This is a genomic window from Ramlibacter aquaticus, from assembly GCF_015159745.1.
Taxonomy (GTDB): Bacteria; Pseudomonadota; Gammaproteobacteria; order Burkholderiales; family Burkholderiaceae_C; genus Ramlibacter; species Ramlibacter aquaticus.
This window is the reverse complement of the sequence record NZ_JADDOJ010000001.1, coordinates 1-53681: the sequence shown is the minus strand read 5'-3', so window position 1 is coordinate 53681 and position 53681 is coordinate 1. Positions and strand designations below refer to the sequence as shown.

Genomic DNA, 53681 nt, shown 5'->3' with positions numbered 1-53681 from the left:
CTGGTCGGCCTGTCGGGCTTCCTGCCCCTGGCCGAGAAGACCGCGGCCGAGCGCAGCGATGCGAATGCGCTCACGCCCATCTTCCTGGTGCACGGCCGCCAGGACCCGGTGATCCCGCTGGCACGGGCGGTCGCTTCGCGCGATGCGCTGGTGGGCCTGGGCTACGACGTGGCCTGGCACGAGTACGACATGCCGCACTCGGTGTGTGCGCAGGAGGTCGCGGACCTCAACGCCTGGCTGCTGAAGGTGCTGGCGCGCGCCTGAGCCCGGCCGCAGCGCAGCGCAATCGTGGCCCGGCTGCTTCGCAGCCTCAGGCTTCGCCGCCCAGGGCCTTGACCAGGTTGGCGATGTACTTGTCGACCAGCTTCTCGAACTCGGACTCGACCACCGGCACCACGACCATCTTCATGAGCCCGGGCAGCGGCACGTCCATCACGCCCTGGATGGCGAGCTCGATGCCGGTGGAGGTCTTGCGGTCGTGGATTTTCCAGCCGCCACTCACCTGCGCATTGCCCACGCCCTTGACCGGCGTCCAGGTCACGGTGCCCTTGGCGCGGTGGCTCGCGTACTTGCACGCATAGACGGTCTGCAGGTGGACCTGCGCCGTGCCCACCTTCTCCATCTCCCACTGGTACACGCCGCCGCCCAGGTCGGTGAGCTTGTGCACCTTGGGGAAGTGCGAGACCGAGCGCGGTACGTCCGAGAGCAGGTCGAACACCTGGTCGGCCTTGGCCTTGACCGCGAACTCGTAGGCCAGGTCGATCTCCACCTTCACCGCCATGCCGTTCTCCTCGGGGTTGCGCGTGCCTGAAGCATCAGCCGCGCTTGCGCGGCGCGGCGGCAAAGTGTATGCCGGCGATGGTGGCGCCGACCAGCGTATCGACCAGCAGCTGCGCGCCGCCGCTGGAGAGCGCCAGGCCCTGCGCGTAGAGCTGGCCGGCGAGCGCCCGCGTGCGCTGTGCGTTGCGGCGGCTTTCGGCGCTGAGCTGCGGGCTGGCCGCGGCGAAGGCGCTGTCCCACTGCGCGCCCAGGGTCTGGGCGATCGATTCGCCGCCTTCGCGGTACAGGTCGATCAGCTCGTGCGCGGTGCGGCCCAGGCTGGCCACGGCCTCGGTGGCGGTTTGAGACAATGGCTGCTCGGTCATGGGACGCTCCCGGGGATGGACACGCCATTGTCCAGCCCGGCCATGGGGAGCGCGACCTAATCAGCAGAAAAAGCCGGACCGTGCTACCTTCCGGCCCATAACGAATCCAATGACTCCGCAAGCCTTCGTCGACATGAGCAACCTGCAGGCGCGCCTGGCGCAACTCACGCCCGAGCGGCTCAAGGGCCTGCGCCGCGGCATCGAGAAGGAAAGCCTGCGCGCCACGGCCGAAGGCCAGCTGGCCATGACGCCGCACCCGGCCGCCCTGGGCTCGGCGCTCACGCACCCGCACATCACCACCGACTACAGCGAATCGCAGCTGGAGCTGATCACCGGCGTGCACGCCACGCCCGAGACCTGCCTCGAGGAGCTGATGCAGGTCCACCAGTTCACCTACCGCTCGCTGGGCGAGGAGATGCTGTGGGTGTCCAGCATGCCCTGCATCCTGCCGGCCGACGAGAACATCCCCATCGGCCGCTACGGCGCCTCCAACGTGGGCCGCGCCAAGAGCGTCTACCGCATGGGCCTGGCGCACCGCTACGGCCGGCGCATGCAGACCATCTCCGGCATCCACTACAACTGGTCGCTGCCCGGCGTGGGCAGCGAGGACTACTTCGCGCTGATCCGCAATTTCCGCCGCCACGCCTTCCTGCTGCTCTACCTCTTCGGCGCGTCTCCGGCGGTGTGCTCCAGCTTCGTGGCCGGGCGCGACCACGGGCTGCAGGAGCTCTCCCCCGGCACCATGTACATGCCCTACGGCACCTCGCTGCGCATGGGCAAGCTGGGGTACCAGAGCGATGCCCAGGCCAGCCTGGCGGTGAGCTACAACGGCCTGGAGGGCTACGCGGCCTCGCTGCACGAGGCGCTGACGCGCCCCTACCCGGCCTACGAGGCGGTGGGCATCATGAACCCCGGCGGCGAGTACAACCAGCTCGCCACCAGCCTGCTGCAGATCGAGAACGAGTTCTACGGCACCATCCGTCCCAAGCGGGTGATCCACCCGGGCGAGCGCCCGCTGCACGCGCTGCGCGAGCGGGGCGTGGAGTACGTCGAGGTGCGGCTGCTGGACCTGAACCCCTTCGTGCCCATCGGCATCACGCTGCAGACCGTGCGCTTCCTGGACATCTTCCTGATGCACTGCCTGCTGTCCGACAGCCCGCCCGACACGCCGGCCGAGATCGCTGCCCTGGGCCGCAACCAGCACCGCACGGCGGCCCACGGTCGCGAGCCCGGGCTGCTGCTGGAGCGCGACGGCCAGGAGGTCCCGCTGGTGCAGTGGGGCAAGGAACTGCTGTCGGCCTTCGGCGAGATCGCGGCCCGCCTGGACGACGCCCTGGGCAGCAGCGACTACGCGGACGCCCTGCGGGCCGCGCAGGCCCTGATGGACCAGCCCGACCTGCTGCCTTCGGCCCGCGTGCTGGCGGTGATGGAGAAGGACTACGGCAATTCCTTTTGCGACTTCACCCGGGCGCAGGCGATGCAGACCAAGTCCAAGCTGCTCTCGCTGCCCTTCGGCGCGGCCCTGGCGGCGCAGTTCGCCGCCCAGAGCGAGCAGTCGGTGCGCGACCAGAAGGCGATCGAGGAGTCCGATACCATGCCCTTCGAGATCTACCGCCAGCAGTACACCTCGCCCGAGAGGCTGGGCCTGACGCGCAGCGCCATCGCGCCCTCGCTGGCCTCGGTCTGACCGTCGCCATCGCCGCCGTGAAGCACAAGGAGTTCCCTCGCATGCGCAAATTCGTCCCCCTGTTGATGGCCGCCCTGCTGGGAGTCGCCGCGTCGGGCGCCGCCCTGGCCAAGGACCACGGCAACGGTAACGGCCATGGCAACGGCAACGGCCGGGGCCGTGGCGACGAAGCGCGTGACGAGCGGGGGGGCGGTGGCGGCGACGTCCGCGTCGGCGCGTACTTCACCGAAAGCCAGCGCGAGGCCGCGCTGCGAAGCTACGACAACCACTACGGCAACGCCAGGCACTGCCCGCCCGGCCTCGCCAAGAAGAACAACGGCTGCCTGCCCCCGGGCCAGGCGCGCAAGTGGGCGGTCGGCCAGCCGGTGCCGGCGGGCGTGACCGTGTACGCCGTGCCGCAGCCGGTGCTGGTGGCCCTGCCGCCTGCGCCCGTGGGTTTCCGCTACACGCGCCTCGGTGGCGACGTGGTGCTGGTGCGCATCAACGGCAACGTGGTGGTGGACATCATGCTGGACATCTTCCACTGACGCACCGCCGCCGGACGCGCTGAAGGGGTGCCCAGGGGCACCCTTTTTCTTTGGCGCCGTCCTACACGCCCGCGGCCGCACAGCCCCGACAGTGGGGGCTTCCATGTTGTCGTCGAGGAGATGGATGATGAGCATGCGCTTCGGGGTCGCGATGCTGGCTGCCGGCCTGCTGGGCCTGGCCGGCGGGGCACAGGCCGCCTCTGCCCTGCACAAGGCCGACACACAGCCGCCGCAGCAGGCCCCCGCGCCCTCCACCGGGGTGACGGGCTACGGCGTCAAGCTGGGCGGCTTCTTCAACGCGCAGCACAAGCAGGTGGCGCGCAAGTTCTTCCAGCGCTATGCGAAGGGCAAGGAATGCCCCGAGGGCATGGAGCGAGAAGGCCACCAGTGCAAGCCGCCGGTGCCCGGGCGCTACTGGGCCGTGGGCCAGCCGCTGCAGTCCGCGGTGGCGACCTATCCGCTGCCGCAACCGCTGCGCGAGCAGTTGCCCGCGCCGCCGGCCGGCTACGCGTACCTGCGGGCCGGGGACGACATCCTGCTGGTGTCGGACAACCCCATCCACCTGGTGGTGGACGTGATGGAGGACGTGGTCGGTTGAGGCGGGCGGCCGCGTTCAGAACGTGGCCGGCAGCACCTTCAGGCCGATCCAGGCGGCGCCGATCACGGCATTCACGGGCACGATGAGCGCGCCCGGCACGTAGAACAGCACCGAGAGGCCGGGTGACTGCAGCAGCCACTCGGTGGCGCAGCCCAGGCCGTAGAACAGCAGGCCGCACCAGGCCCAGCGCCGCATGTACGTGAGCAGCCAGTGGGCGTGCTCGCGGTTGTAGCGCAGCGCCGCGGCCCGCTCCAGCAGGTTGCCCCGGTTGGCGTCCTTGAACAACCAGCCGAAGAAGAAATAGCGGTAGAGCAGCGTCCTGAATGCGATGTCCTGCATGGGCGGGCCTTTCGTGCGCGCCGGTGCGGTGCGCGGTACGACCGATGGGCTCACTGTAGCCCTGCGCCTGCGGCGATGCTGTAGGACGGCGCGGGGATTTACCCGGTGTGCTGCCTGTCCCCTGACAGGCCCGGGCCCGCCGCTGCCCTGGCGAGGTCGGCGACCACCTGCGCGCGGGCCGCGGCAGCCTGGTCGGGCGGCATGCGCAGCAGGGCCGCAGGGTGGAAGGTGGGCATCACGGCCAGGCCGTCCTCGCGCCGCCACCAGCGGCCGCGCGCCTGCGTCAGGGCCGGGGCCTGCGGCAGCAAGGCGCGCCACGCGGTGGCGCCCAGGGCCACCACCGCGGCCGGACGCACCTGCGCGATCTCGTCGTCCAGCCAGCCCGCGCACGCCAGCGCGTCGGCCTGCGAGGGTGTCTTGTGGATTCGGCGGCGCCCGCGCAATTCGAACTTGAAATGGCGCACGGCGTTGGTGAGGCGCAGCGCGGCGCGGTCCAGGCCAGCCTCGGCCAGCAGCGTGTCCAGCAACCGCCCTGCGGGGCCGACGAAGGGCCTGCCCGCCAGGTCCTCCTCGTCGCCGGGCTGTTCGCCCACCAGCATCAGGCGGGCCTGCAGCGGGCCTTCGCCGTCCACCGCCTGCGTGGCCTGGGCGGCCCAAGGGCAGCGATCGCAGGCCTGCAGGCCGCCGGTGACCTCGTGCCGGGCGAGGGCCGCGGTGGCGCGGCCCAGGCGGCGTCCGGGTTGCGGCTCGCGGGCGATCATCGCCGCGCTGCAGGCGGCCGCGGCGCTTTCCAGCGGGGCCACCAGCCGGGCCTCGGGCAGGTGGGCCCAGTAGCGCACCGGCATTTCCTTGCGCATCTGCGCCGGGTTCAGGCGGGCCGGATTGAAGATGCTCTGGTAGTACGTGAGCCACAGCTGTTCGCCGGCGTCGGCAGTGGGGGCGCGGGACGGGTCCGCGCCCGGCTCGAAGTGCAGGGTCTCTCCGTCCCAGGCCACGCAGCATTCCGGCGTGAGGATGGCCCAGTGCATGTTGGCGAATCGGCGGCTGAACCAGGGCGCGTTCGCCTGCACCACGTGATGCGCGGGCTCGAACCAGGCGACATGCCGTGCGCCGCCCGGCGCCGCCGTGTCCGCGACCGGACGGAAGCGCACGAAGGCCCGCATCTTGTGCATCTCCCGGCGCACCTCGCGGGCCATGCCCTGGGCGCGCAGCATGTCCGCGTCCAGCGGGTCGTGGCGCAGGCCCGGCTCGTGCTGCAGCCGCCAGAGCAGGGTGTAGAGCAGGGCGAAGCGCGAGGGGTCGCGGTGCAGCACCACCGACTCGCACAGCGCGCCGAAGGCGGCGGGCACGCGCGGGGCCGGCGTGCCCGTAGGCAGCGCGTCGCCTGGGCGCAGCAGCTCGCCGGGCTCGAACAGGTCCCGGGCCTCGCCGGTGTGCCAGCGCACCTGCCCGGGCGGCGTGCCGCGGGCCCACAGGCTGCGGGCCAGCGCGCGAAACCCGTCCAGGTCGGTCTCCCCGGCCAGCTGCGCCCGCACCTCGCGGGGCGCCTGGGCCGGGACGGGGTGCCGGGTGTCCACGCGCATGGCCTGTCGGGCCGTCAGAACAGGCAGGCCTGCGCGGCGGGCGCCGCGGGCGCCGCCGCGCGTGCCGCCGCACCGGCGGCGGGGCGGTGGCCGGGCAGCGCCACGAAGGGCAGGACCCGGGTCACGGGCACGCGCAGGCGGGCGAGGTCGTCCAGCCGCAGCTGGCGCACCCGGCGCGCCGCCAGCAGGCGCTCGACCGCCTTCACGCCCAGACCGGGCACGCGCAGCAGCATCTCGCGCGGGGCCCGGTGCAGCTCGACCGGGAAGTGTTCCGGATGGGCCAGCGCCCAGGCGAGCTTGGGGTCGCGGTCCAGGGACAGCATGCCCCCTTCGGTCGTGATCTCGCCGGCCTCGAAACCATAGAAGCGCATCAGCCAGTCGGCCTGGTAGAGCCGGTGCTCGCGCAGCAGGGGCGGCTTGCGCGGCGGCAGCGCCGACGAGGCGTCGGGGATGGGGCTGAAGGCCGAGTAGTAGACCCGCCGCAGGCGGTAGCTGCCGTAGAGCTGCGCGCTGGTGACCAGGATGCTCGCGTCGTCCGCACCGTCGGCGCCCACGATCATCTGCGTGCTCTGCCCGGCCGCGGCAAAGGCGGGCGCCGGGGCGCGGCGCGGCGCCGCTCCCGGCAGCGAGCGTGGCGGCGCGGCCTGCTGCGCCCGGCGAGCCTCGCCGGCTTCATCGATGTGCAGGCGCAGGCGGCCCATGGCGCGGCGTATGGTGCTGCCGTCCTTCTCGGGGGCGAGGGCGGCCAGGCCCTGGGCGCTGGGCAGCTCGACGTTCACCGACAGCCGGTCGGCATGGCGCCCGGCCTCGGCCAGCAGCTCGGGCGAGGCCTCGGGGATGGTCTTCAGGTGGATGTAGCCGCGGAAGTCGTGCACCTCGCGCAGTTCGCGCGCCACCGCCACCAGCTGCTCCATGGTGTAGTCGGCGCTGCGGATGATCCCGCTCGACAGGAACAGGCCCTCGATGCAATTGCGGCGGTAGAAGTCCAGCGTGAGGTCGACCACCTCCTGGACCGTGAAGCGGGCGCGCTCCACGTTGCTGCTGGCGCGGTTGACGCAGTACTTGCAGTCGTAGAGGCAGACGTTGGTGAGCAGGATCTTGAGCAGGGAGATGCAGCGGCCGTCCGGCGCGTAGCTGTGGCAGATGCCCATGCCCTCGTTCGAGCCCATCCCCCGGCCGTCGCGCGAGTCGCGCCGCACGCCGCCACTGGAGGCGCAGGAGGCGTCATACTTGGCGGCGTCGGCCAGGATCGCGAGCTTGCGGTTGAGGTCCACTGGATAATCGTACAGTGTTCCCGGCCAGCCCATGCACCGCGCGGCCTGTGGCTGAGCGGGATGGCGGGGAATTCGTGGAGGATTGCACGATGCGAACGCTCGCGCTGGGCCTGCTGCTGACACTGTCGTGCACGGCTGCGTCGGCCGCCCCGGACGCCGGGGCCACCGCGACCGGCCCTGCGCAAGCCCACGGCAACCTCTTCGGCGACCCCTTCCTGCAGGCCACGGCCGGCCTGCCGGGCTGTCCGCCGCCCCTGGGCCCCGACATCACGCCCGAGGACGTCCGCCGCGAGGCCCACGTTCGCGCCCAGCACGGCACCAGCTGCTTCCGCTCCGGCCGTTGCCGCCTGCCCAACTCCTACCTCTACGACGCGGAGATCGTGCCGCGCGTGGTGCAGTTCATCCGCGAGGATGGGCGCTTCGCGGGCACCAGCGTGTGGGTGCTGGGCGAACGCCGCATCGTCACCTTGTCCGGCTGCGTGGCGAGCCCAGCCCAGGCGCAGGCCCTGGTGGAGGCCGTGCGCCAGGTGGACGACGTGATGAACGTGGTGGACCTGCTCGGGGTCGGCACGCAGCAGCCGCCGCGCTACCCGGTGCGCCCCTGAGCGCTCGTGGCGGGCAGGGGCGCGGCGCGGGGTCCTACGGGTCGCCGCGGCCGAGCCGCCTACGATCCCCTGGCAACGGAAACAGGGAGACACCATCATGTCCAACGACAAACCGGAATCGCTGAGCGAGACCTGGAACGCGCGCTTCGACGATCGCGACGACGAAGAACTCGCGGTGCACGTCTGGGCCCAGCGGCTGGCGGCGCGCGAGCGCGCGATGGCGCAGCCCATACGCAACTTCACGCTGCCGGGCGAAGGCCCGGCGCGGGCCGACCTGCGGCAGGCGGCCAACGACGACAAGCCCCAGGCCTGACAGCGGCCCGGGCGCCTTGCCGGCGCCACCGAAGCGAAAGGAGCATGCAATGCCCAGAGGCGACAAGTCGGCCTACACCGGCAAGCAGAAACGCATGGCCGAGCACATCGAGGAAGGCTACGAGCACCGCGGCGTGGCCGAAGGCGAGGCCGAGCGCCGCGCCTGGGCCACGGTCAACAAGGAGACCGGCGGGGGCAAGAAGAGCGGCGCCGGCCGCGGCAAGGCCATGGACACCACCCCCTCGCGCAAGGGCGGCGAGAAGGGCGGCCACGCATCCGCCGCGCGCACGCCCGAGCAGCGGTCCGTCTCGGCGAAGAAGGCCGCGGCCACCCGCAAGCGCAACGCCGCGGCGAAGCGCTGAGCCGGCCGCCGGCACGGCCTGCGCCGCGCAACCGGACCCGGCCTTGCTACGCCCCGCTGGCGACGCGGCGTCGGCGGACCGTCACGTGGGTTCCAGCCGGATGCGGCCCTCGCGGCAATAGCGCTCGAACTCGTCGCGGGTGATCGCCGTGCTGCCGGCGTCGCGGCCCTCCAGCCAGCTGAGCGTGACGCTGTCGTCCGCCATCTCGATCTCGACCGGGCCGTCGGGGATGGGCATCATCATCCCGTCCCCCGCGCGGAAATTCACCTCGCCGCGGACGATGGCGTGCTGTGACATGGCAACTCCTCTTGGAACATCGATGGCGACATTCCAACCGCCGCGCCGCCGCCTGGCTGTCGGACAGCGCCGCTACCGGTGACGTTCGCGCATCTCGGCGAGCTGGGCCTGCGTCTGTACCAGCAAGGGCAGGCCGACGCGCGGGCCGATGTGGGCATAGACGCGGTTGAGGCGGTTGGAGATGCGGTTCGCCTCGCTGAAGCTGAGTTCGTTGATTTCCAGCCCGGCGGCCTTGAGGTCCTTGAGGGCCTGCGCGCTGCGCATCCGGGTGTCCGCGCGTTCGAAATCCCGGCTGACGACCGCCGCTTCCATGATGGCCTTCTGGTCGGCGGGCGGCAGGGCGTCCCACCAGCGGGCGCTGGCGATGACGATCCACGCGCTGTACACGTGGCGCGTGAGGGTGAGGTACTTCTGCACCTCGTACAGCCGCGACTGCAGGATGTTGGCGAGCGGGTTCTCCTGCGCGTCGAACTCCTTGTCGCGCAGCGCGTCGTAGAGCTTGTCGAACGCCAGGGGCCGGGCCTGGGTGCCCAGGCGCTCGAAGGTTTCCAGGGCCACCGGGTTCTGCATGACGCGGATGCGCAGGCCCTGGAAGTCCTCCAGGCGCCGCACCGGGCGCACGCTGGTGGTCAGGTTGCGAAAGCCGTTCTCCCAGTACACCAGGCCCACCAGGCCGCGCGGCCGCAGCTTGGCGCGCAGCTGGTCGCCAACCGGGCCGTCCAGCACGGCGTCGGCCTCCGCCGGGTTGCTGAACAGGAAGGGGGCGTCCAGCAGCGAGAACTCCGGGATCCACTCGACCAGGGTGGCGGTGGAGGTGACGCTGAATTCGATCTTGCCCTCCGCGGCGGCCGCCTGCAGCTTGGCGTCGGTGCCGAAGATGGCGTTGCCGATCACCTCGACCATGATCCGGCCGTCGGTGCGGCGCATCACCTCCTCGGCGAACAGCCGCGCGGCGCGGCCCTGGTTGCTGTCGTCGGCGAGGCCGTAGCCGAAGCGGGGCCGCAACACGCCGGCAGCACCGGCAGCGCCGGCAAGGCGGGGGGCGGCCAGCGTGGGCAGGCCGAGCAGGAGTTGGCGGCGGGTGGGCATCGCGCCATTTCAACGGGGGCCGCGCCTCGGCGCCGCGGCCTGCGCGATTCTGTGAACGAGTTACGGCCTGCCCCAGGCCGAAGGTGGCTTGCGCCTCAGGCGGCGTTCAGGGTCTGTTCGAGTTGCCGCCGCCCCTGCGGGTTGGTCATCAGCACCAGGGCCGTGCCGGCATGGAGCAGGTGCTCCTGGGTGGGGTTGAAGACCCACTGGCCGTGCTCGTGGGTGGCCATCAGGATGTAGTCGCGCGAAGGCGGCACCGCTTCGGCCAGCTTGCGCGCCCGGAAGCCCGCCGGCACCACCACCTCCTCGACTCGCAGCTCGTCGTCGGTGCGCAGCATGCGGTCCATGAAGTTCACCACGTGCGGACGGATCATGGCCGAGGCGATGCGCATGCCGCCGGTGAAGTCGGGCGACACCACCTCGTCGGCTCCGGCGCGGCGCGCCTTGTCGGTGTTGCGGATGTCATGCACACGCACCACCACCCGCGCCCGCGGGTTCAGCAGCTTCACCGAGAGCGCGATCATGAGGTTGTGGCTGTCGTCCCCGGTGACGGAGAAGACGCCGGCCGCATGGGCCAGGCCGGCCGCCCGCAGGGCTTCGTCGCTGGCCGCGTCGGCCTGCAGGTGCAGCCCCTCGGGGTGCCGGTCCAGCCAGCGCCCCAGGTTCTCGGCATCGGGTTCCACCACCACCACGTCACGCCGCGTGCGCACCAGCTCCTCGGCGACGTTGGTGCCCACGCGGCCGATGCCGCAGACGATGTAGTGGCCGCGCAGGTCGGCGATCTGGCGTTGCATATGGCGTTTCCTGAAGGCGGCGTTGAAGTCGGATTCCAGCAGCAGGGCCACGAAAGTGGAGAAGATGTAGCTCGTGGTGCCTATGCCGATCACCGAGATGCCCACCGTGAACAGCCGCCCCAGCGGGTGGTGGGTGAGGTCCACGATCTCGCCGTAGCCGATGGTGGCCACGGTGATGAAGGTCATGTAGAAGCTGTCGATCCAGCCCGCCTGGGGCCGGCCGAGGTGGTGGTAGCCCAGCGTGCCCACCACGTGCACGCCCACGAGGATCAGGGTCCCGGTCGCGAGGCCCCGTAGATGCCGGCTGCGGAGGATTTTCTTCAGGGGCACGCTGCTGCGCCTAGAGTCTTAAAAAATTGTAACCAACTCCGGGCGCACCGCCATGGGGGTGGCGGTCGCAGGGCGGGCATCAGGCCCCCAGCAGGTCGGCCAGCTGCAGCAGGTCCCGCGCGTGCAGGTCGTTCGCCGGCTCGGGCGAGACATCCTTGGGGTGCCCGGCGCCGAACTCCAGCGGCCGCTCGATGTAGGCGGTGCGCAGGCCGCAGGCGCGGGCCCCGGCCAGGTCGTCGTGGTGCGCAGCGACCAGCATCACCTGCTCCGGGGGCAGGTCGAACACCGCGGCCGCGCCCAGGTAGGTGGCCGGGTCCGGCTTGTAGGCCCGGAACACCTCGGCCGAGAGCACGCAGTCCCAGGGCAGCCCGGCCCGCTTGGCCATGTTGGTGAGCAGGCCGATGTTGCCGTTGGAGAGCGTCGCCAGGGTGAATCGCTTCTTCAGCCGCGTGAGGCCGGCCACGCTGTCCGGCCAGGGATCCAGCCGGTGCCAGACCCGGTTGAGCTCGCGCCGCGAGGCCTCGTCCAGCCCGCCCAGGCCGAAGCGCGGCAGGATGTCGTCCAGGATCAGCCGGTGCAGCTCGTCGATGCGGGTCCAGCCCAGTTCGCCGGCCATCACACGGGCCATGGCCGGGCGGTAGCCCTCGCGCCAGGCCAGCGCGAACGCGTCGCCGTCCACCTCGGGATGCAGGCGCGCCATCTCGGCCGCGATGCTGCCGTGCCAGTCCACGACGGTGCCAAAGATGTCGAAAAGCAGGAGCTGGACGGAGGGAGGGTTCGCCATGCGGCCAGTGTAAGCAGTCCTGCCGGGCCACGCTGCCGCAGCCCGTACGCGGCCGCACGGTCCCCGTTCAGCTGCCCTTGGCGGCCCCGGCCAGCCGCTGCAGCAGGGCGAGCAGCTCGGGCGGGGCGACCGGCTTGGTGAGGTGGGCGTCGAAGCCGTACTGGCGCGACAGCGCCCTGTCGGCTTCCTGGCCGTAGCCCGTCAGGGCCACCAGGCGGCCCCGGTAGCCCGCGGCGCGCAGGCGCGTCGCCAGCTCGTAGCCGCTCATGCCCGGCAGGCCGATGTCCAGCACGGCGATGTCGATGCGGCTCCGTCCCAGCGCCGCCAGCGCCTGCGCCGGGTCGTAGGCCACCTGGACCTGCAGCCCGTGCAGGTCCAGGAAGCTGGCGCAGGTGTCGGCCGCGTCCTCGTTGTCGTCCACCACCAGCACCCCCAGGCCCTGCGGCGCGGCGGCGGCCACCGGCGGGGGGCTCGCGGCCGGCGCGGGTGGCTCGCACAGGGGCAGGCGCAGCGTGAAGCAGCTGCCCTGGCCGCTGCCGGCACTGCTCGCCATGACCTCGCCGCCCTGCATCTCGACCAGGCTGCGCACGATGGGCAGGCCCAGGCCCAGGCCGCCGCGCGCGCGGTCCGCGCTCTGCGGCGCCTGGTAGAAGAGGCCGAAAACGCGTTCCAGGTCGGCCTGGGCGATGCCTTCGCCATCGTCTTCGACCTGGGCCTGGAACCACGCCCCATCCACCTGCGCGCGCACCCGGATGCAGCCGCCGGCGCGCGTGAACTTCACGGCGTTCACCAGCAGGTTGTTGAAGACCTGGACCAGCCGCACCTCGTCCCCGGACACCCAGGCCCCGGCGGCCGCCGCGTCCATCGCCAGCACCAGCTCGCGCCCGGGCACCGAGGGCCGAAGCGCCTCCACCACCTGGGCGATGAGCGTGCCGATGGCGACCGGGTCATGGCGGATCGCCAGGCGCCCGCTGGTGATGCGCGAAATGTCCAGCAGGTCGTCCACCAGCCGCGTCACGTGCACCAGCTGCCGCTCGATGATGCGGCGCTCGGGCGCCGTGCTGTCGTCGCCCTTGAGCGCCATCACCTGCACGGCGGTGGCGATGGGCGCGAGCGGGTTGCGCAGCTCGTGGCCCAGCATGGCCAGGAACTCGTCCTTGCTGCGGCTCGCGGCCTCGGCCATGCGCAGGGCGTCCTGCAGCTTCTGGGTCAGGCTCTCGCGCTCCGTGGCCGATCGGTCGCGGTCCACGGCCGCGTCCAGCAGGGCCTGCGCCACGCGGCGCAGCTCCGCGATGTCCATCCGGTCCACGGCCACCGGCTCGCCGCGGCCCAGCGCGGTGGCGGCCTGCGCCAGCGACTCGATTGGCTCGACCACGCGGCGGGCCAGCAGCCAGGAGAGCATGCCCGACAGGGCCAGCGAGGCGACCAGGCCCACCACCACGGCCAGGGTGAGGCCGTGCAGGCCGCGCTCGGCATCGGTGACCGAGCTGCCCACGGCTACCACCCAGCCCGAGCCGGGCAGGCGCGAGTAGCCGGTGAAGCTCTCCACGCCTTCCAGGGTGCGCGTCAACCCCACGCCCTGCGGCACGCCGCGCGCGAGCAGGGCCTGCAGCGAGGCGCTGGGGGAGGACGCCGGTGAACGGCGCGAGCGCGCGACGCGCCGGCCCGCCCGGTCCAGCACCGTGGCGACCGAGCCCGCCGGAATCTGCTGGCGGGTCAGCACGCGCCGCACCAGGTCGGTGGGCAGGACCGCCGACAGCACGTACACCACCTGGCCGCTGCGCAGCACCGGCACGCGCACCACGAAGGCGTCCTGCCCCTCCAGCGGCGAGGGCACGACGCGCGACACCGCCGGGGCCCGGGTGTCCAGCACGCGCTGGGCGCTCTCGGGGTCCAGGTTGGGCGGCGCGGCGGTGCCGAAGGGGTCGGCGCTGCGCATGAGGATGCGCCCCTGGCCGTCGGCCAGGATCAGCTGACGCCAGCCCAGCTGCGCGCTGGTGCGCCGCGCCAGCTGGTAGAAGCTGCGCAAGTCGGCCTGTTCCAGCTCGTCGGACATGGCCAGCGTGTCCAGCACGGCCTGCACGGAATGCAGCTCCGAATCGACCGCCGTGCCCAGGGCGCGGGACAGGTCCAGCACGCTGCGGAAGGCCGCGGCGCGCTGCTCCTCGATGATGTGGTTGACGCCCCAGCCGAGCAGCAGGGCCAGCGGCAGCATGCCGCCGGCGGCCAGCAGCAGCAGGCGCAGTCGCAGCGGACGGGCCGGGACGGGAGGCGGGGTTTCCGGCGGACTGCGGCCCATGACAAGCGCATCGTAGCCGCCCGGCGCGCGCTCAGGGCTTCACGAAGCGCAGGATGAACTCATCCTTGGGGAATGCGGGCTCGGCGGCGTCGCGCGGATCGGCGGGGTTGGCGTAGAAGTCGCCCCGCGCCGCGAGCTGGAAGCCGGCCGCCTCGATCTCGTGCCGCAGGAAGGACTCCTCGATGCGGTGCAGGGTGGCGGCTTCCGAGATGCCGGTGCCGGGCCGCCCCGAGTGGTCGGCGACCACGAAGCTGCCGCCGGGCTTGAGGGCGCGGAACACGGCCTGGTTCAGCCGCGCGCGGTCCACGCCCATGTGGCCCAGGTCGTGGTAGTTGAACATCAGTGTCACCAGGTCGAGCTGGCCCTCGGCCACGCTGGGCGGCACCGGGTTGTCGAAGCCGGCCTGGTAGGGCTGGATCCAGGGACGCAGGCGCGCCCGCTCGAGCAGCGGCGGCGAGGGCCGCGGGCTCTGCGCGTAGACCCGGCCGCCGGGCCCCACGGCGCGCGCCAGCAGCTCGCTCGTGTAGCCGCGGGCGGCGCTGATGTCCAGCACCTGCATGCCCGGGCGCACGCCGGTGAAGGCCAGCATCAGCGCCGGCTTGCGCCGCGCGTCCGTCGCGCGGTCGGCGTCGCTGCGGTCGGGCGCGGCCACCACGCTGTCCCAGGCCATGGGCGCCGGTGGCGCGCCGGCGCAGGCAGCCAGCAGGAGGCCGGGCGCGCACAGCAGCGCAAGCAGGGGACGGCGGGAAATCGTGTTCATGGATGCTCCTGGGGCGTGGGCTGGGCGAGGGCGGCGGGCGGCACCCGGGCGATGAAGGCGGCGCGCTCGGCTTCGTAGGCCGCGGCCACGCGCAGCAGGAAGGCGTCGGCGCCGTGCGGCCCGACCAGCTGCAGGCCCATGGGCCAGCCGCGCTCCGGGTGAAAACCGGCCGGCACGCTGATGGCCGGCACGCCGGCGAGCGTGGCGTAGATCGTGACCTCCATCCACCGGTGGTAGGTGTCCATGGCCACGCCGCCGACTTCCTTCGGCCAGCGCTGTGCCACGGGGAAGGGCCAGGCCTGCGCGCTGGGCAGGGCCAGCACGTCGAAGCGTTCGAACAGGGCGCGCAGGCGGTGGTAGAAGCGGGTGCGCTTCTGGCTGGCGCGCATGAACTCGGCGAAGTCCAGGCCCAGCGAGCCCTCGTACTCCCACAGCGCCTCGGGCTTGATGCGCTCGCGTCCGCCCGGCAGGGCCAGCAGGGGCGCGATGCGCGCGCCCACCAGGGCCCGGCGCCAGGCCAGCCAGCAGTCCCACAGCCGGGCCGGCTCCATGCCCAGGGCCGCGGGCTCCACCACGGCGCCCGCGCGCTCCATGTGGCGCAGCGCCTCGTCACAGGCGTCCATCACCCCGGCTTCCATGGGCAGGTGGCCGTCCAGGTCGCCCAGCACGCCGATGCGCAGGCCGCGCAGGGCCGCGGCCGGGTCGCCGCCCGTGGCCAGCGGTTCCAGGGGAGCGTCCAGCGAGAGCGGGGCGCGCGGGTCGTGGCCGGCCTGCGTGGCGAGCATGCGGGCCAGGTCGGTGACGTTGCGGGCCATGGGGCCCTCGGTGGCCAGCTGGTCGACCCAGACGTCGGCCACGCCCGGCCCCATCGGCACCCGGCCCTGCGTGGGCCGCATGCCGAAGACGTGGTTCCAGCCGGCCGGGTTGCGCAGCGAGCCCATGAAGTCGGAGCCGTCGGCCAGGGGCAGCAGGCGCAGGGCCAGCGCGACGGCCGCGCCGCCGCTGCTGCCGCCCGCGCTCACCGCCGGGTCCCAGGCGTTGCGGGTGACGCCGAACACCTCGTTGAAGCTGTGCGAGCCCAGGCCGAATTCGGGCACGTTGGTCTTGCCGATGACGATGGCGCCGGCCGCGCGCAGGCGGGCCGTGCCTATGCCGTCCTGGGTGGCGACGGACCGGGCCAGCAAGGGGCTGCCCCGCGTCGTGGGAAAGCCCGCCGCGTCGGCGGTGTCCTTGATGGCCATGGGGATGCCGTGCAGCCAGCCGCGGCTGCGGCCCTGGGCCAGTTCCGCATCGGCGGCGGCGGCCTGCGCCAGCAGCCCGGCCTCGGGCGCCAGGTTGACGATGGCGTTGTGGCGGGGGTTGAACTGCGCGATGCGCGCCAGGGTGGCCTGCATCAGCGCCACGCAGCGCAGCGAACCGTCGTGGATGCGCGCCGAGAGCGTGTGCGCGGGCAGGGAGGTGGGGTCGTCCGCAAGCATGCGCGCATTAGAGCACCGGCGGCGGCCGCGGGTGCAGCGGGTTTGCCTTCAGCGCAGCGAGAGCAGCAGGTCCCGCGTGCGTTCGTCGCAGGGGCCGGGGCCGGCCTGGCACTCGGCGGCGAACGCCTGCTCGTCCACGATCACGTCGCGGCGGAAGGGCCGGTGCACGCACAGGTGCCCGTCGGGCTCGGCCACCACCTCGTAGTCGGGAAAGCTGGCGTGGATCTCGCGCACCAGCAGGTCCTCCAGGGCCGTGGAGGAGGGCGTGCACGCGCAGGCGAGCAGCGCGAGGAGCGCGGCGCAGGATCGGGTGGCGAGCGCGGGGGCATGCATGGCTGGGCTGGAGCATGCCGCGCCGGCGTCCGGCCCGCAAGTGCTTTGCGTCCTGCGCCGACAGGCGGCACCCCGGCCCCGGGCTAGAGTGGGAGCACCTCAGTTCCTGGAGCGACCATGGCCCTGCCGCATGCCCAACCCATGGATGTGATCAGCGTGAAACCCCTGGGCGAACAGCTGCAGGGCGCCGTCAGCACCAGCCTGATCAAGACCGGCCGCCTGCAGCTGCTGCACCTGGTGCTGCCGGCGCACAAGGACATGCCCGAGCACCACGTGGACGAGGAGTGCACCCTGCATTGCCTGGAGGGCCTGGCCGAGGTGGTCACGCCCGGCGGGGTGCGCGCGCTCTCGGCCGGTTGCGTGCTGGTGCTGCCGGCGCGGCAGCGCCACTCGGTGCGGGCCCGCACGGACTGCGCGCTGCTGGTCACGCTGCTCCTGCAGCACGGTGATGCGGCGCATGGGGGCGGCGCCGGCCACCGGGACGTCCCCGCCCCGGGCTGACACAGTTGCTTGCACCTCGCGCGGGCCGGGCCCGGCCCGCGCCCCTAGGATGGCGGCGTGAAGCTCATCCTTGCCCGCCCCTGGCTGCTTGCGGCCCTCCTTGCGTCCCTGGGCCTGGGCTGCGCCGCGCCGGCCGCGGCCCAGGCGGTCTACAAATGCGGCCGGGCCCGCTATTCGCAGGCGCCCTGCGCGCCGCGCACGGTGGATACCCGGCAGGCCCCGGTGACTGCGGCCGGCGGGCACGACCAGGCGATCGGCCTGCGCCGCCTGCCGGGCGAAGACGCGCAGGCCTTCGCGCTGCGCCGCCGGCGGGGGCGGCTTGCGCCGGCCGACCGCGACGAGTGCGCCCGCCTCGACGCGCGCATCGCCGCCGAGGCCTCGCTGGACAACGCCCGCTATGCGGCCCAGCGCGCGCAGACGCAGGAGACCCTGCGCGAAAGCCGCAGCCGGGCGGCCCGGCTGGGCTGCTGAAGCCTCACTTCGCCCAGCTGTCCTTCATGCCGGTGGCGCGGTTGAACACCGGCCGGCCCGGCGCGTGCAGCTGGCGGTCGGCCACGAAGTAGCCGTGCCGCTCGAACTGGAAGCGGGTGTCCGGCGCGGCCTGCGCCAGCGAGGGCTCCACATAGGCCGTCGCCACCTGCAGGTTGGCCGGGTTCAGCTTGTCCAGGAAGTCCCGCTCGCCGGTGCCGGGCTGCGGCACCGAAAACAGGCGGTCGTAGAGCCGCACCTCGGCCGGCACCCCGTCGGCCGCGCCCACCCAGGTGATGTTGCCCTTCACCTTGACCGCGTCGGCGCCGGGCGTCCCGCTCTTGGTGTCCGGCACCAGCGTGGCATGCACCTCCAGCAGCCGGCCCTCGGCGTCGCGCACGGCGCCCGTGCACTCGACCACATGGCCGTACTTCAGGCGCACGCGGTTGCCCGGGAAGAGCCGGTTGTAGCCCTTGGGCGGCACGTCCTCGTAGTCGCTGCGCTCGATCCACAGCACGCGGCCGAAGCTGAAGCTGCGGCGCCCGCGGGCCTCGTCGTGCGGGTGCACCGGCGCCGAGCAGGTGTCCAGGACGTCGTCGCCGCCCATCAGCGCGCCCCAGTTGGTGATGACCAGCTTGACCGGGTCCAGCACGGCCATGGCGCGCGCGGCCTTGGGGTCCAGGTCGTCGCGCAGGGCCTGCTCCAGCACGCTGAAGTCCACCCAGCCGTTGGCCTTGGACACGCCGATGCGCTCGGCGAAGAGTTGCATGGCCTCGGGCGTGTAGCCGCGCCGGCGCAGGCCCACGATGGTGGGCATGCGCGGATCGTCCCAGCCGTCCACGTGCTTCTCGTCCACCAGCTGCTTCAGCTTGCGCTTGCTGGTGACCACGTAGGTGAGGTTCAGCCGCGCGAACTCGTACTGCCGCGGGTGGGGCTTGTTGATCAACCCGCCCTCGGCCAGGCGGTCCAGCAGCCAGTCGTAGAAGGGCCGCTGGTCCTCGAACTCCAGGGTGCAGATGCTGTGGGTGATGTTCTCCAGCGCGTCCTCGATGGGGTGCGCGAAGGTGTACATCGGGTAGATGCACCAGCGGTCGCCGGTGTTGTGGTGCTCGGCGTGCTTGATGCGGTAGAGGGCCGGGTCCCGCAGGTTGATGTTGGGGCTGGCCATGTCGATCTTGGCCCGCAGCACGGCCGCGCCGTCGGCCAGCCTGCCGTCGCGCATGTCGCGCAGGCGGCGCAGGTTCTCGTCGATGCTGCGGCTGCGGAAGGGGCTGTCCTTGCCCGGGCGGCCGAAGTCGCCGCGGTTGGCGCGCATTTCTTCCGCGCTCTGCTCATCCACGTAGGCGAGGCCGGCCTCGACCAGGTACTCGGCCGCCCGGTACATGAAGTCGAAGTAGTCGCTGGCCTGGTAGAGGTGCGAGGTGCCGTTCGTGTCCCAGGAGAAACCCAGCCACTTCACGGCATCCAGGATGCCGTCGACGTACTCCTGCTCTTCCTTCTCGGGGTTGGTGTCGTCGAAGCGCATGTGGCAGACACCGTTGTAATCACGCGCCAGACCGAAGTTCAGGCAGATGCTCTTGGCATGGCCGATGTGTAAGTAACCGTTCGGCTCGGGCGGGAAGCGGGTGCGGATGCGGGCGGGGTCCAGCGGGCCCTGCGCATGGGCCTGGGCGTCGGCGGGCTGGCCGGCCCAGTGGCGCTGCGCATAGGTGCCCTGCTCCAGGTCGCGCTCGATGATCTGGCGCAGGAAATTGCTGGGCTTGGCGGCGCTGTCCTTGGGGTCGGCGGGTTGGGTCATGACCTGGCGATTTTAGGTGCGCCGCAGCACGACGGCCGCGGGCTGCGCACAAGTTCACGCCGGCGCGGCCGGGCGGCAGCGCCATTTACATTGTGCAAAACACTTCACGGGCGCTCCGGTCGTCGTCGTGCACCATCCGTCGTTGAATGGATACGGACGGGGCGCGATGCGCCCCGCATACAGGAGATGTCATGAAGATTCCCCGCTCCGCTGCCGCCCGGCTGGCCACGGTCGCGCTGGCACTGGCCGCACTGGGCGCCGCCTCGGCCGCCCAGGCCCATAGCAACGTCTACTTCTCGATTGGCGCCAACATCGCCCCGGGCGTGGTCCTGGGCGCCTCGAACTATGCGGCGCCGGTCTATGCCGCGCCCGTGTACGCCGCCCCGGTGTATGCCGCGCCGGTGTACGCGCCGACCGTGGTGGCCGCCCCGCCCGTGTACGTGCAGCCGGCCCCCGTCTATTACGGCGCGCCCGTGGTGGTCGCGCCGCGCGTGTACCGGACCCGGTACCCGCACCACGGCTGGGGCCACGGGCACGGCTACGGCCCCCGGTACTGAGCCCGGCCGCACGCTACCGCACTGAAGTTCTCCAAGCTGCCCCGGGGTGCGCCCCGGGGCTTTTTTTTGCCTGCACGGCCGGCATGCGGCAAAACGGGAGCCCCAAAAAAGAACCCCCAGGCGCTAACCTGGGGGCAACATGCCAGTCGCGGGACGGAGGGCCGGACCAGCTCACCCCGGAGGAGGAGGGGACTCAGAGGAGTCGGGGTGATTGCCTTCTAGTAGACACGGCGTCCGCGCGACGCGCTGTAGGACGTGGGCGACAGCCGGTGCCGGACGTGCGCCAGTTCGGCGCTCACATCGCCCGGAACAGGTGGGCGTACAGGCGGCTCACGCCGAAGGGCTCGGACCGCCCGCGCAGCCGCAGCTGCAGCCGCCCTGCGGCGTCGCGCTGGGCGGATTCGATCGCGTCGGCGCGCACCACGGTGCCGCGGTGCACCTGCCAGAACTGCGCGGCATCGAGCTGGGGCAGCAACTCGCGCAGGGGCGTCCGCAGCAGGTACTCATGGCCGGGCGTGAGCACGCGCACGTACTTGTCCGCCGCCTCCAGGCAGACCACCTGGTCCAGGGGGACCATGCGGATCTGCGTGCCCACGCCGACCTGCAGCACCCGCAATGGCGCCTGGGCCGGCGCGCCCGGCAGCGCCGGCTGCGGCTTGGGGTCCAGCAGCGCGCGCAGCTGGCCCAGCACCGCGTCCATGCCCTGCGCCGGGCTGCGCTGGGCCAGCCGCTGCTGCACCCGCGCCACCGTGCGCGCCAGCCGATGGGACTGCACGGGCTTGAGCAGGTAGTCGACCGCCTGCGCCTCGAAGGCCTGCAGCGCGTACTGGTCGTAGGCGGTGACGAAGACGAGGGCGGGGAAGGGCCGGTCCGCGGGCCAGGCCTCGGCGATGTCGGCCGCGGCCTCCAGCCCGCCCAGGCCTGGCATGCGGATGTCGAAGAAGAGGACTTCCGGCTGCAGCGCGAGCGCCTGCGCCACCGCGGCCTGCCCGTCGCCGACCTCGGCCACCACCTCCAGCTGCGGCCAGGCCGCCGCCAGCTCGGCCCGCAGCGCCTGTGCGAGCAGGGCCTCGTCCTCGGCGATGAGTGCGCGGGCGTTCATGGGGCGAGCGGGATGCGGATCTCGGTGAGCGCGCCGCCGCCGGGCCGGGCGCTGAAGTCGTAGCGCGCCGCGCCGCCGTACAGCGCCTGCAGGCGTTCGCGCACCTGCGCCGTGCCGAAGCCCGGTGCGGCCTCGCCGGGACCCACCCCGTCGTCGGCGACCGCCAGCACCAGCATGCCGTCCTCGGCGCGTGCGCTGACCTCGATGCGGCCGCCGCCGACCTGGGGCTCCACGCCGTGCCGGATGCTGTTCTCGACCACCGGCTGCAGCAGCAGCGCCGGCACCGGCACCGCCGCCAGTTCGGACGGCAGCGTCAGCGAGGTGGCCAGGCGCGGCCCCATGCGCACGGCGATGAGCGCGAGGTAGTCGGCCGTGCGCGCGAATTCGGCCTCCAGCGCGTGCGTGGCACTGCGCGAGCCGTCCAGCGTGGACCGCAGGAAGGCGATCATGTGGTCCAGCATGGCCTGGGCGCGGGGCGCGTCCACGGCGATCAGCGCGCGCAGGTTGGCCAGGGTGTTGAAGAGCATGTGCGGCTCGAGCTGCGACTCGAGCAGCTTGAGGCGCGCCTCGTCGGCCAGGCGCCTGGCCTCGCCCATCTTGCGTTCCAGGTAGGCGCTGCGGTTCGCGCTATAGAAATAATAGCTGCCGGCGATGCCGCCCAGCACGGTGATGAGCACGGAGGAGCGCAGGTCGGCGTCGGGGTCCACGGGCGCGCCGGCGGGCAGCAGCTGCCAGAGCTCGCACAGCCGGTTGCCGATGCCGTTGCCCAGGCCCCAGCCGCCCACGATGCCTGCGCCCACCAGGCCCAGGCCCCAGACGCCGCGCGGCCAGCCGGTCTCGGCCGCGGAAGGGAAGAACGAGCGCCCCAGGTCGATGATGGCCCAGATCGACATGCCGATCAGCACCGAGTACACCAGCGTGCGGCCGTAGGCGCGGTCGGGCTGGAACGCCTGTTGCAGGGTGGCGATGGCCAGGCAGAAGGCCAGGGTCTGCAGGCCGTGCCGCAGCCGGGCGATCCAGTCCACCGGTGCCAGGGCCATGCTCAGGGCCGCTCCTGCTCGCGCCGCAGGCGTTCCCGCTCCCGCGCCACCAGGTCCTCGCGCCATCGCGCGCCCTGGCGCAGCACGAAGACCGACACGCCGTGCAGCGCCAGGCCCAGGCCCCAGCCCAGCGCCGGGCCCAGCTGCCACGGCGCCTGCCGCCACCCCAGCGCATGCGCGGCGAAGAGCGCGCCGTTCACGAGCAGGTAGACCGCGGCATGCAGGAACCAGCCCATCTGGGCCGAGGCGCGCCGCTGGGCGAGCGTCTCCAGGTCCTGCGGGCTCATGCGTGGCATGCAGATCATTCTAGGGTCGGGTGAGGTGGCGGTCGAAGAAGCCGGCGATGGCTTCGTCGATGCCGTGCATCGCCCCACGGTCGAAGCCGAGCGGGTCGCCCAGCAGGTCCAGCGCAATATCGCCCAGCCGGTCGGCGGGCGGCGGCGGCGAGAGCAGCGCGCCATGCCCGCCGGCGATGTCGGCCAGCCATTCGCAGCGCGGCAGGCAGGCGGCGAGCACGGGCGTGCTGTGGAAGCGCGGCACCAGCCAGCGGTCGTCCCGTGCGGTGACCAAGGCCAGCGGCACGCGCGGCCGCGCCAGGCTGGCCATGTCGAAGTCGGCGGCGGCGGGCACGCCCGCCACCACGGCGGCCACGCGCGGGTCCTCGTGGCCCAGCCAGGCCTCGTCGCGGAACTTCAGGCGCAGCACCTGGCGCACCACCCACTCGCGCAAGCCGTCCCAGGCGTCGTGGTGCAGCCGGGTGGCCAGGCCCACGCAGAAGGCGAAGTCGGCCTCGAGGTTCGCCTCGCAGTGGCGCCGGAAGGCCCCCGGCGACCAGCGCCCTCCCGCGAACACCAGCGCGGTGTGGCCACCGGCCGACATGCCGTACAGGCCCACGTGCCGCGCGTCGAGCGCGGCGAAGCGCGGGTCCGCCAGCACCGCATCGATCGCCCGCGACACCTCGCCCGGGCGCTGGCGCCAGCTCTGCGGGCCGGGCGTGGAGGGGTCCAGGGCGTTGTCACCGCGGTGGCGCGGCATGGCCACCACGTAGCCGTGCTGCACCAGCACGCGCGCCAGGTCGGCGTGCACCCAGGGGTTGCCGCCGGAGCCGTGCGAGATCGCCACGAGGCGGCCGTTGCCGGGTGAGGGCGGCGCGTCCGGCGCGAGTTGCAGGCTGAAGGGGCCGCGCTGCACCGTCGCTTCCGGGCCTGCGGAGGGATAGAACACCGTGACCGGGCCGTCGCCCTCGCGGCCGGGCAGTTCGGCCAGGCCCATCGCCGCCTGGGCGCTGGCGACGCACAGCGCCAGCCCCAGCGCCGCGGCGGCGCGCCCTGCCAGGGAATGAAGCCTGCGCATGCCGGTCACCACGGGTCGCGCTGGAGCAGGCCGGTCGCGGGCGCGGTGAGCCGCCACAGGCGTGCACTGCGGCCGGCGAACAGGCCCGAGAACAGGCCGTAGAGCGCGGCCACGCCCATCAGGTAGTCCGTGTCCAGGGCCAGGGCCGGCCGCATCGCAAGCTCGACGCCGACCACGTACTTGACCAGGAAGATGGCGGCGATGAGCAGCAGCGGCCATACGCTGCCGGGCAGCCGGAAGCGCCCGCCCGCGGCGTCGTAGCGAGCTCCGGCGGGGGCGCCCAGGGCCAGCATCGCGCCCAGGGCCAGCAGGGCGCAGCCCGCCCACAGGGCGAAGGCCGACGCGAAATCCGGCGAGTGGCCGAAGCTGCCGGCCAGTCCCCAGAGCGAGAACAGGCCCATGGCGACGGGCACGAAGGCCATGCGCCGCGCCGTCACCTCGCGGGTGCGCAACTGGGACAGCCCCAGCGCCGCGAGGCCGGCGGCCAGGAACCAGACCCAGGGCGGGGTGGCCTGGAGCACGGGCCCCAGCATGCGGGGTTGCTGGACAAGCATCTGGATCAGCATGGAAATCTCCTGCAGGGGATGAAGACGGACGAAGGCGGAGGGGGTGGCAGCGGCCACCGCGGTCGCGGGGTGCTTGCAGGCGCCGGCCTCAGGCGAGCGCGCCCCACACCCAGCGGCCGAGCAGGCGCGAGGGCAGCAGCGTGAACAGCCCGGCGCCCACGCAGGCGGCGAGGTACAGGCGCTGCATGGTGGCGCGGTGGGCGGCGACGCGGCCCTGGGCCAGGGCGCGGAAGGCCGCCACCAGGCTGAGCAGGGTGACGGGAACGAGCAGGTGGATGGGCGTGTAGCCGCCCAGGTTGGCCAGCCCGAAGTCGCGGATGAAGACGGCCGACAGGGCCGTGGCCAGCATCAGCGTGACCCAGGCGTAGCCGAACGCCCGGTGCAGGCGGGGCCGCGCGTGGCCGCCACGGCGGGCCCAGAGCGCGACGGGGCCGGTCAGCAGTGCGCCCAGCGCGGCGCTGAGGTGGATGGCGATGACGGGGGTGAGCTGCATGGGCGGTCTCCAGTCCGGATGCGATGGACTGTGCCGCCCGCCTCAGGGCGGTGCCAGCCCCGGGCGACGGAATGCAGCGCGCGCGCCGCCAGCGGCGGGCCAGCGGCGCGAAATGCAGCTCAGATCGGCCGCACCTTCAGCAGGTTGGCGCTGCCCGGGCTCTGGGGGGCCGGGCCGGGTTCCACGCCCAGCAGCACGCAGGCCTGCACCAGGGCAAGCCGCTCGGGTTCGCCCGGGGGCAGGCCCTGTACGGCCGTGCGCAGCAGGCGCTCGAGCACGGGCCGCGCCTGCGCCGGCACCAGCAGGTCGCCATCGATCTGTTCCATGGCGCGCGGCGGATCGCCCGGGACGCGCTGGATCTTGAGCAGGGGGATGCGGGACGGGCGCATGGCAACTCCTTGTTGGACCCCCACAGGATGCGGTCCTGGCCCGTTCGGGCCTGTAGTCGGGTGCCACCGTGCGGCGAAGGATTCGCAGGCCCTACGCCCGTCGCATCGACGGCGATAATGCCCAGTCATTTTTCTCGAAGGAGCGTGCGTTTGGACCTCGTGCTGCTGGGCAAGGCTGCGATCATGGGCATCGTGGAGGGGCTCACCGAATTCCTCCCCGTCTCTTCCACGGGCCACCTCATCCTCACGGGCGCGCTGCTCGGCTTCGACGACGACCGCGCCAAGGTCTTCGACATCGCGATCCAGACCGGGGCCATCCTGGCCGTGGTCATCGTCTACTGGCAGCGCATCGCCGCCACGCTGGCGGGCCTGGGCTCGCAGCGGCAGGCCCAGCGCTTCACGCTCAACGTGCTGCTGGGCTTCCTGCCGGCCGCCGTGATCGGCCTGGCGGCCTACAAGTTCATCAAGGCGCACCTGTTCAACCCGCCGGTGGTGGCAGGCGCCTTCATCCTGGGTGCCTTCGTCATCCTGTGGGTCGAGCGGCGCGAGCACCGGCCGCGCATCCTCTCGGTGGACGACATGACGCCCTGGGACGCGATCAAGGTCGGCTTCGTGCAGTGCCTGGGCATGATCCCGGGCACCAGCCGCAGCGGCGCCACCATCATCGGGGGCATGCTGCTGGGCCTGTCGCGCAAGGCGGCCACCGAGTTCAGCTTCTTCCTGGCCATCCCGACGCTGGTGGGCGCGGGCGTCTACAGCCTCTACAAGGAACGCGCCCTGCTGTCCGTGGCGGACCTGCCGCTGTTCGCGGTGGGCTTCGTGATGTCCTTCGTCGCCGCCTGGCTGTGCGTGCGCTGGCTGCTGCGCTACGTGTCCAGCAACAGCTTCGTGCCCTTCGCCTGGTACCGCATCCTGTTCGGCGCGGTGGTCCTGCTCACCGCCTGGACCGGCTGGGTCAACTGGGCGGCCTGAGCCCCTGCAAGGCCGCGCGCGGCCGCCAGTGGCCTTCCGGCTGGGCCAGCCGCTCGGCCACGATGCGCAGCACCTCCGGGTGGCTGACCATGCCCAGGTGGCTGGCCGAGACCTCGATGCTTTCGCTGGCCGGCGTGGCCTTCTCCAGGCAGGCGCGCCAGCTCACGATGCCGTCGCTGCGGCTGTAGATGGAACTGCTGGGCACGGGCGGCGGCTGCCGCAGGCGGGCCTGCATGTCGGCCGGCACGCGGGCGCGCTCGCGGTTGAGCAGGCGGTACACCGTGCCGGCGTGGTTGCCTTGCACCACCGCCGCGAAGGGGCAGGCCAGCGTGATCACCTGCCGCACCGAGCGCGGCTCGCGGCGGGCGATCTCCCGCGCGTAGATGCCGCCCAGGCTCCAGCCGACCAGGCTGACCTTGCGGCCGGTGTCCTCATGCAGGGCCCGCACCCGCGCCGCCCAGGGGGCCAGCCAGGCATCGAAGTCCCCTTCGGGCCCGGTGTTGACGCCGCCCTCCCAGTCGTGGGCCTGGAAGCCGCTGTGGCGCAGGAACTGCCGCAAGGTCGCCGTGGCCAGCGGCCCGCCGGCGAGGCCCGGGTAGACCACGACCGGGTGGCCGTCGCCGATGGCGCTGGGGCGTGGCGCGACGCGCGCGGCCACATGGTCGAGCAGGGCCCGCAGGGGTTCCGCGGCCAGCAGGCCCAGCGAGGGCGCCCGGAAGGCGCGTGAAGTGGATGGCATGGGCTCACTGTCGGGGGCCGCAGGCGCCCGCGCTGTAGGACGGCGACGCCGATGCTGCACCGCCGCAATCGCCGCCCGCCGCCCCGGGGTGGGGCGGCGCCGCGCCTCAGGCGCCCATGCCGCGCAGCGCCGCCTCGATGGCGGCCGCCGTCGCGATCGGTTTTTCCATGGGGAAGAGGTGGCTGCCGTCCAGCATGGCCATGCGGCCGTGCGTGAACTGCTGCGTCATCGCCAGGCCCACGCGCCGCAGCTCTTCCGACTGCAGGCCGCCGATGAACGCGGCCGGGCAGCGCGGCGGGTGGCGGCGGAAATAGGCCGGCATGTCGTCCGGCAGTGTGTTGTAGATCTGGGTTTCCACGTCGCGGTCGAAGGACAGCACGCGCTCGCCTTCCTCCTCGTGCGTGCCGTGCGCCACGTAGTCCCGCAGCACCTGCGGGTCCCAGTGGGCGAAGGCGCGCTTGGACTGGAAGTGGGCCAGCGCGTCCTCGACCGAGGGCCAGCGGTTCTTGCGCTTGCGGCTGACGCGGCCCGGCGTGACGGCCCCCACCAGCGGCGTCTTCTTGACGGCGCCCAGCGCGGTGGCCTTCCAGCCGCCCAGCAGCGGCGAATCGATGAGCACCACCCCGCGCGCCAGGCGCGGGTGGGCGGCGGCGGTGAGCATGCTCAGGAAGCCGCCCAGCGAGTGGCCCACGAACCAGGCCTTCTCGCCGGCGCGCTCCACCTCGCGGGCGGCGAAGTCGTGCAGCTGGCGCACCAGCTGGGGCCAGTTGTCGGTGACCGGGTAGGCCGGGTCGTGGCCGAATTTCTCGACCGCCTTCACCGTGAAGCCGCGCGCGCGCAGGCTGCGGAACAGCACGGCGTAGGTGGAGGCGGGGAAGCTGTTGGCGTGGGAGAAGACGACGAGGGACATCCGCTCAGATCAGGCGCTCGTCGGGCCGCGTGATCTTGCGCAGCGGGATGGCGCGGCTGTCCGGCACGCGCAGCGGCACCTCGGTGTGCCTGTCGTCCCAGACCGGGTCCTCCAGGCCATCGAAGACCTCGCGCAGCTTCTGCCCCCAGGTGCTGTGCAGCATGCGGTAGTAGGGGTTCTGCGCGTCGATGCAGACGATCTTGTCGCTCTTGAAGCTGTTGGCCTCGTAGACCACCAGGTCCAGCGGCGGGCCGACCGAGAGGTTGGACTTCATGGTCGAGTCCATGGACACCAGGGCGCACTTGGCGGCCTCGTCCAGCGGTGTGTCGGGGGTGAGCACGCGGTCCAGCACCGGCTTGCCGTACTTGTACTCGCCGACCTGGAAGTAGGGCGTCTCGGCGGTGGCCTCGATGAAGTTGCCGGCCGAATAGACCTGGAACAGGCGCATGCCCTCGCCGCGGATCTGGCCGCCGAAGACCAGGTGCACGTTGAACTCCACGCCGGCCTGCCGCAGCGACTCGGCATCGCGCTGGTAGACGCGCCGCACGGCCGCGCCCAGCACCCGGGCGGCGTCGAACATGCTCTTGGCGTTCCAGATGGTGATGGCCTCGCCATCGCCTTCCTTGAGGTGCTCGGTCTGCAGGATCTCGCGCACCGACTGGGCGATGCTGAGGTTGCCCGCCGAGAGCAGGACCATGAAGCGGTCGTTGGGCCGCTCGTACACGATCATCTTGCGGAAGGTGCTGATGTTGTCCACGCCCGCGTTGGTGCGGGAGTCGGACAGGAACACCAGCCCGGCGTTGAGCTTGATGCCCACGCAATACGTCATGGCGTGTCTCCGGTGTGAGCCAGTTTCTTGAGAGCGTACAACGCATCCAGCGCCTCGCGCGGGCTGAGTGCGTCCGGGTCCAGCCCGGCCACCGCGGCCTCGACGGCGCTGGGCGCGGGGGCCTGGGCCTGCGGCGGCGGCGCGAACAGGTCGATCTGCTCGCGCGCCTGCGTCTGCTGGGTTTCCAGCGCCGCCAGCGCGTGCCGCGCGTGGTTCACCACGCCGGCCGGCATGCCCGCCAGCCGCGCCACCTGGATGCCGTAGCTGCGGCTGGCCGGCCCCGGCTGGATCTCGTGCAGGAACACGATGTCGGCCCCCGACTCGGCCGCGCTGACGTGCACGTTCACCGCCGCGTGGTGGCTGGCGGGGAACTCGGTCAGCTCGAAGTAGTGGGTGGCGAACAAGGTGAAGGACTGCGTCCTGTCGTGCAGGTGGGCGGCGATGCCCGAAGCCAGCGCGAGGCCGTCGAAGGTGGAGGTGCCGCGGCCGATCTCGTCCATCAGCACCAGCGAATTCGGTGTCGCGGCATGCAGGATCTGTGCCGCTTCCGTCATCTCCAGCATGAAGGTGGACTGCGCGTTGGCCAGGTCGTCGGCGGCGCCGATGCGGGTGTGGATCGCGTCCAGCGGGCCCAGGCGGCAGGCGCGTGCCGGCACCCAGGAACCCATGGAGGCCAGCAGGCAGATGATGGCCACCTGCCGCATGTAGGTCGACTTGCCGCCCATGTTGGGGCCGGTGATCACCTGCATGCGCTGCCGGGGGCCCAGGCGCGTGTCGTTGGCGATGAAGGGCGGGCCCTGCGTTTCGGCCAGGCGCGCCTCCACCACCGGGTGGCGGCCGGCCTCGATCTCGATGCCCGGCTCGCGCATGAACTGCGGCCTGCACCAGCCCAGCGTGAGCGAGCGCTCGGCCAGGGCGCACAGCGCGTCCAGGGCCGCCATGGCGCGGGCCAGCCGGGTGAGCTGCGGCACGTGGGCCTGCAGCCGGTCCAGCAGCTGCTCGTACAGCCACTTCTCGCGCGCCAGCGCGCGGTCCTGCGCGGACAGGGCCTTGTCCTCGAAGGCCTTGAGCTCGGGCGTGATGAAGCGCTCGGCGTTCTTCAGGGTCTGGCGGCGCCGGTAGTCGGCCGGCACCTTGTCCAGCTGCCCCTGCGTCACCTCGATGTAGAAGCCGTGCACCTTGTTGAACTGCACCTTGAGGTTGGCGATGCCGCTGCGCGCGCGCTCGCGCCCTTCCAGGTCCAGCAGGAAACCGTCGCAGTTGTCCTGGATGGCGCGCAGCTCGTCGAGCTCGGCGTCGTGGCCGGGCGCGATGACGCCGCCGTCGCGCACCAGCACCGCGGGTTCCGCCATGAGGGTCGCGGAGAGGTCGCTGCCGCAGTCCACCGGCGGCACCAGGTCCCCGGCGAGCCGGCCCATCAGGCCGTCTTGGCCCTGCAGCTGGGCGGCCAGCGCGCCCGCGTGCTCCAGCGACTGGCACAGGCCGACCAGCTCGCGCGGGCGCACCTGGCGCAGCGCGATGCGCGCGGTGATGCGCTCCACGTCGCTGCAGCCCTTGAGCATGCCGCGCAGGCCCTGCCAGGGGCCCTCGCGCAGGCGCGCGATGGCGTCCAGCCGCAGCTCGGCCTCGCTGCGTTCGCGGCGCGGCGCCAGCAGCCAGTCCTTGAGCATGCGGCTGCCCATGCCGGTCATGCAGGTGTCCAGCAGCGAGAACAGGGTGGGCGCGTCTTCGCCGCGCAGGGTCTGCACCAGCTCCAGGTTGCGCCGCGTGGTGGTGGGCAGGTCGATCAGCTCGTCGTCGCGCTGCACGGCCAGGCTGCGCACGTGCGAGAGCGCGCGGCCCTGGGTGTGCTCGGCGTAGGCGAGCAGGGCGGCGGCCGCGGCGTGGGCGTGCTCCAGCGCATCGGCGCGCCAGGCCTCCAGCGTGGCGGCATTGAGCTGTTCCAGCAGCTTGCGCAGGCCCAGGCCGGCGTCGAACTGCCATTCGGGCCGCTGCGTGAGCGGGCAGGCCGTGCCGCCGCGACGCAGGGCCTGCAGCCGCTGGGCGAAGCTGGGGGTGACGTCGACCGCGTGCAGCAGTTCGCTGGGCGCGATGCGCGCCACCCAGGATTCGAGCTCGTCGGCGCCGCACTCGGCGAGTTGCAGCGCGCCCTGCGTGACGCTCAGCCAGGCCAGGCCCAGGCGATGCCGCGAGCCCTGGTGCACCGCCAGCAGGATGGCCTCGGACTTGTCGTTCAGCAGCTCGCTGTCGGTCAGCGTGCCGGGCGTGACCACCCGCACCACCTTGCGCTCCACCGGGCCCTTGGAGGCCCCCACGTCGCCCACCTGCTCGCAGATGGCGACCGATTCGCCATGGCGGATCAGGCGCGCCAGGTAGCCCTCCATCGAATGGAAGGGTACGCCGGCCATCACCACCGGTTCGCCGGCCGACTGGCCGCGCTTGGTCAGCGTGATGTCGAGCAGGCGCGCGGCCTTCTCGGCGTCGGCATAGAACAACTCGTAGAAGTCGCCCATGCGGTAGAAGACCAGGGTGTCGGGGTGCTGCGCCTTGATGGCCAGGTACTGGGCCATCATCGGGGTGTGCCTGCCCAGGTCGGCAAGGTCGGGAGGGGAACTCATGCTGGCCCGATTATCGCGGCTGGCCCGGGGCCGGGCCGGGCACCGCCGCTGCGACCTGCTGGCTCGCCACGGTTCTCTTGCCCATCGCCCGTCCGGCCGATGTGGCCCGGCGGGGGCCGTCCTAGAGTCCCCGGTTTTGCCGGAGACCGCCATGACGTCCACCGCCCTGCAGGCCGTTCCGATCCCGTCGCGCCGCGGCGGGCGCTCCCGTCACGGGCCGGGCCTGGGGGCCGCGGTGGCCTTGGCGCTGGCCTGCACGGGCTGCGCGGCGCCGCTGGTGGTGCAGCGGGTGGCGCCGGGCGAGCCGCCTCCGCCGGGCCTGGCCTACCCGCTGGCCTACACCCGCTTCGAGATCACCGTCACCCGCACGCTGCAGGCCTGCGACGCGCAGGGCGCGACGGTCGAGGTCCGGGTCGAGGCCGGGGCCGGCCACGCCGCGCCCGACCCGGCGCATCACTACGTCCTGCGCCCCGGCCCCGGCCAGGCGTTCTGGGTGACGGCCGCCAAGGCCGGCTATGCCCCCACGGGCGCGCTCAAGTCCTTCAACGCCAGCCTGGACGACCGCAGCGCGCAGGCGGCGTCGGCCGCGGCGGTGGTGCTGCGCCGCTTCGACTGGCTGGGGATGCTCGCCGGCGCGGCCCGGCCGCCCGATTGCACCGCCTTGCGCACGGCGGCGGCGCGCCAGGTCGAGCGCTTCCAATGGCCGGCCGACGGCGACAGCGTCAGCAGCCTGCGGCCCGCGCCGATGCCCATGGCCTGGCCCGCGGCCGTGCACCAGCCCGCGCTGCACCTGCGCCTGGTCGATGAAGAGGGCCAGGCCCTGGCGCCGGCCGCAGGGGCCGTGGCGCCCGCCGCCCTGCCGGGCTTGCCCTACCGCCTGCCGCGCCCGGCCCGGCTGCAGGTCTGCGAGTCCGACTGCAGCCTCGCCGCGCCGCTTCTGGACCTGGCCGTGACCGTGGTGCAGGGCGGCCCGCTGTACCTGCTGCCCTGCGAAGGCCACAGCCTGGGCCGCAGCCAGTGCATGCTGGAGATGAACGCCGCCGGCGCCACCACGGCGGCCGGCTTCGGCCAGGCGCGCTCGCCGGCCGAAGCCGGCGCGGGCCTGGCGAAGGACCTGCTGCGCTAGGCGGCGCCGCCGCCCAGCGCGCGGTCCGGCTCCGGCCCGGTGATGCGGCTGCGCGGCAGGCAGTCGGGATACTCGCGCGCGACGAAGCCCAGCAGGCCCTCGCGCACCTTGCAGCCCAGGTCGAAGGCCTGGCCGGAGCTGGGCGCCGAGACCAGGATGCGCACCTTCATGACCCGCTCGGTGGTGTCCACCACCTGCACCACGGCCACCCGCTTGTCCCATTCGGGCGCACCCTGCACGATGCGTTGCAGTTCGGCCCGCAGCGGGTCCATGGGGGTGGCGAAATCCAGGTGCAGCCACACGGTCTGCAGCAACTGGGAGCTGGCGCGCGTCCAGTTCTGGAAGGGGTTCTCGATGAACCAGTTGAGCGGCACGATCATGCGCCGCTCGTCCCACAGCCGCAGCACCACGTAGGTGCCGGTGATCTCCTCCACGTGCCCGTACTCGCCGTTGACGATGAGCACGTCGTCGATGCGCAGCGGCTGCGCCAGGGCCAGCTGCAGCCCGGCGATCAGGTTGGCGAACACCGGCCGCGCCGCCAGGCCGCCCACGATGCCCAGCACCCCGGCCGAGGCCAGCAGGCTGGCGCCCACGTGGCGGGCGCCGGGAAAGGTCATGAGCGCGATGGCCGTGCCGGCGATCAGGATCAGCACCATCGCCGTGCGCGAGAGGATGCGTGCCTGCGTCTGGATGCGCCGGGCCTGCAGGTTGTCCTCGGCATTCACCGGGTGGCGGGCCTCGATGCCCTGGGCCACGCCGCGCACCGCGGCCATGGCCAGCCAGGTCCAGGCGGCGATCAGCAGCACGCCATTGGCATGGCGCACCGGCGCGATGTGGGCCAGGGTATCGGGCACGGCCTGCCACAGCGCTTGCAGGCCGGCCAGCGGCAGCACGGAGCCGGCCGGCTCCTCGACCGCCAGCACCACGGCGTGCAGCATCTGGGTGCGCTTGTGGTCGGTGGCCCGGCGCAGCACGCCGAAGACCATGCGGTGCACGATGAGCGCGGCGATCACCACGCCCAGGGCCGTGGCTGCGGCCGCCGACCAGGGGTGGTCCTGCAGGACGTCGACCAGCACGTCCATGTGCACCGGCCCGCGGCTTACTCGTCGCCCTCGGCGTCGGGCGCGATGCCGGCGTCGGGCTCCACCAGCTTGGGCGACTGGCGCAGCGCGGCCTTGTCACCGGCGCTGGCGAACTTGCTGTAGCGGCCCAGGATGTTGACCAGCTGGCCGTAGATGCGCGGGTTGCCGGCCACGCACTCCTTCTGCTCCAGGAACTCGGGCTCGCCGGTGAAGTTGCCCACCAGCCCGCCGGCCTCGGTCACCAGCAGCGAGCCGGCGGCCACGTCCCAGGGCGAGAGCCCGGTCTCGAAGAAGCCGTCGCAGAAGCCGGCCGCGACGTAGGCCAGGTCCAGGGCGGCGGCGCCGGGACGGCGCAGGCCGGCCGTGCGCGTCATCACGTCGGACATCATGCGCAGGTAGTTGTTGAAGTTGTCGCCGGGCCGGAACGGGAAGCCGGTGGAGATCAGCGACTGGCGCAGGTCGGTGCGCTTGGACACGCGCATGCGGCGCTCGTTCATGTAGGCGCCGCGGCCCTTGGTGGCCGTGAACAGGTCGTTGCGGGTCGGGTCGTAGATGACGGCCTGCTCGATCTTGCCGCGCACCATCAGCGCGATGCTCACGCAGTAGACCGGGAAGCCGTGGATGAAGTTGGTGGTGCCGTCCAGCGGGTCGATGATCCAGACGTGGTCCGAACCCTGGCGGCCGTGTGTCTTCCCCGATTCCTCGGCCCAGATCGCGTGGTCCGGGTAGGCGCCCAGCAGCGTCTCGATGACGGCTGCCTCGCTGGCGTGGTCGACTTCGGTGACGAAGTCGTTCACCTGCTTCTGCGACACGCGCACGGCTTCCACGTCCAGGGCGGCGCGGTTGATGATGGCGCCGGCGGCGCGTGCGGCCTTGACGGCCACGTTGAGCATGGGATGCAGGTTCGGGGAGGACATGGATTGTGGGGAAGAGCGGGACGGGACCGCCCGGCGATGCGGACGGCGACAATAGCCCGATTTTACCCGGCCGGGCTTTCGCTGTAACCGTTGATGAAAACACGCTTCGTCCTCATCCAGACCAGCCATGCCGGCAACGTGGGCGCCGCGGCGCGCGCGATGAAGGTCATGGGCTTCGACGACCTGGTGCTGGTGCAGCCCCGCTGGCCCGACGTGCTGCAGCGCGAGGAGGCGCTGCAGCGCGCGAGCGGCGCCGAGGACGTGCTGGCGAAGGCGCGCATCGTCGCCAGCCTGGACGAGGCCCTGGACGGCGTGGACACGCTGTGTGCCACGGCCATGACGCCGCGCGACTTCGGCCCGCCCACGGCGGCGCCGCGCGAGCACCTGCCCGGGCTGGCGCGGTCCGCCCAGGGCGTGGCCTTCCTGTTCGGGCCCGAGCGCTTCGGCATGGCCAACGAGGACGTGTACCGCTGCCACGTGGCACTCTCCATCCCGGCCAACCCGGCCTACGGCTCGCTGAACCTGGCGGCGGCGATCCAGGTGATCGCCTACGAGTGGCGGCAGGCGCTGGGCGGTTACGCGGTGCAGCCCGCCGCCCACGAGGGCGCACTGGCCGATGCGCAGGCCGTGGCCGGCATGCTCGCGCACTGGGAGGGCGCGCTGGTGGACCTGGGCTTCCTGGACCCGGCCGCGCCCAAGAAGCTGATGCCGCGCCTGAACCAGATGTTCAACCGCGCGCGGCTCACGCCGGAGGAGATCCACATCCTGCGCGGGGTGGCCAAGGCCATGACCGAGGCCGCGCGGGGACGCCCGCCCCGGCGCTGACGGGCGCGGGGCCTCAGGCCGTACGCGGCGCGCGGATCGCGCTCTTGGGCCGGAAGGCCTTGCACACCGTGTCGTCGGTCTCGAGGTAGGGCCCGCCGATCAGGTCGATGCAGTAGGGCACCGCCGCGAAGATGCCGGGCACGACCTGCTGGCCCTGCGCATCCTTCAGGCCTTCCAGGGTCTCCTGGATGGATTTCGGCTGGCCGGGCAGGTTGATGATCAGCGTCCGGCCGCGGATCACCGCCACCTGGCGCGACAGGATGGCCGTGGGCACGAAGCGCAGGCTGATCTGGCGCATCTGTTCGCCGAAGCCGGGCATCTCCTTGTCGGCGACGGCCAGCGTGGCCTCGGGCGTGACGTCGCGCGGGGCCGGCCCGGTGCCGCCCGTGGTCAGCACCAGGGCGCAGCCCGCGTCCACCAGGTCCACCAGGGCGCGGCTGATGCCGTCCTTCTCGTCGGGGATCAGGCGCGGCTCGAAGCGCAGCGGGTTCTTCAGCGCGCGTGTGAGCCAGTCCTGCAGGGCAGGCAGGCCCTTGTCCTCGTACACGCCGCTGGACGCGCGGTCGCTGATGGAGACGATGCCGATGGTGACGGGGTCGAATTCACTCGCGCTCATGGTGGATCTCGGAGTCGGGGTCGTCGTGGGCCACGATGTCGGGGCCGTGGGTCAGCGCCTGCTTGACCAGCTGGAAGATCTCGCGGAAGGCGCGGCCGTGGCGCGGCGCCAGGCCCTTGGAAACCTGCTCCTGCGAGGCCTGGCCGTCCTTGCGGGCCTGGCGGATCAGGGCGCGCAACTGCTGCACGTCGGTCTCCGGCCAGGCGGCCAGCCACTCCTGCAGCGCCTCGTCGCGCGCCACCAGGGCGTCGCGCCAGCGCTCGGCCTCGTGCAGGGCCTGCGCGTCGGCGGCCGAGCCCTTGCGCTGCACCTCCAGGGCCTCGCGCACGGCGGCCAGCGTGTCCTCGTCGAGCTGGCGCATCAGCTTGCCCACGTACTGCATCTGGCGCCGCTTGCCCTCGAAGTTGGTGATGCGGCGTGCCTCGGCCAGCGCATCGACCAGCTTCTCGGACAGCGGCAGGCCCGCGAACAGGTCGGCGCGCAGGTCGATCAGCGCACTGCCGAGCTGCTGCAGCTCCTCGCTCTCGCGCTTGAGCTCGGTCTTGCTGCTCTCGCGCTCGAATTTCAGCTCGGCCTTGAGCTGCAGGTCGAGCTCGCTGCCCTCGGCGACGAACTGGCCGCGGACGAAGTAGCCTTTTGTGGGTTTGCGTGGCATGGGGTAGGGGAAGCGGACAGCCTGCCCGGGAGCCGGGCGGCAAGTATCATAGCCCCGCCATGAATACACCCGACTCCCGCGCCGCGCACGGCTTCAGCTACAGCCGCCAGACCTTCGAAGAACTCGTGGACGCCGCGCTCGCCCATGCGAAGAAGCTGGGCGCCACCGACGCGGGCGCCGAGGCCTCGGAAGGCTGCGGCCTGTCGGTGTCGGTGCGCAAGGGTGAGCTGGAGAACGTGGAGCGCAACCGCGACAAATCGCTGGGCGTCACGGTCTATGTCGGCCAGCGGCGCGGCAACGCCAGCACCTCGGACTTCTCGCGCGAGGCGATCGAGCGCACGGTGCAGGCCGCCTACGACATCGCCCGCTTCACCGCCGCCGACCCCGTGGCCGGCCTGCCGGAGGCCGGGGACATCGCCCAGGCCGGCGAGCAGCCCGACCTGGACCTGTTCCACCCCTGGGATCTGGACAGCGAAGAGGCCACCCAGCTCGCGCTCGAGTGCGAGGCCGCGGCCTTCGCGACCGACAAGCGCATCACCAACAGCGAAGGCGCGGGCGTCTCGGCCCAGCAGAGCCATTTCTTCAGCGCCCACACGCGGGGCTTCCGTGGCGGCTACGCCAGCTCGCGCCATTCGATCTCGGTCGCGCCCATCGCCGGAAAGGGCGACGCGATGCAGCGCGACGCCTGGTACAGCTCCATGCGCAACGCCGGCGAGCTGGCCTCGCCGGAGTCGGTGGGCCGCTACGCCGCCGAGCGGGCGCTGTCGCGGCTGGGCTCGCGCAAGATCAGCACCCGCGAGTGCCCGGTGCTGTTCGAATCCCCGCTGGCGGCCGGCCTGCTCGGCGCCTTCGTGCAGGCCACCAGCGGCGGCTCGCTGTACCGGCGCAGCAGCTTCCTGGTCGATTCCCTGGGCAAGCAGGTGTTCGCGCCCCACATCGACGTGCTGGAAGACCCGCACCTGCGGCGCGGCAAGGGCAGTGCCGCCTTCGACGACGAGGGCGTGCGCACCGTGGCGCGCAAGGTGGTGGACGCGGGCCGGGTGGAGGGCTACTTCCTCAGCAGCTACTCGGCGCGCAAGCTGGGCATGAAGACCACCGGCAACGCCGGCGGCTCGCACAACCTGACCCTGGCCTCGCGCCTGACGAAGCCGGGCGACGACCTGGACGCCATGCTGCGCAAGCTGGGCACGGGCCTGTTCGTCATCGAGCTGATGGGGCAGGGCGTGAACTACGTGACCGGCGACTATTCGCGCGGCGCGAGCGGCTTCTGGGTCGAGAACGGCAGGATCGCCTACCCGGTGGAAGAGATCACCATCGCCGGCAACCTGGGCGACATGCTCCAGGGCATCGAGGCGGTAGGCGCCGACACCTACAACTACGGCGCCAAGACCACCGGCTCGGTGCTGGTGAACCGGATGAAGGTCGCGGGCAGCTGAGGCGGCTGGGGGCCCCGGCCCGCCAGCGCCGCCCTGTGCCCTGGGCCCTCAGCCCGCCAGCGCGGCCTTCACCGCCGCCGAGACCTGGCCCATGTCGGCCTTGCCCGCCAGCTTCGCCTTGGCGGCGCCCATCACCTTGCCCATGTCGGCCGGCCCGCTGGCGCCGGTCTCGGCCACGATGGCCTTGACGGCGGCCGCGACCTCCTCGGCCGACAGGCGTGCCGGCAGGTAGGCCTGCAGCACCGTCACTTCGGCCTTCTCCTTGTCGGCCAGGTCCTGGCGGCCGGCCTTCTCGAAGGCCTCGATGCTGTCCTTGCGCTGCTTGAGCATCTTGTCGACGATGCCGACCACGGCCACGTCGTCCAGCTCGACGCGCTCGTCCACTTCCTTCTGCTTCATCGCCGCCGTGAGCAGGCGGATGGTGCCCAGGCGCTCGCTGTCCTTGGCGCGCATGGCGGCCTTCATGTCTTCGGTGATGCGTTCCTTGAGGCTCATGGTCGTTCCTTGTGCGGGGGCAAAAAAGCAAAAAGCCTGCTTGAGCGTCCCCAGGCAGGCTTGGTGGCCGGCGGCACGGGGCCGCTGGCAAAGAAGGTCAGTAGAGCTTCTTCGGGAGCTGCATGCTGCGAACGCGCTTGTAGTGGCGCTTCACGGCAGCCGCCTTCTTGCGCTTGCGCTCGGCGGTGGGCTTCTCGTAGAACTCGCGGGCGCGCAGTTCGGTGAGAAGACCCAGCTTCTCGATGGTGCGCTTGAAGCGGCGCAGGGCCACGTCAAACGGCTCGTTTTCCTTCACGCGAATGGTCGTCATCAGCCAATGGATCCAATGTGTGCGACAGAGGGTGGGCGGTAAGATCAGTCCGCCCGCCATGTGCGCGGGGTCCCCAACTCAAGGTGATCAGGCCGTTGGGGTTTGCCAGCAAAGCCTGCGATTATAGCCCTTTCCGGGCCGTGGGCAAGGCCGCGGGCCGGCGGCCCCAGCAGCGCCGGGAGGCCCAGGGCGCGACGGCCCCGTCAGGCCGCCATGGCCTGGGCGCAGGCATAGCCGCTGGACCAGGCCCACTGGAAGTTGTAGCCCCCCAGCCAGCCGGTGATGTCCACGGTCTCGCCGATGAAATACAGCCCGGCCACCCGGGATTCCAGGGTCTGCTGGGACAGGGCGGAGGTCGCCACCCCGCCGGCCGTCACCTCGGCCTTGCGCCAGCCCTCGGTGCCCGTGGGGGTGATCTCCCAGTCGGCCAGGGTTCCCGCCAGGGCCGACAGCGCCTTGTCTGCGCATTCCACGACCGGCCGCTGCAGCCCGGGGTCCCGGCCCGCCCAGGCGTCGGCCAGGCGGGTGGGCATCCATTGCGCGAGCAGGTTGGCGACCTGCTTGCGCGCACCGGCGGCCTTGGCGTCCGCCAGCGCCTGCGCCACCTCCACGCCGGGCACCAGGTCCATGCGGATGGGCTGCCCCGGCGCCCAGTAGCTGGAAATCTGCAGCACCGCCGGACCGGACAGGCCGCGGTGGGTGAAGAGCAGGTCCTCGTCGAACACCGTGCGGGCCTTCTTCGTGCCGGTGGCGATGCGCACCGGCAGGGCCAGGCCGGCCAGCTGCGCGTACGGCTTCCAGCCCTCGCCGTCGAAGGTCAGGGGCACCAGGGCCGGGCGCGGCTCGACCACGGGCAGGCCGAACTGGCGCGCCAGCCGCCAGCCGAAATCCGTGGCGCCGATCTGCGGGATGGACAGGCCGCCGGTGGCCACCACCACGTGCCGGGCCGTGACCTCGCCACGGTCCGTGGCCACCCGGAAGCGGGCCGGCCCGGGGCCCTCGACGCCGCCGACCTCCCGCACCGCGCAGGGCTGCCAGCGCGTGACGCCGCCGGCCTCGCACTCCGCCAGCAGCATGCGGATGAAATCCTCCGACGAGCGGTCGCCGAAGAGCTGGCCCTTGTGCTTCTCGTGGAAGGGGATGCCGTGGCGCTGCACCAGGGCGATGAAGTCCTGGGCGGTGTAGCGCGAGAGCGCGGAGCGGCAGAACTGCGGGTTCTCGCCCAGGAAGTGCCGGTGCGGCGCCCGCGGGTCCAGCTCGCGGTTGGTGAAGTTGCAGCGCCCGCCGCCGGAAATGCGGATCTTCTCGGCCACCTTGGCCGCATGGTCGACCACCAGCACGGAAAGGCCGAGCTGGCCCGCGATGCCGGCGCAGAAGAGCCCGGCGGCGCCGGCGCCGATGACGACGGTGTCGAAATGCTGCATGGGCCGGGAGTGTAGGGCCCGCGCTCGGCCGGCCCGTTCAGGCGGCGCGCGCCCGGGGCAGGGCCTGGCCCGCCAGGGCCACGCCCCGCAGCACGTCGCCGACCACGATCACCGACGGGCTGCCCAGCCCCTGGGCGGCAATGGTCGCCTGCAGCTCGCCCAGCGTGGTCAGCGCATGCCGCTGCTGCGGCAGCGAGGCCCGCTGCACCACGGCGGCCGGGGTGTGCGCAGGCAGCGCCTCCAGCAGCTGCTGCTGGATCTGCGCCGCGCCCTTCACGCCCATGTAGACGACCAGCGTGAGGCGCGCGTCGCGCACCGCCGCGCCCAGGGCCCGCCAGTCGGCGCCCTCCGCACCCGGCTGCGCGTGGCCGGTGACGAACACCACGCCGTGCGCGTGGTCGCGGTGGGTGAGCGGCACGCCCAGCGAGGTGACGGCGGCCAGCCCGGCGGTGATGCCGTTGACCACCTCCACCGCGATGCCCTGCGCCCGCAGGTGCTCGACCTCCTCGCCGCCGCGGCCGAAGATGAAGGGGTCGCCACCCTTGAGGCGGACCACGTTCTCGCCCTCGTGCGCGGCCATGACCATCAGCTTCTCGATGAAGGCCTGCGGGGTGCTCTTGCAGCCGCCACGCTTGCCCACGTGCACGATGCGCGCCCGCGGCGAGGCCAGCTTCACGATCTCGGGGTTGACCAGGTCGTCCACCAGCAACACGGTGGCGGCCTCGATGGCGCGCACGGCCTTCAGCGTCAGCAGTTCCGGGTCGCCCGGCCCGGCGCCCACCAAGGTGCATCTGCCCTGTGATTCCATGCGCGTGTGTTCCCTGTCGTTCATGCCTGACGCACCAGCCGCAAGATGTGTTCCACCTGCAGCGCGAGCGAGGCGGGCACCGGCCGGGTGCCGTCCAGCACCTCGCCGATGAAGGCGGCCGTGGTCGCCGGGTCGGTGCCCTGGGGCAGCACCGCCGTGGCCGGCACCGTGCCCTTCTGGCCCTCTTCCAGCACCACGCGTGCGCCGCGCACGAAGCCGGTCATCTGCGGCAGGCGCCGCGCGTCCGCCACGGCCTCGCCCTCGGTGCCGCGGATCAGCAGCGCGGTGCTGCCCATGCGTTCGAAGACCTCGCCCATGGAGACCGCGTACTCGGGGTGGGTGTAGCTGCCCACCACCACGGCCGCGCGGTCGCAGGGGTTCATGAGCTTGACCAGGCTGTGCGCGGAGTTGCGCAGCCCGACGGCGCGGCGCACGTCCAGCAGGCGCTTGAGGCCGGGGCACAGCAGCTCGGTGGGCACGAACACCGTCTCGCCGGCCGCGACCGGCCGCAGCGCCGTGAGCGCGGGCCGGCCCAGCGCCTCCAGCACCTGGGGCACGCCCACCCGGCCCTCCTCGGTGGCGGTGCCGTGCATCACCACCGGCACGCCTTCGCGCGCCAGCAGCAGCGCCAGCAGCGGCGTGAGCACGGGCAGGCGCCGGGCGCCGTTATAGCTGGGCAGCACCACCGCGGTCGCGGCCACCGGCACGCGGCGCAGGCGCGCCGCCGTGGCGTCCAGGAAGCCCGCCATCTCCTCGGTGGTCTCGCCCTTGATACGCATCGCGATGCAGAAGGCGCCGACCTCCAGGTCGCCCGCGCTGCCGTCCAGCACCTGGCCGAACAGGTCCGCCGCCTGGGCGCGGTCCAGCGGCCGCGCGCCCTGCTTGCCGCGGCCGATCTCCTTGAGGTACTGGCTGATGCCCATGCCGCCGATTGTCCCAGAGCCCTGATGACTCCTGGCTATAAGCTCAATCGCGGCGCCCGCCCTCATGCGGCCTGGCGCAGCGGCGGCACCTGGCGCACCAGGCGCTGCAGGGCGGGCAGGCAGGAGCCGCAGTTCGTGCCGCACTTCAGCGTGCCCTGCAGCTGGGCCAGGCGCTGCGTCTCGCTGCCCGCGCAGCGGGCCAGCTGCGCCGTGATCGCCGCCTCGCCCACGTCGAAGCAGGTGCACACCTGCGGGCCGGCCCGGGGCACCGGCAGCGCCGGCGTGGCGCCCGGCGCCAGCAGCATGCGGCCGTAGGCCTGCGCCGGCAGCTGCTGCTCCAGCAGGGGCCGCAGCCAGGCTTCGGCCCGCGTGTCGCCCGCCATCAGCACGCCCTCCACCCGGGCTTCCTCGCCCGAGCGGGCGAGCCGGACGACGCGGCGCTGGCCGCGGCGCGGGTCGTCGTAGCGCAGGCCCTGCGGCCCGGCCAGGTCCAGCAGCGCCTCGATGCGGTCCAGCAGCGCGCGTTCGGCCGGCGCGTCGGCGGCGGCGCGCAGCAGCACGCCGCTGCGCTCGCGGCCGAAGGGCACGCAGGCCGCAAAGCGGAACTGCCGCATCAGCGCCTGCAGCTGCGTGCGAACGGCCAGGGCCGTGTCGTCGGGCAGCCAGGCCAGCGCGAGCAGGGTCCAGGGCAGGGCCGCCTTCTCGATGCGCACGGCGGCATGCTTGAGTTCCGGCTGCCGGGAGTCGGGGCAGAAGGCCGAGGTGGTGAGCGCGTTCACGCCGGCGAGCACCTCGCCGCCGGCCGACACCCCGGTCAGGAATTCGCTGCCCCAGTGCATGGCGATGAAGGCCTGCGCCGCCGGCTGCGCCGGGCTCGGCTGGGCCGGCAGCACGATGCTGCCGCGCTTGCTCGTGACCTGCACCAGCTCGCCCGCTGCGATCCCCTGGCGCTCCATGTCCCAGGGATGCATCTCGATGCAGGGTTCGGCGACCTGGCCGAACAGCCGGCCCAGGGTGCCGGTGCGGCTCATGCCGTGCCACTGGTCGCGGAGGCGGCCGGTGGTGAGCGAGAAGGGGAAGCGGGAATTGCGGGGTTCGGCCAGCGGCTGGGGCTGCACCGCCGCGAAGCGCGCGCGCCCGCTGGCCGTGGGGAAGACACCGTCCTCGTACAGGCGCGCACGCCCTTGCGCCGCGCCCGGCGGGTAGGGCCACTGCTGCGGCGCCTGCTCCAGCAGGGCGTAGCTGAGGCCAGTGATGTCCAGGTCGCGGCCACGGGTGGATTCGCGGTGCTCGTTCCACACCGCTTCGGGCGTGTCGTAGGGAAAGAGGCTGCGATCGGGCGTGCGGCCCATGCGCGACTCGAGCCGGCGCCCCAGGTCCACCACGATGCGCCAGTCGTCGCGCGCTTCGCCGGGCGCGGGCACGGCCGGGCGGACCCGGCTGATGCGGCGCTCGCTGTTCGTCACCGTGCCGTTCTTCTCGCCCCAGGTCGTGGCGGGCAGCAGCAGGTCGGCCGCCTCGCAGGTGGCGGTGGTGGCGAAAGCCTCCTGCACCACCACGAACTCGGCCCGTGCCAGGGCGCGGCGCACCGTGGCCTGGTCCGGCATGGACTGGGCCGGGTTGGTGCAGGCGATCCAGAGCGCGCGGATCTCGCCGTCGGCTGCGGCCTGGAACATCTCCACGGCGGTCTTGCCGGGCGTGGCCGGCACCGAGGGCAGGCCCCACAGGGCGGCCACCTCGGCCCGGTGCGCCGGGTTGGCCAGGTCGCGGTGGGCCGAGAGCAGGTTGGCCAGGCCGCCGACCTCGCGCCCACCCATGGCGTTGGGCTGCCCGGTCAGCGATAAGGGGCCCGCGCCGGGCCGGCCGATCTGCCCGGTCGCCAGGTGCAGGTTGATCAGCGCGGCGTTCTTGGCCGTGCCGCTGCTGGACTGGTTCAGGCCCTGGCAGTACAGGCTCAGCGTCGCCTGGGCGGTCGCGAACCAGCGCGCCGCGGTGAAGAGGTCTTCCTTGCGCAGGCCGCAGGCCTGGGCCACGCGCTCGGGCGTGCACTCGCGCACCACGGCCTTGAGCGCCTCGAAGCCCTCGGTGTGGGCCGCGATCCAGGCCGCGTCGGTCCAGCCCTCCCACAACATGATGTGCAACAGGCCGTGGAACAGCATCACGTCGCTGCCGGGCAACAGCGGCAGGTGCAGGTCGGCGCCCTCGGCGGTCTCGGTGCGGCGGGGGTCGGCCACGATGAGCTTCATGTGGGGCCGCGCCTGCCGCGCTTGCTCGATGCGGCGGTACAGGATGGGGTGCGCCCAGGCCGCGTTGCTGCCGGCGATGAACAGGCAGTCGGCCTGGTCGATGTCCTCGTAGCAGGCCGGCGGCGCGTCGGCGCCCAGCGTGAGCTTGTAGCCGGCCACCGCGCTGCTCATGCACAGGCGCGAGTTGGTGTCGATGTTGTTGGTGCCCAGCAGGCCCTTGGCCAGCTTGTTGAAGACGTAGTAGTCCTCCGTCAGCAGCTGGCCGGAGACGTAGAAGCCGATCGCGTCCGGCCCGTGCTCGCGGGCGATGCGGTGCAGCCGGTCGGCGGCCTGGTCCAGGGCCGCGTCCCAGCCGATGGCGCGCGGCGCCATGCCGCGTTCGTCGCGCAGCATGGGCGTGAGCAGCCGCGCCTGCCGTGCGATCGCGGGCGAGGCCGTGAGGTGCAGCGTGGAGCCCTTGGTGCACAGCCGCCCGAAGTTGGCCGGGTGCGCCGGGTCGCCGCGCACGCCGGTCACCTGTCCGTCCGCGGATTCGATGATGACGCCGCAGCCCACCCCGCAGTAGGGGCAGGTCGAGCGGGTCTCGCTGGGGCGTACGGGAACGGCCGGGCGCATGGGGCTGGCCCTGCTCACTTGCGCGGCCCGGCCCGGGGCGCTTCCAGGTCGATCGCCAGGCTGGCGAGTTCCGCCGGATCCAGGAACACCTCGCCCCCGTCCACGCGGCAGGCGAACTTCACCGCGCAGCCCTCGTCGGGCGCGCGGGCGCAGCCGTCGTCCAGGGCGATGGTCCAGTTGTGCAGCGGGCAGGCCACGCTGCGGCCGAAAACGATGCCCTGCGAGAGCGGGCCCCCCTTGTGCGGGCAGCGGTCCAGCAGCGCGAAGACCTCGTCCTCGCGGTTGCGGAACACCGCCACCGCGATCCCCTGCGGCCGGGCGACGCGGCGCGCGCCCAGCACGGGGATGTCCTCCACCCGGCACACGCGGGTCCAGCCGTCGCGCTTCATGCGGGCTGCTCCTGCACGTGCAGGGCCTGGAACTGCCGCGTGTCCACGGCGGCCTTGCCGTGCTCGAACCAGGGGTCGGGCTCGCCGTCCAGGCTGAACTGCAGGCGCGCCCACAGCGCGCGGCGGCCCTCCGCGTCTTCCAGCACGCGCTTCTTGACATGGTCCAGGCCGACGCGGGCGATGTAGTGCACGGTGCGCTCCAGGTACCAGCCTTCCTCGCGGTAGAGCTGCAGGAAGGCGCCGGCGTACTCCAGCACCTCCTCGGCCGTCTTCAGCTTGCACAGGAACTGTGCCACCTCGGTCTTGATGCCGCCGTTGCCGCCGACGTGGATCTCCCAGCCGGAATCGACCCCGATCACGCCCACGTCCTTGATGCCCGACTCGGCGCAGTTGCGCGGGCAGCCCGAGACGGCGAGCTTGACCTTGTGTGGCGCGTACATGCGCCACAGCGCGCGCTCCAGGTCCTTGCCCATCTGCGTGGAGTCCTGGGTGCCGAAGCGGCACCACTCGCTGCCCACGCAGGTCTTGACCGTGCGCAGCGCCTTGGCGTAGGCGTGGCCCGAGGGCATGCCGATCTCCTGCCAGACGGCGGGCAGGTCCTCCTTGCGCACGCCCAGCAGGTCGATGCGCTGGCCGCCGGTGACCTTCACCGTGGGGATCTTGTACTTGTCCACCACGTCGGCGATGCGCCGCAGCTCGGCCGCCGTGGTTTCGCCGCCCCACATGCGCGGAATCACGGAGTAGCTGCCGTCCTTCTGGATGTTGGCGTGGCTGCGCTCGTTGATGTAGCGGCTCTGCGGGTCGTCCTGCGCCTCCTTGGGCCAGGTCGAGAGCAGGTAGTAGTTGATCGCCGGGCGGCAGCTGGTGCAGCCGTCGGGCGTGCGCCACTCCAGGAAGCGCAGGGTGTCGGGGATGGTCAGCAGGTGGTGGTCGCGGATCGCGTCGCGCACGGCCTGGTGCCCGTGCTCGGTGCAGCCGCACATCGCCTTGTGGCGCGGCGCCGCGGAATAGTCGCCGCCCGCCGTGGCCATCAGGATCTGCTCGACCAGGCCGGTGCAGGACCCGCAGGAGGCACTGGCCTTGGTGCACTTGCGCACCTCCTCCAGGGTGAACAGGCCCTTCTCCTTGATCGCCTTGCAAATGGTGCCCTTGGTGACGCCGTTGCAGCCGCAGACCTCGTCCGCGTCCGCCATGGCGGCGGCGCGGTCGTGGCCCTGGTGGCCGGCATCGCCCAGGTTGGATTCGCCGAACATCAGCCGGTCGCGGATCTCGGCCACGCTGCGGCCCTCGCGCAGCAGCTTGAAGTACCAGCTGCCGTCCACCGTGTCGCCGTACAGGCAGGCGCCCACCAGCTTGTCGTCCTTGAGCACCAGCTTCTTGTAGACGCCGCCGCCCGGGTCGCTCATCACGATTTCCTCGCAGCCCTCGCCGCCCATGAAGTCGCCGGCGGAGAACAGGTCGATGCCGGTGACCTTGAGCTTGGTGGAGGTGAGCGAGCCCGCGTAGCGGCCGATGCCGAACTGCGCCAGGTGGTTGGCCGCGACCTTGGCCTGCTCGAAGAGCGGCGCCACCAGGCCGTAGGCCACGCCCCGGTGCGCGGCGCATTCGCCCACGGCCCAGATGCGCGCGTCGGTCACGGTCTGCAGGGTGTCGTGCACCACGATGCCGCGGTTCACGTGCAGCCGGGCTTGCTGGGCCAGGGCGGTGTTGGGCCGTATGCCCACGGCCATCACCACCAGGTCGGCCTCCAGGGCCTGGCCGTCCTTGAACTTCACCGCCGCCACGCGGCCTTCGGGGCCGGCAACCAGGGCCTCGGTCTGCGCCCCGATCAGGAAGCGCAGGCCGCGCGCCTGCAGCGACTGTTGCAGCAGCCGGGCGGCGTCGCCGTCCAGCTGGCGCTCCATCAGCCAGGGCATCACGTGCACCACGGTCACGTCCATGCCGCGCTTCATCAGGCCGTTCGCCGCCTCCAGGCCCAGCAGGCCGCCGCCGATGACCACGGCCTTGCGGTACTTCGCCGCGGCCTCGATCATGGCCTGGGTGTCGGCGATGTCGCGGTAGGCCAGCACGCCCGGCAGGTCCTTGCCCGGCACCGGCAGCATGAAGGGGGTGGAGCCGGTCGCCAGCAGCAGCCGGTCGTAGGGCGCCTCGGTGCCGTCCTCGGCGCGCACGATGCGGCGCACCCGGTCGACCTGCACCACCTTCTTCCCCAGTTCGAGGTGGATGCCGTTCTCGTGGTACCAGTCCAGCGGGTTGAGCACGATCTCGTCCAGCGTCTGCTCGCCGGCCAGCACGGGCGAGAGCAGGATGCGGTTGTAGTTCGGGTGCGGCTCGGCGCCGAACACCGTGATGTCGTACAGGCCGGGGGCGACCTTGAGCAGCTCTTCCAGGGTGCGGACGCCGGCCATGCCGTTGCCCACCATCACCAGACGCGGTTTGCTTTCCATGGTGCGGCTCCGGATCAGGCGGCGATCTTCTCGGTCCGCGGGCCGGCACTGTTGCGCGCCGCCAGCGGTTCGACCTTGCGCTGCTTCTCGTACAGGAAACTCAGGATCTCCTGGCGGCAGTGGTTGTAGGTCTTGTCCTCGGCCAGCGCGATGCGGTTGCGCGGGCGCGGCAGCGGCACGTCCATGACCTGGCCGATGGTCGCTGCCGGGCCGTTGGTCATCATCACCACGCGGTCCGACATCAGCACCGCCTCGTCCACGTCGTGCGTGATCATCATCACCGTGCTGCCCAGCTCGGCCTGGATGCGGATCACCTCGTCCTGCAGGTGGGCGCGGGTCAGGGCGTCCAGGGCGCCGAAGGGCTCGTCCAGCAGCAGCACCTTGGGCTCCATCGCCAGGGCGCGGGCAATGCCCACCCGCTGCTTCATGCCGCCGGAGATTTCCGAAGGCAGCCGGTCCAGCGCATGCGACATGTTGACCATGGCGAGGTTGTGCAGGATCCATTCACGGCGTTCGGCCGCGCTGCGGGTGGCGCGGAACACCTTGTCCACCGCCAGCTCGACGTTCTGGTAGACGGTGAGCCAGGGGAGCAGCGAGTGGTTCTGGAACACCACCGCGCGGTCCGGCCCGGGCGCGTTGACCTCGCGTCCGTCCACGATCACCCCGCCCGAGGTGGCGCGCAGCAGCCCTGCGACGATGTTGAGCACGGTGGACTTGCCGCAGCCCGAATGGCCGATCAGCGAGATGTATTCGCCCCGCGCCACGGACAGGTCGATGCCCCGCAGCACCGGGTTCTCGCCGCGCGCGGACTGGAAGGTCATGTCGACCTGGGAGAGCTGTAGATAAGCGTTGGTCATCAGGTAGTCCTTTCTTGTCCAGGGTCACCGCGGAACCGGCTTTGCCGGGCCGCTGGTGACGCCCCCTTGAGGGGGAAGCGCCGCAGGCGCTTCGGGGGTGGGCCTTAACTCGCTGCAGTGCCGCGGGTGACCTTGACGGCGATCCAGGCGACGACACGGTCCAGCGCGTAGCCCACCAGCCCGACGTAGACGAGGGCGAGGATGATGTCGCTGATGCGCGAGGAGTTCCAGGCGTCCCAGATGAAGAAGCCGATGCCGACCCCGCCGATCAGCATCTCGGCCGCGATGATGGCCAGCCAGGACAAGCCCACGCCGATGCGCAGGCCCGAGAAGATGAAGGGCGCGGCGGCGGGCAGCATGATCTTGCGGAAGTACTCGAAGCCCGAGAGCTGGATCACCTGCGCCACGTTGCGGTAGTCGCTGGGGATGTTGCGGATGCCGATCGAGGTGTTGATGATGATCGGCCAGACCGAGGTGATGAAGATGACGAAGATCGCCGAGGGATGGCCGTCGCGAAAGCCGGCCAGCGAGATCGGCAGCCAGGCCAGCGGCGGCACGGTGCGCAGCACCTGGAACAGCGGGTCCAGCCCGCGCAGCGCCCAGGTCGACTGGCCGACGAGAACGCCCAGGCCGACGCCCACCACCACCGCGATGGAGTAGCCCCAGGCGACGCGCTTGAGGCTCGCCAGCAGCTGCCAGGCGATGCCCACGTCGTTGCCACCGTGGTCGTACCAGGGGTGGATGATCAATTCCCAGCAGTCCTGCACCACCTTGCTGGGCGAGGGCAGGGCGGCGCCGGGCCGCGAGCCCAGCATCTGCCAGACCAGCAGCAGGAAGCCGATCACCAGCAGCGGCGGCAGCACGTGCGTCATGAAGGCGCGGCCGGCGGAGGCCAGGGTGGTGCGCAGCGCGCCGGGTCGGGCCGGTGCGGCCACGGGAAGGGTTTCGACGGTGGGGGTCATGGCGGCGTCCTCAGGCAGTGGCGCCCTTGAGGGCCTTGATGGCGAGGCTGTCCAGGTACTTCTTCGGGTTGGCCGGGTCGAAGACCTTGCCGTCGAAGAACTTCTCCACCCCGCGCGAGGTGGACTTGGGGATGTCCTTGTCGGCGACGCCCAGCTCCTTGGCGGCGACACGCCACAGGTCCTCGCGGTTGACCTTGGCGATCAGGGCCTTGGTGTCCAGGTTGGGCGGCAGGTAGCCCCAGCGGATGTTCTCCGTCAGGAACCACAGGTCGTGGCTCTGGAAGGGGTAGCTCGCGTTGTCCCGCCAGAAGCGCATCTGGAACGGGCTGTTGGTCACCACCCGGCCGTTGCCGTAGTCGAAGTCGCCCTTGATGCGGTCGGCGATGTCCTCCACCGGGGCATTGATCCAGCGCCGCCGGGCGCAGATCTCGGCCACCTCGGCGCGGTTCTTCGGCTCTTCGCAATACATCTGCGCCTCCATCACGGCCTTGAGCAGTGCCTTGGCCGCGTTGGGGTTCGCCTGCACCCAGTCCGTGCGCATGGCGAAGGCCTTCTCCGGATGGTTCATCCAGATCTCGCCCGTGGTGAGGGCGCAGTAGCCGACCTTCTGGTGCACCAGCTGCAGGTTCCAGGGTTCGCCCACGCAGAGCGCATCCATGCTTCCCACCTTCATGTTGGCCACCATCTGCGGCGGCGGCACCACGATGGTGTTGATGTCGCGGTTGGGGTCCACGCCGCCGGCCGCCATCCAGTAGCGCAGCCACAGGTCGTGCGTGCCACCGGGGAAGGTCATGGCGGCATTCACGGACTTGCCCGTCTTCAGGCGCTTGGCGAGCAGGGCCTTGCCGAAGGCCTTGTTGTCCAGGCCGACCTTCAGGTCCTTGTACTCGTTGGCCACCGAGATGCCCTGGCCGCCCAGGTTCAGCCGCGCCAGGATGCTCATGGGCACCGGCTGGTTGTTGGCCGTCACGGCGCCCGTGGTGATCAGGTAGGGCATGGGCGTGAGGATGTGCGCGCCGTCGATGCCGCCCGATCTGCTGCCCAGCACCAGGTTGTCGCGCGTGGCGCCCCAGGAGGACTGCTTGAGCACCTCGACCTCGGTCATCCCGTGCTTCTTGAACAGGCCCTTCTCGTCGGCCACGAACAGGGGCGCGGCGTCGGTGAGGGCGATGAAGCCCAGCTTGGCCGCGCGGGTCTCCGGGGCGCTGCCCTGGGCCCGGGCCCGCAGCGGCGCCAGGCCGGCGACCGTTGCGGCGCCGAGCACGGCCGCGCCCTGCAGGACCGATCGTCGCGACAGTGCCGCGGTGGAGGGGGGAACGCGCTTGCTGTTGTCCATGCTTGCTGACTCCAAGTTGCCCGGAAACGAGAAACGGCGTCCACCCATGCCTGCACGGGCTCGCAGGAGCCGTGTGCATCGGGTGGACGCCGTTGTCCGTGAAGGCCTGCGGTATTCCGCGGCGCCGCCGTTGGCGCCTGGCCCTATGGGCGAGGTATTGCACGGACCGTGCCAGCGCCGTGGGCCCGTTTTCGGGGGCCTGGCGCGCAGGGCCGCACGCATTTGGGGGATGGACGGCCAGCGGCGGCCGGGCCCGGCACGGTTTTTGTGCGCCGCCGCACGAAAATTCAGCGCGGCTTGCCGGGCAGCACCTCAGCCATGGACAGCAGGGCCTCGGCCACGTCGCCGATGCGCCGCTTCTGGTTCATCGCCATCTGGCGCATGAGCTTGTAGGCATCTTCCTCGGACAGCTGGCGGTGCGCCATGAGCACGCCCTTGGCGCGCTCGATCAGCTTGCGCTCGTTGAGCGTGGCCCGCACCGCCTCCAGTTCCTCGCCCATGGCCTGCAGCCGCTGCGACTGCTCCTGCACCAGCGCCAGCACCGATCGCTCCAGCTGCGGCGCGAGCCGGGCGGGCAGGTCGCCGGCCCCGGGGGCGGCCGCGCTGCCGGCCAGGAGCGCCGCTTCATCCTGCAGCAGGGCGCGGGCTTCCTCGATCTTGTGCGCGCACAGGCTGCGCAGATGGCTCGCCAGCAGTTCCTCGGTCGCGCGCATGGCGTCGATGCGCGCCGTCATGGCGTCGTACCACCGGCTGGCCAGGCCCTCGTCCATGGCCAGCTGGCCCAGCGTCCAGCCCACGTGGCGCAGGCGCTCCACCTCGGCGTCGTTGCCCGGCGGCTGCTGGCCCTGCGCCACGCTCGCCAGGGCCGGGTCGGCGAAGTCCCTGAACACGTCGAAGGCCTGCTGCTGCAGCTCGACCAGGTGCCGCCAGCGCGCCACCTGCGGCGCATCGATGTGCAGGCTGGCGAACACCGCCGCGCCATGGGCGCGCTCCTGGCCGGCGAACTCCTTGCCCTGCATGAAATTGAAGAGCGCCACCAGGGCGCGCGCGATGGCCGGGTCGCCCGCGCTGTCGGCGGCCTCGAAGACCACGGCGAGCAGGCCGCCGACCAGGCGGCTGTAGGCCTCCGTGGCCGCGCGCGGGGTCATCCGCTGCTGGGCGACCTGCGCCCGCAGCGCGGCCAGCCCGTCCAGCTCGTGCATGACCCCGGCGATGCGGTTGAAAAGGCGGGCGCCGTTGGGGTGGTGGTCGGGCCCGCTGTCCAGGGCCTCGAAGGCGTCCAGCACCGGCTGGCGCAGCCCGTCGGTCTGGGCGATCTGTTCCAGGCGCAGCGGGCCGAAGCGCTCACCGCCCGACGCCAGGAAGACGTTGGTGATGCCGCGCTCACGCTGCACCGCATGGGTCAGGGCGCCGACGGCGCCCACCAGCGCGCTGCTGCGCGAGAGCCGCTCGAGCTCGGTGATCTCGCTGCGGCGCGCGGCAAGCAGGAACTGGAGTCCGGACTTCATGGTGCCGATTGTGCGAGCAACAAGCATGCCGCCCAAGCCGCGCGGGAGCGGCCCGTACACTCGCGGGATGCGTGTCCTGGGTATCGAATCCTCTTGCGACGAGACCGGCGTGGCCCTGGTCGAAGCGGCCGCGACCGGCGTGCCCGTGCTGCGCGCCGACGCGCTGCACAGCCAGATCGAGATGCACCGCGCCTATGGCGGCGTGGTGCCCGAGCTCGCCAGCCGCGACCACATCCGCCGCGTCATTCCGCTGGCCACGGCCGTGATGGACCAGGCCGGGGCCCGGCTGGCCGACCTGGACGTGGTGGCCTACACGCGCGGGCCCGGCCTCGCCGGCGCGCTGCTGGTGGGTGCCGGCGTGGCCTGCGCGCTGGGCGCGGCGCTGGGCCGGCCGGTGCTGGGCATCCACCACCTGGAAGGGCACCTGCTGTCGCCCTTCCTCAGCCGCGATCCGCCGCAGTTCCCCTTCCTGGCCCTGCTGGTGTCCGGCGGCCACACCCAGCTCATGCGGGTGGAGGGCGTGGGCCGCTACGAACTGCTGGGCGAGACCATCGACGACGCCGCGGGCGAGGCCTTCGACAAGTCGGCCAAGCTGCTGGGCCTGGGCTACCCGGGCGGGCCGGCGCTGTCGCGCCTGGCGCAGCAGGGCGACCCGGCGGCGTTCAAGCTGCCGCGGCCGCTGCTGCACAGCGGCGACCTGGACTTCTCCTTCGCCGGGCTGAAGACCGCCGTGCTGGTGCAGGCGAAGAAGCTGGGCGAGGGCCTGGAGGCCCGCAAGGCCGACCTGGCGGCCTCCACCCAGGCGGCGATCGTGGACGTGCTGGTGCGCAAGACGCTGGCGGCGCTGGACATGACCGGGCTGCAGCGCGTGGTCGTGGCGGGCGGCGTCGGCGCCAATGCGCTGCTGCGCGCGCAGCTGGACGCGGCCTGCGCGCGGCGGCGCGTGCGCGTGCACTACCCCGAGCTGCACCTGTGCACCGACAACGGCGCCATGATCGCCATGGCGGCCGCGATGCGCATGCAGGCAGGGGTGCAGGCCCCGGCCGCGCGCTACGCCTTCGACGTCAAGCCGCGCTGGCCGCTGCAGGAGATTTCGCCGGCGGCCTGAGGGCCCGCGCGAACGCGCGGGTCTCTGAAAAAAAAAGGCCGGGGCATGTCCCCGGCCTGCATGGCGTTGCCGGGGCCATGCCCCTGTCTGCCTGGCGTTGCCGGGGCCATGCCCCGGCCTGCCATCACTTGATCTCGATCTGGCGTGCAGTCACGACCGGGGCCTTGCGGGCCAGGGTCAGGGTCAGCACGCCGTTCTCCAGGCGGGCGCCGCTCTGCTCGGCGTCGATCTCCTGCGAGAGCTCGTAGGCGGCCTTGTACGGACGGGGGGCGTCGGCCTTGGTCTCGATGCGCACGACGGGGCCGTCGATGCTGATGGACAGCGCCTCGCGGGTCACGCCGGGCATGTCCAGCGAGAGCGTCCAGCCCTTCTCGTCCTGTTCGACCTGCAGGCCGGGGTTCTGGCTGGCGAAGAAGGCGTCATTGACGAAACGCTCGAAGCTGCGGTCGTAGGAACGCAGGGGGGCGGTGGCGCGGGTGCGGACGACGGGTGCGAAAAACATGGTGGATCACTCCTCTACACTTCGCGGCGCGCACAGCGCGTGCCGCATGGCTCCCAATTGCGGATGCCGTGCCGGCTTTCAAGAGTGAAGTCCCCATGCCACAAGCCACAAAAATACGTCGCCGCGAGGCCTTGAAATCCCTGGTCGCAGCGCTATCTCTCCC

57 protein-coding genes (1 of these 57 running past the window's edge) are annotated in these 53681 nt (G+C 72.1%); 15 read left to right on the top strand and 42 right to left on the bottom strand.

What is annotated here, in order from left to right:
• On the top strand, window positions 1-264 hold the end of the coding sequence (locus IM725_RS00285) for an alpha/beta hydrolase (RefSeq protein ID WP_193778553.1). Its footprint begins 408 nt before the window's first position; the window shows 264 of its 672 coding nt (coding positions 409-672); its start codon lies beyond the left edge, outside the window; it ends in the stop codon at window positions 262-264.
• A gap of 46 nt (window positions 265-310) precedes the next feature.
• On the opposite strand, the gene IM725_RS00280 is transcribed toward IM725_RS00285, so the two are convergent.
• Complete coding sequence (locus IM725_RS00280) at window positions 311-781, bottom strand: SRPBCC family protein (protein ID WP_193778552.1); 471 nt, start codon at window positions 779-781, stop codon at window positions 311-313.
• Between the two features lie 34 nt (window positions 782-815).
• Window positions 816-1145, bottom strand: coding sequence for a hypothetical protein (locus IM725_RS00275; RefSeq protein WP_193778551.1), 330 nt, complete (start codon window positions 1143-1145; stop codon window positions 816-818).
• Window positions 1146-1254: 109 nt separating this feature from the next.
• Here IM725_RS00275 and gshA point away from each other — a divergent pair, with 109 nt between their 5' ends.
• From gshA to IM725_RS00260, 3 genes are all read left to right on the top strand, one after another.
• Complete coding sequence (gene gshA / locus IM725_RS00270; protein WP_407692487.1) at window positions 1255-2832, top strand: glutamate--cysteine ligase; 1578 nt, start codon at window positions 1255-1257, stop codon at window positions 2830-2832.
• Between the two features lie 41 nt (window positions 2833-2873).
• Complete coding sequence (locus IM725_RS00265) at window positions 2874-3359, top strand: hypothetical protein (RefSeq protein WP_193778550.1); 486 nt, start codon at window positions 2874-2876, stop codon at window positions 3357-3359.
• Between the two features lie 127 nt (window positions 3360-3486).
• Complete coding sequence (locus IM725_RS00260; RefSeq protein WP_193778549.1) at window positions 3487-3957, top strand: hypothetical protein; 471 nt, start codon at window positions 3487-3489, stop codon at window positions 3955-3957.
• 15 nt (window positions 3958-3972) lie between these two features.
• Here the strand turns inward: IM725_RS00260 and IM725_RS00255 are convergent, their stop codons facing one another.
• The 3 genes from IM725_RS00255 to IM725_RS00245 form a co-directional block, all read right to left on the bottom strand.
• Window positions 3973-4296: a hypothetical protein gene (locus IM725_RS00255; RefSeq protein WP_193778548.1), complete on the bottom strand. Its 324-nt coding sequence runs from the start codon at window positions 4294-4296 to the stop codon at window positions 3973-3975.
• A 98-nt stretch (window positions 4297-4394) separates the two neighbouring features.
• On the bottom strand, window positions 4395-5873 hold the full coding sequence (locus IM725_RS00250; RefSeq protein ID WP_287066714.1) for a UdgX family uracil-DNA binding protein: 1479 nt from the start codon (window positions 5871-5873) through the stop codon (window positions 4395-4397).
• 20 nt (window positions 5874-5893) lie between these two features.
• Window positions 5894-7153 (bottom strand): putative DNA modification/repair radical SAM protein, encoded by a 1260-nt coding sequence (locus IM725_RS00245; protein WP_193778546.1) that lies wholly within the window; start codon window positions 7151-7153, stop codon window positions 5894-5896.
• A gap of 89 nt (window positions 7154-7242) precedes the next feature.
• Here IM725_RS00245 and IM725_RS00240 point away from each other — a divergent pair, with 89 nt between their 5' ends.
• From IM725_RS00240 to IM725_RS00230, 3 genes are all read left to right on the top strand, one after another.
• A complete protein-coding gene (locus IM725_RS00240) occupies window positions 7243-7758 on the top strand; it encodes a BON domain-containing protein (RefSeq protein WP_193778545.1) in 516 nt (171 codons plus the stop codon).
• 97 nt (window positions 7759-7855) lie between these two features.
• Window positions 7856-8071, top strand: coding sequence for a hypothetical protein (locus IM725_RS00235; RefSeq protein ID WP_193778544.1), 216 nt, complete (start codon window positions 7856-7858; stop codon window positions 8069-8071).
• Between the two features lie 49 nt (window positions 8072-8120).
• On the top strand, window positions 8121-8432 hold the full coding sequence (locus IM725_RS00230; protein WP_193778543.1) for a plasmid stabilization protein: 312 nt from the start codon (window positions 8121-8123) through the stop codon (window positions 8430-8432).
• An 81-nt stretch (window positions 8433-8513) separates the two neighbouring features.
• On the opposite strand, the gene IM725_RS00225 is transcribed toward IM725_RS00230, so the two are convergent.
• The 8 genes from IM725_RS00225 to IM725_RS00190 form a co-directional block, all read right to left on the bottom strand.
• The gene (locus IM725_RS00225; protein ID WP_193778542.1) at window positions 8514-8729 is read right to left on the bottom strand and encodes a hypothetical protein; all 216 of its coding nucleotides are present in this window, start codon (window positions 8727-8729) and stop codon (window positions 8514-8516) included.
• Window positions 8730-8801: 72 nt separating this feature from the next.
• The gene (locus IM725_RS00220) at window positions 8802-9818 is read right to left on the bottom strand and encodes a DctP family TRAP transporter solute-binding subunit (protein WP_193778541.1); all 1017 of its coding nucleotides are present in this window, start codon (window positions 9816-9818) and stop codon (window positions 8802-8804) included.
• A gap of 95 nt (window positions 9819-9913) precedes the next feature.
• Window positions 9914-10942 (bottom strand): potassium channel family protein, encoded by a 1029-nt coding sequence (locus IM725_RS00215; RefSeq protein ID WP_287066710.1) that lies wholly within the window; start codon window positions 10940-10942, stop codon window positions 9914-9916.
• A 79-nt stretch (window positions 10943-11021) separates the two neighbouring features.
• Window positions 11022-11726 carry a haloacid dehalogenase type II gene (locus IM725_RS00210; RefSeq protein WP_193778540.1) on the bottom strand — a complete coding sequence of 235 codons (705 nt, stop codon included), beginning with the start codon at window positions 11724-11726 and terminating at the stop codon, window positions 11022-11024.
• A 67-nt stretch (window positions 11727-11793) separates the two neighbouring features.
• Window positions 11794-14025, bottom strand: a complete 2232-nt coding sequence (locus tag IM725_RS00205; protein WP_193778539.1) for a hybrid sensor histidine kinase/response regulator — start codon at window positions 14023-14025, stop codon at window positions 11794-11796.
• A 31-nt stretch (window positions 14026-14056) separates the two neighbouring features.
• Window positions 14057-14785 carry a class I SAM-dependent methyltransferase gene (locus tag IM725_RS00200; RefSeq protein WP_193778538.1) on the bottom strand — a complete coding sequence of 243 codons (729 nt, stop codon included), beginning with the start codon at window positions 14783-14785 and terminating at the stop codon, window positions 14057-14059.
• Window positions 14782-16263, bottom strand: a complete 1482-nt coding sequence (locus IM725_RS00195) for an amidase (RefSeq protein ID WP_193778537.1) — start codon at window positions 16261-16263, stop codon at window positions 14782-14784. The genes IM725_RS00200 and IM725_RS00195 overlap by 4 nt, the downstream gene beginning before the upstream one ends.
• Before the next feature lie 48 nt (window positions 16264-16311).
• Window positions 16312-16596 (bottom strand): hypothetical protein, encoded by a 285-nt coding sequence (locus IM725_RS00190; protein WP_193778536.1) that lies wholly within the window; start codon window positions 16594-16596, stop codon window positions 16312-16314.
• 117 nt (window positions 16597-16713) lie between these two features.
• Here IM725_RS00190 and IM725_RS00185 point away from each other — a divergent pair, with 117 nt between their 5' ends.
• A complete protein-coding gene (locus tag IM725_RS00185) occupies window positions 16714-17097 on the top strand; it encodes a cupin domain-containing protein (protein ID WP_193778535.1) in 384 nt (127 codons plus the stop codon).
• Between the two features lie 57 nt (window positions 17098-17154).
• Window positions 17155-17568: a hypothetical protein gene (locus IM725_RS00180; protein WP_193778534.1), complete on the top strand. Its 414-nt coding sequence runs from the start codon at window positions 17155-17157 to the stop codon at window positions 17566-17568.
• A 4-nt stretch (window positions 17569-17572) separates the two neighbouring features.
• Here the strand turns inward: IM725_RS00180 and IM725_RS00175 are convergent, their stop codons facing one another.
• Window positions 17573-19363 carry a glutamine--tRNA ligase/YqeY domain fusion protein gene (locus IM725_RS00175; RefSeq protein ID WP_193778533.1) on the bottom strand — a complete coding sequence of 597 codons (1791 nt, stop codon included), beginning with the start codon at window positions 19361-19363 and terminating at the stop codon, window positions 17573-17575.
• Window positions 19364-19554: 191 nt separating this feature from the next.
• On the opposite strand from IM725_RS00175, the gene IM725_RS00170 reads away from it, so the two are divergent.
• Window positions 19555-19920 carry a hypothetical protein gene (locus IM725_RS00170; RefSeq protein WP_193778532.1) on the top strand — a complete coding sequence of 122 codons (366 nt, stop codon included), beginning with the start codon at window positions 19555-19557 and terminating at the stop codon, window positions 19918-19920.
• Between the two features lie 295 nt (window positions 19921-20215).
• Here the strand turns inward: IM725_RS00170 and IM725_RS00165 are convergent, their stop codons facing one another.
• The 7 genes from IM725_RS00165 to IM725_RS00135 all read right to left on the bottom strand — a co-directional run bounded on the left by IM725_RS00165 (window position 20216) and on the right by IM725_RS00135 (window position 24863).
• Window positions 20216-21022, bottom strand: a complete 807-nt coding sequence (locus tag IM725_RS00165; protein WP_193778531.1) for a LytR/AlgR family response regulator transcription factor — start codon at window positions 21020-21022, stop codon at window positions 20216-20218.
• Window positions 21019-22062 carry a sensor histidine kinase gene (locus tag IM725_RS00160; protein ID WP_227753462.1) on the bottom strand — a complete coding sequence of 348 codons (1044 nt, stop codon included), beginning with the start codon at window positions 22060-22062 and terminating at the stop codon, window positions 21019-21021. The genes IM725_RS00165 and IM725_RS00160 overlap by 4 nt, the downstream gene beginning before the upstream one ends.
• A gap of 2 nt (window positions 22063-22064) precedes the next feature.
• Window positions 22065-22358 carry a 2TM domain-containing protein gene (locus IM725_RS00155; protein ID WP_193778530.1) on the bottom strand — a complete coding sequence of 98 codons (294 nt, stop codon included), beginning with the start codon at window positions 22356-22358 and terminating at the stop codon, window positions 22065-22067.
• A gap of 10 nt (window positions 22359-22368) precedes the next feature.
• Window positions 22369-23415 (bottom strand): alpha/beta hydrolase family protein, encoded by a 1047-nt coding sequence (locus IM725_RS00150; protein WP_193778529.1) that lies wholly within the window; start codon window positions 23413-23415, stop codon window positions 22369-22371.
• Window positions 23416-23420: 5 nt separating this feature from the next.
• Window positions 23421-23981: a DUF6622 family protein gene (locus IM725_RS00145; protein ID WP_193778528.1), complete on the bottom strand. Its 561-nt coding sequence runs from the start codon at window positions 23979-23981 to the stop codon at window positions 23421-23423.
• An 88-nt stretch (window positions 23982-24069) separates the two neighbouring features.
• On the bottom strand, window positions 24070-24474 hold the full coding sequence (locus IM725_RS00140; protein ID WP_193778527.1) for a DUF2306 domain-containing protein: 405 nt from the start codon (window positions 24472-24474) through the stop codon (window positions 24070-24072).
• 119 nt (window positions 24475-24593) lie between these two features.
• Entirely contained in the window at window positions 24594-24863 is a 270-nt protein-coding gene (locus tag IM725_RS00135; RefSeq protein ID WP_193778526.1) for a hypothetical protein, read from the bottom strand.
• A 150-nt stretch (window positions 24864-25013) separates the two neighbouring features.
• Here IM725_RS00135 and IM725_RS00130 point away from each other — a divergent pair, with 150 nt between their 5' ends.
• On the top strand, window positions 25014-25835 hold the full coding sequence (locus IM725_RS00130) for an undecaprenyl-diphosphate phosphatase (RefSeq protein WP_193778525.1): 822 nt from the start codon (window positions 25014-25016) through the stop codon (window positions 25833-25835).
• On the opposite strand, the gene IM725_RS00125 is transcribed toward IM725_RS00130, so the two are convergent.
• The 4 genes from IM725_RS00125 to mutS form a co-directional block, all read right to left on the bottom strand.
• On the bottom strand, window positions 25819-26574 hold the full coding sequence (locus IM725_RS00125) for an esterase/lipase family protein (RefSeq protein WP_193778524.1): 756 nt from the start codon (window positions 26572-26574) through the stop codon (window positions 25819-25821). The genes IM725_RS00130 and IM725_RS00125 overlap by 17 nt on opposite strands.
• A 106-nt stretch (window positions 26575-26680) precedes the next feature.
• Window positions 26681-27484, bottom strand: a complete 804-nt coding sequence (locus tag IM725_RS00120; RefSeq protein ID WP_193778523.1) for an alpha/beta fold hydrolase — start codon at window positions 27482-27484, stop codon at window positions 26681-26683.
• A gap of 4 nt (window positions 27485-27488) precedes the next feature.
• A complete protein-coding gene (locus IM725_RS00115; RefSeq protein WP_193778522.1) occupies window positions 27489-28313 on the bottom strand; it encodes a proteasome-type protease in 825 nt (274 codons plus the stop codon).
• On the bottom strand, window positions 28310-30931 hold the full coding sequence (mutS, locus tag IM725_RS00110) for a DNA mismatch repair protein MutS (protein ID WP_227753461.1): 2622 nt from the start codon (window positions 30929-30931) through the stop codon (window positions 28310-28312). Before mutS ends, IM725_RS00115 begins: the two co-directional genes overlap by 4 nt.
• Window positions 30932-31082: 151 nt before the next feature.
• On the opposite strand from mutS, the gene IM725_RS00105 reads away from it, so the two are divergent.
• Entirely contained in the window at window positions 31083-32057 is a 975-nt protein-coding gene (locus tag IM725_RS00105; protein ID WP_193778521.1) for a hypothetical protein, read from the top strand.
• On the opposite strand, the gene IM725_RS00100 is transcribed toward IM725_RS00105, so the two are convergent.
• Window positions 32054-33139 carry a mechanosensitive ion channel family protein gene (locus IM725_RS00100; protein ID WP_193778520.1) on the bottom strand — a complete coding sequence of 362 codons (1086 nt, stop codon included), beginning with the start codon at window positions 33137-33139 and terminating at the stop codon, window positions 32054-32056. The two genes, IM725_RS00105 and IM725_RS00100, sit on opposite strands and share 4 nt — an antisense overlap.
• A 17-nt stretch (window positions 33140-33156) precedes the next feature.
• A complete protein-coding gene (locus IM725_RS00095; RefSeq protein ID WP_193778519.1) occupies window positions 33157-34056 on the bottom strand; it encodes an inositol monophosphatase family protein in 900 nt (299 codons plus the stop codon).
• Between the two features lie 93 nt (window positions 34057-34149).
• Here IM725_RS00095 and IM725_RS00090 point away from each other — a divergent pair, with 93 nt between their 5' ends.
• Window positions 34150-34881, top strand: coding sequence for an RNA methyltransferase (locus IM725_RS00090; RefSeq protein ID WP_193778518.1), 732 nt, complete (start codon window positions 34150-34152; stop codon window positions 34879-34881).
• A 13-nt stretch (window positions 34882-34894) separates the two neighbouring features.
• Here the strand turns inward: IM725_RS00090 and mog are convergent, their stop codons facing one another.
• Both mog and yjgA read right to left on the bottom strand, forming a co-directional pair.
• On the bottom strand, window positions 34895-35497 hold the full coding sequence (mog, locus tag IM725_RS00085) for a molybdopterin adenylyltransferase (protein ID WP_193778517.1): 603 nt from the start codon (window positions 35495-35497) through the stop codon (window positions 34895-34897).
• Entirely contained in the window at window positions 35484-36152 is a 669-nt protein-coding gene (gene yjgA / locus IM725_RS00080) for a ribosome biogenesis factor YjgA (RefSeq protein ID WP_193778516.1), read from the bottom strand. The genes mog and yjgA overlap by 14 nt, the downstream gene beginning before the upstream one ends.
• A 59-nt stretch (window positions 36153-36211) precedes the next feature.
• On the opposite strand from yjgA, the gene pmbA reads away from it, so the two are divergent.
• On the top strand, window positions 36212-37588 hold the full coding sequence (gene pmbA / locus IM725_RS00075) for a metalloprotease PmbA (RefSeq protein WP_193778515.1): 1377 nt from the start codon (window positions 36212-36214) through the stop codon (window positions 37586-37588).
• A 48-nt stretch (window positions 37589-37636) separates the two neighbouring features.
• Here the strand turns inward: pmbA and IM725_RS00070 are convergent, their stop codons facing one another.
• The 12 genes from IM725_RS00070 to IM725_RS00015 all read right to left on the bottom strand — a co-directional run bounded on the left by IM725_RS00070 (window position 37637) and on the right by IM725_RS00015 (window position 51908).
• A complete protein-coding gene (locus IM725_RS00070; protein WP_193778514.1) occupies window positions 37637-38083 on the bottom strand; it encodes a GatB/YqeY domain-containing protein in 447 nt (148 codons plus the stop codon).
• Between the two features lie 97 nt (window positions 38084-38180).
• The gene (rpsU, locus tag IM725_RS00065; RefSeq protein WP_012346814.1) at window positions 38181-38393 is read right to left on the bottom strand and encodes a 30S ribosomal protein S21; all 213 of its coding nucleotides are present in this window, start codon (window positions 38391-38393) and stop codon (window positions 38181-38183) included.
• Window positions 38394-38596: 203 nt separating this feature from the next.
• Window positions 38597-39817, bottom strand: a complete 1221-nt coding sequence (locus tag IM725_RS00060) for a BaiN/RdsA family NAD(P)/FAD-dependent oxidoreductase (RefSeq protein WP_193778513.1) — start codon at window positions 39815-39817, stop codon at window positions 38597-38599.
• Between the two features lie 37 nt (window positions 39818-39854).
• Complete coding sequence (gene cobA / locus IM725_RS00055) at window positions 39855-40649, bottom strand: uroporphyrinogen-III C-methyltransferase (protein ID WP_193778512.1); 795 nt, start codon at window positions 40647-40649, stop codon at window positions 39855-39857.
• A complete protein-coding gene (ybiB, locus tag IM725_RS00050) occupies window positions 40646-41548 on the bottom strand; it encodes a DNA-binding protein YbiB (protein ID WP_193778511.1) in 903 nt (300 codons plus the stop codon). The genes cobA and ybiB overlap by 4 nt, the downstream gene beginning before the upstream one ends.
• A 62-nt stretch (window positions 41549-41610) precedes the next feature.
• Window positions 41611-44409 carry a nitrate reductase gene (locus tag IM725_RS00045; RefSeq protein ID WP_193778510.1) on the bottom strand — a complete coding sequence of 933 codons (2799 nt, stop codon included), beginning with the start codon at window positions 44407-44409 and terminating at the stop codon, window positions 41611-41613.
• A 14-nt stretch (window positions 44410-44423) separates the two neighbouring features.
• On the bottom strand, window positions 44424-44798 hold the full coding sequence (nirD, locus tag IM725_RS00040) for a nitrite reductase small subunit NirD (protein ID WP_193778509.1): 375 nt from the start codon (window positions 44796-44798) through the stop codon (window positions 44424-44426).
• A complete protein-coding gene (gene nirB, locus IM725_RS00035; protein ID WP_193778508.1) occupies window positions 44795-47245 on the bottom strand; it encodes a nitrite reductase large subunit NirB in 2451 nt (816 codons plus the stop codon). The genes nirD and nirB overlap by 4 nt, the downstream gene beginning before the upstream one ends.
• A gap of 14 nt (window positions 47246-47259) precedes the next feature.
• Window positions 47260-48102, bottom strand: a complete 843-nt coding sequence (locus tag IM725_RS00030; RefSeq protein WP_193778507.1) for an ABC transporter ATP-binding protein — start codon at window positions 48100-48102, stop codon at window positions 47260-47262.
• A 104-nt stretch (window positions 48103-48206) separates the two neighbouring features.
• A complete protein-coding gene (ntrB, locus tag IM725_RS00025; protein WP_193778506.1) occupies window positions 48207-49064 on the bottom strand; it encodes a nitrate ABC transporter permease in 858 nt (285 codons plus the stop codon).
• 10 nt (window positions 49065-49074) lie between these two features.
• The gene (locus IM725_RS00020; protein WP_193778505.1) at window positions 49075-50400 is read right to left on the bottom strand and encodes a CmpA/NrtA family ABC transporter substrate-binding protein; all 1326 of its coding nucleotides are present in this window, start codon (window positions 50398-50400) and stop codon (window positions 49075-49077) included.
• Window positions 50401-50687: 287 nt separating this feature from the next.
• Window positions 50688-51908: a nitrate regulatory protein gene (locus tag IM725_RS00015; RefSeq protein ID WP_193778504.1), complete on the bottom strand. Its 1221-nt coding sequence runs from the start codon at window positions 51906-51908 to the stop codon at window positions 50688-50690.
• 67 nt (window positions 51909-51975) lie between these two features.
• Here IM725_RS00015 and tsaD point away from each other — a divergent pair, with 67 nt between their 5' ends.
• A complete protein-coding gene (gene tsaD / locus IM725_RS00010) occupies window positions 51976-53016 on the top strand; it encodes a tRNA (adenosine(37)-N6)-threonylcarbamoyltransferase complex transferase subunit TsaD (RefSeq protein WP_193778503.1) in 1041 nt (346 codons plus the stop codon).
• 124 nt (window positions 53017-53140) lie between these two features.
• On the opposite strand, the gene IM725_RS00005 is transcribed toward tsaD, so the two are convergent.
• Window positions 53141-53518 carry an Hsp20/alpha crystallin family protein gene (locus IM725_RS00005; protein ID WP_193778502.1) on the bottom strand — a complete coding sequence of 126 codons (378 nt, stop codon included), beginning with the start codon at window positions 53516-53518 and terminating at the stop codon, window positions 53141-53143.
• Between the last annotated feature and the right edge of the window lie 163 nt (window positions 53519-53681).

Bases quoted from the DNA above. Each gene is read 5' to 3' on its own strand.
- IM725_RS00095 (WP_193778519.1), bottom strand. From the start codon at position 34,056: ATGTCCTCCCCGAACCTGCATCCCATGCTCAACGTGGCCGTCAAGGCC.
- IM725_RS00060 (WP_193778513.1), bottom strand. From the start codon at position 39,817: ATGCAGCATTTCGACACCGTCGTCATCGGCGCCGGCGCCGCCGGGCTC.
- nirB (WP_193778508.1), bottom strand. From the start codon at position 47,245: ATGGAAAGCAAACCGCGTCTGGTGATGGTGGGCAACGGCATGGCCGGC.
- IM725_RS00190 (WP_193778536.1), bottom strand. From the start codon at position 16,596: ATGCATGCCCCCGCGCTCGCCACCCGATCCTGCGCCGCGCTCCTCGCG.
- pmbA (WP_193778515.1), top strand. From the start codon at position 36,212: ATGAATACACCCGACTCCCGCGCCGCGCACGGCTTCAGCTACAGCCGC.
- IM725_RS00220 (WP_193778541.1), bottom strand. From the start codon at position 9,818: ATGCCCACCCGCCGCCAACTCCTGCTCGGCCTGCCCACGCTGGCCGCC.
- IM725_RS00205 (WP_193778539.1), bottom strand. From the start codon at position 14,025: ATGGGCCGCAGTCCGCCGGAAACCCCGCCTCCCGTCCCGGCCCGTCCG.
- IM725_RS00070 (WP_193778514.1), bottom strand. From the start codon at position 38,083: ATGAGCCTCAAGGAACGCATCACCGAAGACATGAAGGCCGCCATGCGC.
- IM725_RS00265 (WP_193778550.1), top strand. From the start codon at position 2,874: ATGCGCAAATTCGTCCCCCTGTTGATGGCCGCCCTGCTGGGAGTCGCC.
- IM725_RS00255 (WP_193778548.1), bottom strand. From the start codon at position 4,296: ATGCAGGACATCGCATTCAGGACGCTGCTCTACCGCTATTTCTTCTTC.
- IM725_RS00090 (WP_193778518.1), top strand. From the start codon at position 34,150: ATGAAAACACGCTTCGTCCTCATCCAGACCAGCCATGCCGGCAACGTG.
- IM725_RS00200 (WP_193778538.1), bottom strand. From the start codon at position 14,785: ATGAACACGATTTCCCGCCGTCCCCTGCTTGCGCTGCTGTGCGCGCCC.
- IM725_RS00020 (WP_193778505.1), bottom strand. From the start codon at position 50,400: ATGGACAACAGCAAGCGCGTTCCCCCCTCCACCGCGGCACTGTCGCGA.
- IM725_RS00210 (WP_193778540.1), bottom strand. From the start codon at position 11,726: ATGGCGAACCCTCCCTCCGTCCAGCTCCTGCTTTTCGACATCTTTGGC.
- IM725_RS00175 (WP_193778533.1), bottom strand. From the start codon at position 19,363: ATGACCCAACCCGCCGACCCCAAGGACAGCGCCGCCAAGCCCAGCAAT.
- rpsU (WP_012346814.1), bottom strand. From the start codon at position 38,393: ATGACGACCATTCGCGTGAAGGAAAACGAGCCGTTTGACGTGGCCCTG.
- IM725_RS00155 (WP_193778530.1), bottom strand. From the start codon at position 22,358: ATGCCACGCATGAGCCCGCAGGACCTGGAGACGCTCGCCCAGCGGCGC.
- IM725_RS00170 (WP_193778532.1), top strand. From the start codon at position 19,555: ATGAAGATTCCCCGCTCCGCTGCCGCCCGGCTGGCCACGGTCGCGCTG.
- IM725_RS00135 (WP_193778526.1), bottom strand. From the start codon at position 24,863: ATGCGCCCGTCCCGCATCCCCCTGCTCAAGATCCAGCGCGTCCCGGGC.
- tsaD (WP_193778503.1), top strand. From the start codon at position 51,976: ATGCGTGTCCTGGGTATCGAATCCTCTTGCGACGAGACCGGCGTGGCC.
- mog (WP_193778517.1), bottom strand. From the start codon at position 35,497: ATGAGCGCGAGTGAATTCGACCCCGTCACCATCGGCATCGTCTCCATC.
- gshA (WP_407692487.1), top strand. From the start codon at position 1,255: ATGACTCCGCAAGCCTTCGTCGACATGAGCAACCTGCAGGCGCGCCTG.
- cobA (WP_193778512.1), bottom strand. From the start codon at position 40,649: ATGAACGACAGGGAACACACGCGCATGGAATCACAGGGCAGATGCACC.
- yjgA (WP_193778516.1), bottom strand. From the start codon at position 36,152: ATGCCACGCAAACCCACAAAAGGCTACTTCGTCCGCGGCCAGTTCGTC.
- IM725_RS00140 (WP_193778527.1), bottom strand. From the start codon at position 24,474: ATGCAGCTCACCCCCGTCATCGCCATCCACCTCAGCGCCGCGCTGGGC.
- IM725_RS00125 (WP_193778524.1), bottom strand. From the start codon at position 26,574: ATGCCATCCACTTCACGCGCCTTCCGGGCGCCCTCGCTGGGCCTGCTG.
- IM725_RS00015 (WP_193778504.1), bottom strand. From the start codon at position 51,908: ATGAAGTCCGGACTCCAGTTCCTGCTTGCCGCGCGCCGCAGCGAGATC.
- IM725_RS00045 (WP_193778510.1), bottom strand. From the start codon at position 44,409: ATGCGCCCGGCCGTTCCCGTACGCCCCAGCGAGACCCGCTCGACCTGC.
- IM725_RS00145 (WP_193778528.1), bottom strand. From the start codon at position 23,981: ATGCTGATCCAGATGCTTGTCCAGCAACCCCGCATGCTGGGGCCCGTG.
- IM725_RS00225 (WP_193778542.1), bottom strand. From the start codon at position 8,729: ATGTCACAGCACGCCATCGTCCGCGGCGAGGTGAATTTCCGCGCGGGG.
- IM725_RS00005 (WP_193778502.1), bottom strand. From the start codon at position 53,518: ATGTTTTTCGCACCCGTCGTCCGCACCCGCGCCACCGCCCCCCTGCGT.
- IM725_RS00120 (WP_193778523.1), bottom strand. From the start codon at position 27,484: ATGTCCCTCGTCGTCTTCTCCCACGCCAACAGCTTCCCCGCCTCCACC.
- ntrB (WP_193778506.1), bottom strand. From the start codon at position 49,064: ATGACCCCCACCGTCGAAACCCTTCCCGTGGCCGCACCGGCCCGACCC.
- IM725_RS00115 (WP_193778522.1), bottom strand. From the start codon at position 28,313: ATGACGTATTGCGTGGGCATCAAGCTCAACGCCGGGCTGGTGTTCCTG.
- IM725_RS00150 (WP_193778529.1), bottom strand. From the start codon at position 23,415: ATGCGCAGGCTTCATTCCCTGGCAGGGCGCGCCGCCGCGGCGCTGGGG.
- IM725_RS00240 (WP_193778545.1), top strand. From the start codon at position 7,243: ATGCGAACGCTCGCGCTGGGCCTGCTGCTGACACTGTCGTGCACGGCT.
- IM725_RS00230 (WP_193778543.1), top strand. From the start codon at position 8,121: ATGCCCAGAGGCGACAAGTCGGCCTACACCGGCAAGCAGAAACGCATG.
- IM725_RS00195 (WP_193778537.1), bottom strand. From the start codon at position 16,263: ATGCTTGCGGACGACCCCACCTCCCTGCCCGCGCACACGCTCTCGGCG.
- IM725_RS00185 (WP_193778535.1), top strand. From the start codon at position 16,714: ATGGCCCTGCCGCATGCCCAACCCATGGATGTGATCAGCGTGAAACCC.
- mutS (WP_227753461.1), bottom strand. From the start codon at position 30,931: ATGAGTTCCCCTCCCGACCTTGCCGACCTGGGCAGGCACACCCCGATG.
- ybiB (WP_193778511.1), bottom strand. From the start codon at position 41,548: ATGGGCATCAGCCAGTACCTCAAGGAGATCGGCCGCGGCAAGCAGGGC.
- IM725_RS00105 (WP_193778521.1), top strand. From the start codon at position 31,083: ATGACGTCCACCGCCCTGCAGGCCGTTCCGATCCCGTCGCGCCGCGGC.
- nirD (WP_193778509.1), bottom strand. From the start codon at position 44,798: ATGAAGCGCGACGGCTGGACCCGCGTGTGCCGGGTGGAGGACATCCCC.
- IM725_RS00165 (WP_193778531.1), bottom strand. From the start codon at position 21,022: ATGAACGCCCGCGCACTCATCGCCGAGGACGAGGCCCTGCTCGCACAG.
- IM725_RS00235 (WP_193778544.1), top strand. From the start codon at position 7,856: ATGTCCAACGACAAACCGGAATCGCTGAGCGAGACCTGGAACGCGCGC.
- IM725_RS00030 (WP_193778507.1), bottom strand. From the start codon at position 48,102: ATGACCAACGCTTATCTACAGCTCTCCCAGGTCGACATGACCTTCCAG.
- IM725_RS00100 (WP_193778520.1), bottom strand. From the start codon at position 33,139: ATGGACGTGCTGGTCGACGTCCTGCAGGACCACCCCTGGTCGGCGGCC.
- IM725_RS00280 (WP_193778552.1), bottom strand. From the start codon at position 781: ATGGCGGTGAAGGTGGAGATCGACCTGGCCTACGAGTTCGCGGTCAAG.
- IM725_RS00260 (WP_193778549.1), top strand. From the start codon at position 3,487: ATGAGCATGCGCTTCGGGGTCGCGATGCTGGCTGCCGGCCTGCTGGGC.
- IM725_RS00275 (WP_193778551.1), bottom strand. From the start codon at position 1,145: ATGACCGAGCAGCCATTGTCTCAAACCGCCACCGAGGCCGTGGCCAGC.
- IM725_RS00160 (WP_227753462.1), bottom strand. From the start codon at position 22,062: ATGGCCCTGGCACCGGTGGACTGGATCGCCCGGCTGCGGCACGGCCTG.